The organism is Nocardia sp. NPDC060255 (assembly GCF_042727395.1).
GTDB lineage: Bacteria > Actinomycetota > Actinomycetes > Mycobacteriales > Mycobacteriaceae > Nocardia.
Genome location: NZ_JBHXAU010000010.1, coordinates 226,021 through 280,547, shown reverse-complemented (window position 1 = coordinate 280,547; position 54,527 = coordinate 226,021). Strand labels below are relative to the sequence as shown.

46 protein-coding genes (1 of these 46 running past the window's edge) are annotated in these 54,527 nt (G+C 67.9%); 26 read left to right on the top strand and 20 right to left on the bottom strand.

Features of this window, described 5'->3' with window-relative positions:
• Nucleotides 1–139: 139 nt before the first annotated feature.
• Nucleotides 140–763, bottom strand: a complete 624-nt coding sequence (locus ACFWF1_RS20760) for a phosphoribosyltransferase (protein ID WP_379280702.1) — start codon at nt 761–763, stop codon at nt 140–142.
• A gap of 150 nt (nt 764–913) precedes the next feature.
• Nucleotides 914–1,762 (bottom strand): carbon-nitrogen hydrolase family protein, encoded by an 849-nt coding sequence (locus tag ACFWF1_RS20755; RefSeq protein ID WP_379280703.1) that lies wholly within the window; start codon nt 1,760–1,762, stop codon nt 914–916.
• 62 nt (nt 1,763–1,824) lie between these two features.
• Between ACFWF1_RS20755 and ACFWF1_RS20750 the strand changes: the two genes are divergently transcribed.
• Together ACFWF1_RS20750 and ACFWF1_RS20745 are read left to right on the top strand one after the other, a co-directional pair.
• Complete coding sequence (locus ACFWF1_RS20750) at nt 1,825–3,615, top strand: DEAD/DEAH box helicase (protein ID WP_379280704.1); 1,791 nt, start codon at nt 1,825–1,827, stop codon at nt 3,613–3,615.
• 258 nt (nt 3,616–3,873) lie between these two features.
• Nucleotides 3,874–7,257: an AAA domain-containing protein gene (locus ACFWF1_RS20745; protein ID WP_379280705.1), complete on the top strand. Its 3,384-nt coding sequence runs from the start codon at nt 3,874–3,876 to the stop codon at nt 7,255–7,257.
• 20 nt (nt 7,258–7,277) lie between these two features.
• Here the strand turns inward: ACFWF1_RS20745 and ACFWF1_RS20740 are convergent, their stop codons facing one another.
• The gene (locus tag ACFWF1_RS20740) at nt 7,278–8,489 is read right to left on the bottom strand and encodes an amino acid deaminase/aldolase (protein ID WP_379280706.1); all 1,212 of its coding nucleotides are present in this window, start codon (nt 8,487–8,489) and stop codon (nt 7,278–7,280) included.
• Between the two features lie 86 nt (nt 8,490–8,575).
• Nucleotides 8,576–9,055 (bottom strand): TetR family transcriptional regulator, encoded by a 480-nt coding sequence (locus ACFWF1_RS20735; RefSeq protein WP_379280707.1) that lies wholly within the window; start codon nt 9,053–9,055, stop codon nt 8,576–8,578.
• A 416-nt stretch (nt 9,056–9,471) separates the two neighbouring features.
• Between ACFWF1_RS20735 and ACFWF1_RS20730 the strand changes: the two genes are divergently transcribed.
• Nucleotides 9,472–10,218: a tyrosine-protein phosphatase gene (locus tag ACFWF1_RS20730; RefSeq protein ID WP_379280708.1), complete on the top strand. Its 747-nt coding sequence runs from the start codon at nt 9,472–9,474 to the stop codon at nt 10,216–10,218.
• A gap of 7 nt (nt 10,219–10,225) precedes the next feature.
• On the opposite strand, the gene ACFWF1_RS20725 is transcribed toward ACFWF1_RS20730, so the two are convergent.
• Nucleotides 10,226–11,491: a class I adenylate-forming enzyme family protein gene (locus tag ACFWF1_RS20725; RefSeq protein ID WP_379280709.1), complete on the bottom strand. Its 1,266-nt coding sequence runs from the start codon at nt 11,489–11,491 to the stop codon at nt 10,226–10,228.
• A gap of 92 nt (nt 11,492–11,583) precedes the next feature.
• Nucleotides 11,584–12,378 (bottom strand): enoyl-CoA hydratase/isomerase family protein, encoded by a 795-nt coding sequence (locus ACFWF1_RS20720; RefSeq protein ID WP_379280710.1) that lies wholly within the window; start codon nt 12,376–12,378, stop codon nt 11,584–11,586.
• 38 nt (nt 12,379–12,416) lie between these two features.
• On the opposite strand from ACFWF1_RS20720, the gene ACFWF1_RS20715 reads away from it, so the two are divergent.
• The 11 genes from ACFWF1_RS20715 (at nt 12,417) to ACFWF1_RS20665 (ending at nt 27,220) form a co-directional block, all read left to right on the top strand.
• The gene (locus ACFWF1_RS20715) at nt 12,417–13,439 is read left to right on the top strand and encodes a glutathione S-transferase family protein (RefSeq protein WP_379280711.1); all 1,023 of its coding nucleotides are present in this window, start codon (nt 12,417–12,419) and stop codon (nt 13,437–13,439) included.
• Nucleotides 13,440–13,538: 99 nt separating this feature from the next.
• Nucleotides 13,539–14,270, top strand: a complete 732-nt coding sequence (locus ACFWF1_RS20710) for a hypothetical protein (RefSeq protein ID WP_379280712.1) — start codon at nt 13,539–13,541, stop codon at nt 14,268–14,270.
• Complete coding sequence (locus tag ACFWF1_RS20705; RefSeq protein ID WP_379280713.1) at nt 14,267–15,271, top strand: ABC transporter ATP-binding protein; 1,005 nt, start codon at nt 14,267–14,269, stop codon at nt 15,269–15,271. The genes ACFWF1_RS20710 and ACFWF1_RS20705 overlap by 4 nt, the downstream gene beginning before the upstream one ends.
• On the top strand, nt 15,268–16,050 hold the full coding sequence (locus tag ACFWF1_RS20700; protein ID WP_379280714.1) for an ABC transporter permease: 783 nt from the start codon (nt 15,268–15,270) through the stop codon (nt 16,048–16,050). Before ACFWF1_RS20705 ends, ACFWF1_RS20700 begins: the two co-directional genes overlap by 4 nt.
• A 53-nt stretch (nt 16,051–16,103) precedes the next feature.
• Nucleotides 16,104–19,781 (top strand): ABC transporter ATP-binding protein, encoded by a 3,678-nt coding sequence (locus ACFWF1_RS20695; protein WP_379280715.1) that lies wholly within the window; start codon nt 16,104–16,106, stop codon nt 19,779–19,781.
• A gap of 161 nt (nt 19,782–19,942) precedes the next feature.
• Entirely contained in the window at nt 19,943–23,719 is a 3,777-nt protein-coding gene (locus ACFWF1_RS20690) for a multifunctional oxoglutarate decarboxylase/oxoglutarate dehydrogenase thiamine pyrophosphate-binding subunit/dihydrolipoyllysine-residue succinyltransferase subunit (RefSeq protein ID WP_379280716.1), read from the top strand.
• Nucleotides 23,720–23,825: 106 nt separating this feature from the next.
• Nucleotides 23,826–24,167 (top strand): ESX-1 secretion-associated protein, encoded by a 342-nt coding sequence (locus ACFWF1_RS20685; protein WP_379280717.1) that lies wholly within the window; start codon nt 23,826–23,828, stop codon nt 24,165–24,167.
• Nucleotides 24,164–24,463, top strand: coding sequence for a WXG100 family type VII secretion target (locus ACFWF1_RS20680; RefSeq protein ID WP_379280718.1), 300 nt, complete (start codon nt 24,164–24,166; stop codon nt 24,461–24,463). Before ACFWF1_RS20685 ends, ACFWF1_RS20680 begins: the two co-directional genes overlap by 4 nt.
• A 234-nt stretch (nt 24,464–24,697) precedes the next feature.
• A complete protein-coding gene (locus ACFWF1_RS20675; RefSeq protein WP_379280719.1) occupies nt 24,698–25,870 on the top strand; it encodes a hypothetical protein in 1,173 nt (390 codons plus the stop codon).
• The gene (locus tag ACFWF1_RS20670; RefSeq protein ID WP_379280720.1) at nt 25,870–26,199 is read left to right on the top strand and encodes a hypothetical protein; all 330 of its coding nucleotides are present in this window, start codon (nt 25,870–25,872) and stop codon (nt 26,197–26,199) included. The genes ACFWF1_RS20675 and ACFWF1_RS20670 overlap by 1 nt, the downstream gene beginning before the upstream one ends.
• A 331-nt stretch (nt 26,200–26,530) precedes the next feature.
• Complete coding sequence (locus tag ACFWF1_RS20665; RefSeq protein WP_379280721.1) at nt 26,531–27,220, top strand: hypothetical protein; 690 nt, start codon at nt 26,531–26,533, stop codon at nt 27,218–27,220.
• 86 nt (nt 27,221–27,306) lie between these two features.
• Here ACFWF1_RS20665 and ACFWF1_RS20660 read toward each other — a convergent pair whose 3' ends face one another.
• Nucleotides 27,307–27,933: a TetR/AcrR family transcriptional regulator gene (locus ACFWF1_RS20660; RefSeq protein WP_379281198.1), complete on the bottom strand. Its 627-nt coding sequence runs from the start codon at nt 27,931–27,933 to the stop codon at nt 27,307–27,309.
• A gap of 74 nt (nt 27,934–28,007) precedes the next feature.
• Here ACFWF1_RS20660 and ACFWF1_RS20655 point away from each other — a divergent pair, with 74 nt between their 5' ends.
• The 6 genes from ACFWF1_RS20655 to ACFWF1_RS20630 all read left to right on the top strand — a co-directional run bounded on the left by ACFWF1_RS20655 (nt 28,008) and on the right by ACFWF1_RS20630 (nt 35,938).
• The gene (locus tag ACFWF1_RS20655; protein ID WP_379280722.1) at nt 28,008–29,534 is read left to right on the top strand and encodes a flavin-containing monooxygenase; all 1,527 of its coding nucleotides are present in this window, start codon (nt 28,008–28,010) and stop codon (nt 29,532–29,534) included.
• Nucleotides 29,531–30,361, top strand: a complete 831-nt coding sequence (locus ACFWF1_RS20650; protein ID WP_379280723.1) for an SDR family NAD(P)-dependent oxidoreductase — start codon at nt 29,531–29,533, stop codon at nt 30,359–30,361. Before ACFWF1_RS20655 ends, ACFWF1_RS20650 begins: the two co-directional genes overlap by 4 nt.
• Nucleotides 30,362–30,377: 16 nt before the next feature.
• Nucleotides 30,378–31,292, top strand: coding sequence for an alpha/beta hydrolase (locus tag ACFWF1_RS20645; protein ID WP_379280724.1), 915 nt, complete (start codon nt 30,378–30,380; stop codon nt 31,290–31,292).
• A gap of 118 nt (nt 31,293–31,410) precedes the next feature.
• Nucleotides 31,411–33,204 (top strand): AMP-dependent synthetase/ligase, encoded by a 1,794-nt coding sequence (locus ACFWF1_RS20640; protein ID WP_379280725.1) that lies wholly within the window; start codon nt 31,411–31,413, stop codon nt 33,202–33,204.
• Between the two features lie 193 nt (nt 33,205–33,397).
• Nucleotides 33,398–34,054: a hypothetical protein gene (locus ACFWF1_RS20635; protein ID WP_379280726.1), complete on the top strand. Its 657-nt coding sequence runs from the start codon at nt 33,398–33,400 to the stop codon at nt 34,052–34,054.
• 147 nt (nt 34,055–34,201) lie between these two features.
• Entirely contained in the window at nt 34,202–35,938 is a 1,737-nt protein-coding gene (locus tag ACFWF1_RS20630; RefSeq protein WP_379280727.1) for a molybdopterin-dependent oxidoreductase, read from the top strand.
• Nucleotides 35,939–35,989: 51 nt separating this feature from the next.
• Here ACFWF1_RS20630 and ACFWF1_RS20625 read toward each other — a convergent pair whose 3' ends face one another.
• From ACFWF1_RS20625 to ACFWF1_RS20600, 6 genes are all read right to left on the bottom strand, one after another.
• On the bottom strand, nt 35,990–37,471 hold the full coding sequence (locus ACFWF1_RS20625; protein WP_379280728.1) for a DHA2 family efflux MFS transporter permease subunit: 1,482 nt from the start codon (nt 37,469–37,471) through the stop codon (nt 35,990–35,992).
• A complete protein-coding gene (locus ACFWF1_RS20620; RefSeq protein ID WP_379280729.1) occupies nt 37,468–38,229 on the bottom strand; it encodes a PadR family transcriptional regulator in 762 nt (253 codons plus the stop codon). Before ACFWF1_RS20620 ends, ACFWF1_RS20625 begins: the two co-directional genes overlap by 4 nt.
• 240 nt (nt 38,230–38,469) lie before the next feature.
• Nucleotides 38,470–39,204, bottom strand: a complete 735-nt coding sequence (locus ACFWF1_RS20615) for an ABC transporter permease (RefSeq protein ID WP_379280730.1) — start codon at nt 39,202–39,204, stop codon at nt 38,470–38,472.
• A complete protein-coding gene (locus ACFWF1_RS20610; RefSeq protein ID WP_379280731.1) occupies nt 39,201–39,869 on the bottom strand; it encodes an ABC transporter permease in 669 nt (222 codons plus the stop codon). Before ACFWF1_RS20610 ends, ACFWF1_RS20615 begins: the two co-directional genes overlap by 4 nt.
• Nucleotides 39,866–41,029 carry an ABC transporter ATP-binding protein gene (locus ACFWF1_RS20605; protein ID WP_379280732.1) on the bottom strand — a complete coding sequence of 388 codons (1,164 nt, stop codon included), beginning with the start codon at nt 41,027–41,029 and terminating at the stop codon, nt 39,866–39,868. The genes ACFWF1_RS20610 and ACFWF1_RS20605 overlap by 4 nt, the downstream gene beginning before the upstream one ends.
• A gap of 10 nt (nt 41,030–41,039) precedes the next feature.
• A complete protein-coding gene (locus ACFWF1_RS20600; protein ID WP_379281199.1) occupies nt 41,040–41,927 on the bottom strand; it encodes an ABC transporter substrate-binding protein in 888 nt (295 codons plus the stop codon).
• 244 nt (nt 41,928–42,171) lie between these two features.
• Between ACFWF1_RS20600 and ACFWF1_RS20595 the strand changes: the two genes are divergently transcribed.
• Nucleotides 42,172–43,071: an ABC transporter substrate-binding protein gene (locus tag ACFWF1_RS20595; protein WP_379280733.1), complete on the top strand. Its 900-nt coding sequence runs from the start codon at nt 42,172–42,174 to the stop codon at nt 43,069–43,071.
• 41 nt (nt 43,072–43,112) lie between these two features.
• Nucleotides 43,113–43,334 carry a hypothetical protein gene (locus ACFWF1_RS20590; RefSeq protein ID WP_379280734.1) on the top strand — a complete coding sequence of 74 codons (222 nt, stop codon included), beginning with the start codon at nt 43,113–43,115 and terminating at the stop codon, nt 43,332–43,334.
• Nucleotides 43,335–43,343: 9 nt separating this feature from the next.
• Here ACFWF1_RS20590 and ACFWF1_RS20585 read toward each other — a convergent pair whose 3' ends face one another.
• The 4 genes from ACFWF1_RS20585 to ACFWF1_RS20570 all read right to left on the bottom strand — a co-directional run bounded on the left by ACFWF1_RS20585 (nt 43,344) and on the right by ACFWF1_RS20570 (nt 47,956).
• A complete protein-coding gene (locus ACFWF1_RS20585) occupies nt 43,344–44,540 on the bottom strand; it encodes an NADP-dependent malic enzyme (RefSeq protein ID WP_379280735.1) in 1,197 nt (398 codons plus the stop codon).
• A 436-nt stretch (nt 44,541–44,976) separates the two neighbouring features.
• Nucleotides 44,977–46,743 (bottom strand): FAD-binding protein, encoded by a 1,767-nt coding sequence (locus ACFWF1_RS20580; RefSeq protein WP_379280736.1) that lies wholly within the window; start codon nt 46,741–46,743, stop codon nt 44,977–44,979.
• 95 nt (nt 46,744–46,838) lie between these two features.
• The gene (locus tag ACFWF1_RS20575; RefSeq protein WP_379280737.1) at nt 46,839–47,105 is read right to left on the bottom strand and encodes a hypothetical protein; all 267 of its coding nucleotides are present in this window, start codon (nt 47,103–47,105) and stop codon (nt 46,839–46,841) included.
• Nucleotides 47,102–47,956 (bottom strand): PHP domain-containing protein, encoded by an 855-nt coding sequence (locus ACFWF1_RS20570; protein ID WP_379280738.1) that lies wholly within the window; start codon nt 47,954–47,956, stop codon nt 47,102–47,104. Before ACFWF1_RS20570 ends, ACFWF1_RS20575 begins: the two co-directional genes overlap by 4 nt.
• A 61-nt stretch (nt 47,957–48,017) precedes the next feature.
• On the opposite strand from ACFWF1_RS20570, the gene ACFWF1_RS20565 reads away from it, so the two are divergent.
• Nucleotides 48,018–49,094, top strand: a complete 1,077-nt coding sequence (locus tag ACFWF1_RS20565) for a magnesium and cobalt transport protein CorA (RefSeq protein WP_379280739.1) — start codon at nt 48,018–48,020, stop codon at nt 49,092–49,094.
• 6 nt (nt 49,095–49,100) lie between these two features.
• Here the strand turns inward: ACFWF1_RS20565 and ACFWF1_RS20560 are convergent, their stop codons facing one another.
• Genes ACFWF1_RS20560 through ACFWF1_RS20550 form a run of 3 tightly spaced genes read right to left on the bottom strand, consistent with a single transcriptional unit; the run spans nt 49,101 to nt 51,152 of the window.
• Entirely contained in the window at nt 49,101–49,682 is a 582-nt protein-coding gene (locus ACFWF1_RS20560; RefSeq protein WP_379280740.1) for a suppressor of fused domain protein, read from the bottom strand.
• 3 nt (nt 49,683–49,685) lie between these two features.
• Nucleotides 49,686–50,177: a general stress protein gene (locus ACFWF1_RS20555; protein WP_357381010.1), complete on the bottom strand. Its 492-nt coding sequence runs from the start codon at nt 50,175–50,177 to the stop codon at nt 49,686–49,688.
• 18 nt (nt 50,178–50,195) lie between these two features.
• The gene (locus ACFWF1_RS20550) at nt 50,196–51,152 is read right to left on the bottom strand and encodes an HpcH/HpaI aldolase/citrate lyase family protein (RefSeq protein ID WP_379280741.1); all 957 of its coding nucleotides are present in this window, start codon (nt 51,150–51,152) and stop codon (nt 50,196–50,198) included.
• A gap of 57 nt (nt 51,153–51,209) precedes the next feature.
• Here ACFWF1_RS20550 and ACFWF1_RS20545 point away from each other — a divergent pair, with 57 nt between their 5' ends.
• The 3 genes from ACFWF1_RS20545 to ACFWF1_RS20535 form a co-directional block, all read left to right on the top strand.
• On the top strand, nt 51,210–52,496 hold the full coding sequence (locus tag ACFWF1_RS20545) for a magnesium transporter MgtE N-terminal domain-containing protein (protein ID WP_379280742.1): 1,287 nt from the start codon (nt 51,210–51,212) through the stop codon (nt 52,494–52,496).
• Entirely contained in the window at nt 52,489–53,052 is a 564-nt protein-coding gene (locus ACFWF1_RS20540; RefSeq protein WP_379280743.1) for a DUF1003 domain-containing protein, read from the top strand. Before ACFWF1_RS20545 ends, ACFWF1_RS20540 begins: the two co-directional genes overlap by 8 nt.
• A 360-nt stretch (nt 53,053–53,412) precedes the next feature.
• Nucleotides 53,413–54,527: the 5' portion of a lytic murein transglycosylase gene (locus ACFWF1_RS20535; RefSeq protein WP_379280744.1), read on the top strand. The gene runs 58 nt beyond the window's last position; only the first 1,115 of its 1,173 coding nucleotides appear in the window; its start codon is at nt 53,413–53,415; the stop codon falls past the right edge of the window.

The following is a 54,527-nucleotide window of genomic DNA, read 5'->3' as shown; positions in this document are numbered from 1 at the left end:
CCGAAACGGATCACACCGACCTACCCTCAACTACAACCCATAACTGTCCGGGATGTCCTGTCACCAACTGTCAGCGATGTCCTGTCACATCACACATGCGATTTCCGGTGCGGCAAGTCAGAAGCCGTGCGTGGCGAGGTCAAGCGAGCAGGGTGGTCACTTCTTCGTCTGCTAGTTGGTGGAAGTCCTCGTAGGCGGTACCTACTCCGCCGAGCGTGCGCGGAACCAGCGGGCACACAACTTGGTCTGCTTCCGCAGCCACTCTGCGCAACGCCTCCGCCGAGGAGACCGGTACGGCCACCACGATCTGGGCGGGCTGATGCAGGCGGGCGACGCGACAGGCGACCACCACGGTCGCGCCGGTTGCCATACCGTCGTCGACGATCACCACGGTGCGCCCGTCCAGCGGAATCGGTTTCGCCTCGCCGCGCCACACCGTCCGGCGCCGATCCAGCTCCACCCGCTCGCTGTCCTCGATCGCGGCGAACTCCTGCGCGCTGATCCCGATGTGCGACAACACATCCGAGTTGAGCACCCGCACACCGTCCTCGCCGATGGCACCCATCGCCAGCTCCGGCTGCCACGGCACACCGAGCTTGCGGACCAGCAGAATGTCGAGGTCACCCCCGATGATCTCGCGCACCCCGGCGGCCACCGGCACCCCGCCGCGCGGTAGACCGAGCAGCAGCGGATATGCCGCGCGCAGGTCCTCCAGATGCGTAGCGAGCGCGCGACCGGCCGATGTCCGATCTGTGTAGATCATCCCGCAAAACGCTACGCGCACCCGTCGCCCGACCACCACCGCTTCGCGATACTGCGGCCGACCCGTCGCCACCCAGCGGAACACTTGGCGATACTGCCCCCATCCATCGCCCGACCAGCAGCCCGCAGCAGATCACGTCGCGATGCTGGGTCAGTTGCGCTGGGCGATCGCGAATCGCCGCAACTCCAGGCTCGGATTGGTAGTACGGACCTCGGCCAGATGAACGAGGTCGATGCTTGCGGTCAACACGCCCGCTTCGTCGCCGAGTTCGGCGAGCACCGCACCGGTCGGATCGATGATCATCGACGCGCCCGCACCGCGCGGCGCGGCCTGATCGGCGGCAGCCACGTAAACGGTGTTCTCGATAGCCCGCGCCCGCAGCAACGTCGTCCACTGATCGACCTTGGCCGGCCCGGGTATCCACTGGGCGGGCAGCACCAGCACCTGGGCGCCCGCGGTGGCCACCCGGCGGATGCCTTCCGGGAAGCGCAGATCGAAACAGGTCTGCAAGCCGAATGTCACGTCCGCCACACCGAAGACGGCAGGCGCCTCGATCGCGCCCGCCTCGACCACCTCCGATTCGAGGAAGCCGAAGGCGTCGTAGAGGTGCACTTTCCGATACTTCGTGACGAGCGTTCCGTCGGGCCCGAGCACCACGAGCGTGTTGTGGATCCGGCTACCGCCCGGCGCGACCTGCTCCACCATTCCGGCGACCAGATGCACACCGAATTCGCGGGCGATCTCGCCGAGTCCGGTGACGAACGGCCCGGTCAGCGGTTCGGCGACGGCCACGACACGCTCATCGAGCCGGGTGACGGCAAACATCGAGTATTCCGGCGCGACCACCACTCGGGCGCCCCGATCGCGGGCCGCGCGCACGTGCTCGCGCAGTGCGGAAAGGTTGGCCGACGGATCGGTGCCGGGGGCGAACTGGACGACCGCCACGTCCAGTTGGTTCGGGCCTGGGGTCTGATTCGTTTCGGAGCTATCCAGTTGCATACGTCTCACCGTATTGGGGCGGTGGCCGGGCAGGCCAGCACGAGGCAGTAAACTCCTGGTCAATGAGTACCAATCAGGTCGACAGCGTTCCTGGCGACAACGACAGGGACAACGACGGCCCGACCTTCGCCGATCTCGGGATCGATGACCGCATTCTCGCGGCCATCGCCGATGTGGGCTATGAGTCGCCGTCGCCGATCCAGGCTGCGACGATTCCCCCACTGCTCAGCGGCGCCGATGTGGTCGGCCTCGCGCAGACCGGCACCGGCAAGACCGCTGCCTTCGCGATCCCGATCCTGATGGGTCTCGAAACCTCCGGCAAACTCCCGCAGGCCCTGGTGCTCGCGCCGACCCGCGAGCTCGCGATCCAGGTGGCCGAGGCGTTCGGCCGCTACGCCACGCATATCCCCGGGTTGCATGTGCTGCCGATCTACGGCGGCCAGGCCTACGGTGTGCAGCTGTCCGGCCTGCGCCGCGGCGCGCACGTGGTGGTCGGCACGCCCGGCCGGGTGATCGATCACCTGGAGAAGGGCACGCTCGACCTGTCGCAGCTGAAGTATCTGGTGCTGGACGAGGCCGACGAGATGCTGAAGATGGGCTTCCAGGAGGACGTCGAGCGCATCCTCAAGGACACGCCGTCCACCAAGCAGGTCGCGCTGTTCTCGGCGACCATGCCCGCGGCCATCCGCAAGATCTCCAAGCAGTACCTGAACAACCCGGTCGAGATCACCGTCAAGTCGAAGACCTCCACCGCGACGAACATCAAACAGCGCTGGGTACAGGTCTCGCATCAGCGCAAGCTGGACGCGCTGACCAGGGTGCTCGAGGTCGAGTCGTTCGAGGCGATGATCATCTTCGTGCGCACCAAGCAGGCCACCGAGGAGCTGGCCGAAAAGCTGCGCGCCAGGGGCTTTTCCGCGGCCGCCATCAACGGCGACATCGCGCAGAACCAGCGTGAGCGCACCATCGGACAGCTCAAGTCCGGTTCGCTGGACATCCTGGTCGCCACCGACGTCGCCGCGCGCGGCCTGGACGTGGACCGCATCTCGCACGTGGTCAACTACGACATCCCGCACGACACCGAGTCCTACGTGCACCGCATCGGCCGCACCGGCCGGGCCGGGCGCAGCGGTGAGGCCCTGCTGTTCGTCGCGCCGCGCGAACGCCACCTGCTCAAGTCGATCGAGCGGGCCACCAGGCATCCGCTGGAAGAGATGCAGCTGCCCAGCGTCGACGACGTCAACGCGCAGCGCGTCGCCAAGTTCGGCGACAACATCACCGAGAGCCTGACCTCGTCGAACCTGGCGCTGTTCCGCAGGCTCATCGAGGATTACGAACGCGAGCACGACATTCCGCTCGTCGACATCGCGGCGGCGCTGGCCGTGCTGTCGCGCGACGGCGACAACTTCCTGATGCAGCCCGAACCGCCGGAGCCGGTGCGCGAACGCCGGGAACGCCCGGATCGCCCGCGCCGCTTCGAAGGTGACGACGATCGCTCCGGTTTCGGTCAGCACAGTCGCGCCAACGGCACCGAGCTGGCGACCTACCGGATCAGCGTCGGCAAGCGGCATCGCGTGGTGCCGGGCGCGATCGTCGGCGCCATCGCCAACGAGGGTGGCCTGCGCCGCAGCGACTTCGGGCACATCAGCATCCGGCCCGACCACAGCCTGGTCGAGCTGCCCGCGGACCTACCCCCGGAGACCCTGGAAGCGTTGCGTCGCACCAGGATCAGCGGCGTCCTCATTCAGCTGACGCCCGATCAGGGTCCACCGGGACAGCGCTCGTTCACCCGCGGCCCGCGCCGCGAGGGCGCGCCGGCGAAGCGGCCGGAGCGGCGTAAACCGCGCTCCTGAGGCGGGCAGGGTCCACCGAGATCGAGCGCGCTAGCTAGAGTGTTGCCGTCCGTGCGTAATTAGTGCCGACGGCAGCGGGTGTCCTGCGAAAACTCGAGACGCGATGAGCGACAATGGCGCAGCCTGCTCATCGATGCCGACCGGGTGCGGGTGTCCCGCAGCGACCCGAGGCGTCGATGGGCGACAATTGCGCAGCCCGTTCATCGTCGCCGACCGGGTGCGGGTGTCCCGCAAGACACAGGAGGGCCGCGTTTGTTCGTGTTCGGTGATCGTGTCGTCTGCTCCGCCGTCGACCTCGTGCGCGCGGCGCGCTGTGAATTCGCGCTGCTTCGCGCCCTCGACACCGAACTCGGTACCGTCGCGGCCGATCCGGAAACCACCGCCGAATGGGCGCCCGCGCCGCGCACCTGGTTCGACGACTCGCGAGATCGCAGGCTCAGCGACTTCCGCGACCGGTTCGGCGGCTCGATGGTGGAGATCCAACGCCCGCAGCACAAGTCGGACAGTCCGGAGACGCTGATCGCCGCGTTGACGACCGCGCACGCGGAGACCGTCGCGGCACTGCGGGCCGGCGTGCACGTGATCCACGGCGCCACCTTCTTCGACGGCGCCTTCGACTGTTCCTGCGATTTCCTGGTGCGGGCGGGTCATCGGGTGCGCTACACCGTGCACGGCACCGCGCACAGCAAAGCCGACCGGGTCGGCACCGCACTGGAACTCGCCGCCTGCGCCGACGCGGTGGACAACAGCGGATCGTTGACCGGCCCGCTGATCCGGCTGCATCTCGGCGAGGACAACACCGCCTACGCGCTGAGCGATCAGATCCCGGTGTACCGATCCCGCAGGCGCAGAGTCGAACACATCCTGGACGAGAAGCTGAGCGAGCTGCTACCCGTGCAGTGGGGTGATCCCCGGTATCTCGCCTGCGGGCGGTGCGGGACCTGCACGGCGGCCGCGGCGGCCGCGCGGGATCTGCTGCTGGTCGCGGGCATGCCGACCACGACCAGGGCCCGGCTGCGCGAGGCGGGCGTGAGCACCATCGACCGGCTGGCCGGTACCGAGAGCACCGTGCGCGGGGTGCCGCCGCGTACCTTCACCGCGCTGCGCCGCCAAGCCGAAATCCAGTTGCGCCGGGAGGATTCCGGCCTGCCGACGCACAGCCTGATCGATCCGATCGCACTCGGCGCACTACCGCCGCCCTCCCCCGGTGACCTCTCGCTCACCGTCGAGGGTGGTGGGCGCACGCCGCTGGCGGTGGACGTCGGCGGTCCCGGCACGGTACACCTGACCTTCCGCGGACCGTTCGGCGTCGACGGTGAGCCGGGCAGCGAGGCAGCCGGGCAGCGGCGGGCGCTGGAGGAGGTGCTCGACTATCTCGCGCAGCGGCGGCGGATGTATCCGGACATGCACGTCTATCACTACACGTCCGCGGTACGCAGTGCGCTGCTGCACTGCACCGGCAGCACGGGTGTCGGCGAAGAGATCGTGGACGAGTTGCTGTGTGACGGTGTGCTCGTCGACCTGTATCCGATCGTGCGTAACGCGCTGATCGTCGGTGAACGTTCCTACCGGCTGAACCGGCTGGCGCGACTGCTGCCCGGCGCGGCGCATTCGCCCGCCGCCGAACGGGATTGCCTGACCGTGCTGCGGCTACGGGACTGGCTGCTGGACCGGGCCGCCGAACAGCGGATCGACCCGCAGGCGATCACGCTGGAGCGGGCCGGGTCGTGGTGTCAGGTGGCCGGTCCCGACGAGCTGGAGCCGATCCCGCCCTCGCGACCGTCCTCGTTCGAGGCGGCGCTCGCCGAATACGCGGCGGCGCAAGACGAACCGCGCCACGTCGCCGCGATGATGGCCGCGGCGCTCGGTTATCACCGGCGTGAGCGGCAGCCGCTGTGGTGGGCGCACGTCGATCGGCTCAGCCATCCGGTCGACGAATGGGCCGACGCGCCAGGGGTGCTGGTCGCCGAATGGGGCACCGTCGACACCAAGTGGCATCGCAGTCCGGACCGGCCGACCATGCGCCGCTATCTCACGCTGACCGGCCGGATCGGTTCGAGCTGGAGTGCGGGCGGGCCGGGACCGGCCACCGTGCTGACGCCCGGTGCCACGGTCTACACCTTCTACGATCGGCCCGCGGCCGCCGGCATGGTCACCGCCGTCGGACGCCGCGCCACCGCCGTCGCCACCGTGCTCGGCTGCTCGGTCGACGCCGAATTCGACGACGCGGTCCGCCTGGAAGAACTGCTGCCGGACGGCTGCGAGCCCTACGACGAGCTACCGACCGCGATCGCCCCCGGACTACCCGCCTGGGATTGGAACGCCGAAACCGCGGTCGAATTCGCCGCCCAGCAGCTGCTTGTCGCGCTCCCGGAGATCCCGGCGGGCGCCGTGTTCGACCTGCTCGCCCGCCGTCCGCCCCGGCTGCGCACCGGTGCCGCGCTGCCCGAGGTGCACGGCGATCACGCCGCCGCGATCACCGCCGCGATGCGCGAACTCGACAACTCCTACCTCGCGGTGCAGGGGCCGTCGGGCACCGGCAAGACCTCCACCGCCGCGCGCGTGCTGGAACGCCTCGTCACCCGGCACAAGTGGCGGATCGGCATTGTCGGACAGACACATTCGACCGTGGAGAACCTGCTGGACGCGGTCGTGCGGGTCGGCGTGCTGCCGGAACTCGTCGCGAAGAAGGACGTCGAGTCGGTGGGGCCGGAATGGGTCGTCATCGACGCCGCCCGGTACGCGCGCTTCCTGGACAACGCGATCAGTGGCTGCGTACTCGGCGGCACCCCAACGGATTTCGCGAACGAAGAGATGGTGGCGCGCGAGGGACTCGACCTGCTGGTGATCGCGGACGCGGGGCGGTTCCCGCTGGCCGACGCCGTCGCGGTCGGGGTCAGCGCGCGAAACCTGTTGCTGCTCGGCGATCCCGTGCCACCGGCCACGCACAGCGCGCACCCGGAGCCGGTCGGCGAATCGGTGCTCGGCTGGCTCGCCGAGGGACGGCACACGCTGCCCGGCGAACGCGGCTACTTCCTGGACCGCACCTGGCGGATGCATCCGCGGGTGTGCGACCCGATCTCCCGCCTGTACTACGACGGACGCCTGCGTGCCAACGAAACCGTCACCCTGGCAAGGGAACTCGACGGCGAAGAGCCCGGCGTGCGCACCGTCCTCGTGCCGCACCACGGCAATGCCACCGAATCCGCGGCCGAGGCCCGCGAGGTGGTTCGCCGAGTACGCGCGTTGCTCACCATGAACTGGACCGTCGGCGCGATGACCCGACGGCTACACCCACACGACATCTTCGTGGTCGCCCCCTACGCGGCACAGGTCGGCCGGATCCGAACCCTGCTCGCCCGAGCCAGGATCGAAGATGTCCTCGTCGGTACCCCCGACCGCTTCCGTGGCCGCGAAGCCGCCGTAGTCCTGCTCTCGATGACCACATCCAGCCCCGCCGACGCCCCCTACGGCATGCCATTCCTGTTGTCACGAGCCTTGATCCACGCCGCCCTGTGCCGCGCGATGTGGAAAGCGATCATCATCCGCTCACCCCTGCTGAGCGAGTACCTTCCCCCGTCCCCGGACGAGATACCCGACCTGGCCGGGTTCCTGCGGTTGTCCGCCTCACCCCGTCTCTAAGGCCAAGTGCGCGGACTCGACTAGCCGAAGCAGTTTCCTTCGCCACGATAGGTCGGGATCGTTGTCCGGGTGCCGTCGGAGTCGACCAGGTGCACCTTGTCGAAGCGCTCGCACAGTTCGCCTGCCTTGGCGTGGCGGAACCATACTCGGTCGCCGATGCGCAGTTCTGCCGCGCCGGTCAGTGGGGTTTGCACTTCGCCGGTGCCCTCGGTGCTGATCAGGCGTAAGCCGGTGGGCCACACCGGCTTCGGCACGCGGGAGGGGCCGGTGGGGCCGGAGGCGATGTAGCCGCCTGCGAAAACCGTTGCTATGGAAGGGGTTGGGCGGCGCAGGACCGGGGTGGCGAAAAACAGTGCAGGCCTTGGGGTGAAGGAGCGGTAGTGGTCGAACAGGGTCGGGACGTACAGGCCGGAGCCCGCGGTTACCTCGGTGACGTCCGGGTCCGCGATGCTGACCTCGATCGAACCGGTGCCGCCGCTGTTGACGATTTCCAGTTTGCCGGTCACCGAGCGGACGGCGTCGAGCACGCGCTTGCGGCGCTTGGTGATTTCGGCCGCGGAGGCCCGCTTCATCAGGCGCAGTGCGACGTTGCTGTCGGGCATCCCGGCGATCTGCGCCTCGTAGGTCATCACGCCGACCACCTCGAACTTGCGGCGCAATGCCGCGCCGGCCAGGGCGGCGGCCTGTTCCGGTGTGCGAATCGGAGAGCGGCGGACGCCGAGGTGGAGCGGGCCGATCCGCAGCGAGGCGTCGACATCCAGGCAGATCCGGGGACGCACCAGGTCGGTGCCGATGGCGGCGCGGATGAGATCCAGCTGGGCGACATCGTCGATCATCAGCGTGATGGAGCGGAGCAGCGTCTCGTCGGCGGCGAGTTCGGCCAGCGCGGCCCGGTCGACGGTCGGGTAGCCGAGCAGAATGTCGCGGGCGCCGCGACGGGCCAGCCAGATGGCCTCGGCCAGGGAGTAGGACATGATGCCCGCGAAGCCGCCCGAGGCGGTGAGCTCATCACCGAGCACTTCTTCGAGGACGGCGCGACAGCGCACGGATTTGCTGGCGACCCGCACCGGGACACCGTTCGCGCGGCGCACCAGATCGGCGGCGTTCGCACGCAAAGCGGTCAGGTCGAGGGCGGCCAGCGGCGGGTCGAGCTCGGCGGTGGCCGCATGCAGCCCCGCGATAGGAGACGTCTCGGTCAGTTTGTCGTCGGTTCGCTCGCTGCGCTCGCTCACGGCACCTACTCAACCACCAAACTGGTCAAACGTCCAGCATTTGCGGGTTCCCCATTTCCCGAGGTCACCGCATACTCGGCGGGCCGCTACACCTCGGTGGCCCTGGTCGCCAGGCTGCTCACCAGATCGTCGAGCACCACCAGCATTGTCTCGTCATTGCAGTCGGCAAGCCAGCGCAACACGGTGCCTTGCAGCACCGAGACGGCGTAGGCGGCGATAGCGTCCACCGGTTCCAGCCACTGCGCGCCCGAACGATCGGCGCAGAGCTGCAGGAACGCGGCGACCTCGGAATCCATCTCCCGGTAGGCCGCCGTCGCGGTCGGGTCGGCGATGCAGTCGGTCTGCGCTGCCCAACGCTGACGCAGGGTCTGCAATGTCGCCTCGTAGGCCTGGACCTGCTTGGCCGGTGCGGCCTTGACCAAAGGCCAGTACGCGCTGACGCCGGCATGCAGTAGCACCCGTAGTGCGCGCACACCTCCGTGGTCTAGTGACGCGGCCGCCTTCTCGACGGCCTCGCAGATGGTCGGCCGCAGCCGAACCACTGCGGTGTCTCCTCGTACGCTCAACGACGACTCCCTCGGCGAAAAGATCTCGCGCACCCTCGTCGGCGCGACTCGTCGAACATGGCGGGCAATTCGCTGGAAACCCCAGGCTGCCCGGTCCAACGTTCATCAATGGTAGAGGGTTTTCGGGGTTTGAGAACAGGTTCAGTGGGTAATTCCAGACTGAAAGAATGTTTTGTTACCCAAACGGAATAGTGGGGGTACCACTCCGTCCTGCCCGGATTTCCCTCCCTCGAGGTCACTCTCAGCCCTGCCCGGCCGAAAAGCAGACCGTTGACCACTCTACGGGCGGGCTGGAACGCGCCCCGAATCCTGTGGCGGATCACACAGCTGAACCGCGCAAATCGGTCACCTACCGGTGTGCGGTTCGATCCGTGAACGACACCCGCTCGACGCCGACGGCCGGATAGCCTGGATCGGTGACTCTCTCGCCGCCAGCCGACCAGTACCTCATCTCCGGCACCTTCAACTTCCGCGACCTCGGCGGACTGCGCACCGTGGACGGCGCGAAGATCCGTCCCGGCGTGCTGCTGCGCTCGGCACAGCTGACCGGGCTCGACGAGGCGGGCCTGGCCGCACTGCGCGAACTGCGCGTCAGCGACGTGCACGACCTGCGCGGCGAGCGCGAGATCGACCACATCGGCCACGACCGGGTGCCCGAGGGCGTCCGGGTGAACGTCACGCCGTTCGATGCGCGGATGGCCGAGGCGCCGCCACACCACACCGATGCGCAGGGCGCGTTCACGCACATGCTCGAGGTCTACCGGATGTTCCCCGCGCTGCCCGAGGCGCACGCCGCGATCACCGCGCTCGCGCAATCGATCGCGCGCGGCGACGGTGCGGTGCTGGTGCATTGCGCGGCGGGCAAGGACCGCACCGGCTGGGCCATCGCCACGCTGCTGCGCGCCGTCGGCGTGACCGAGGCCGAGGTAAAGGCCGACTACCTGGAGAGCAACGGCGCCGTCCCGGCGCTGCGCGCCATGATGACGACGAAACTCCTTGGTGGCGAAGAACTCTCGATTGATCTGCTGGGGGTGCGCGAGGAATACCTCAGCACCGCTACCGCATCGATGCACGAGTTGCACGGTGACGTGGACACCTACCTGACGAACGCCGGGATCACCCCGGACCTGCGAGCTCGGCTGCGCGAGCGGATGCTGGAGTGACGCAGGATCATTCGGTCTGAATCGGGCCGCGGCGCACCAGGCCGTCGGCATCGATGGTGACCTGATCGCCGGTGTGGAACCAGGTTCCGGTGAAGCGGGCCGCGGTGGTGGTCGGGTCGTTCCAGTAGCGCGGGGAGACGTTCGGCCCACGGCACAGCAGTTCGCCGTGGCCCGCCTGCGCCTGCGGCCCGCACAGCGCCAATTCCGTACCGCCGAACGGGAATCCGAGCACGGCGTCGGCATCGGCGACCGGTTCCGCGTCGTCGACGGCGAGGCCGATGCCGCTGGTCTCGGTGGCGCCCCAGATCGACCACTGCCGGGCCGCCGGGAACATCTCGCGCAGTTCGGCGGCCAGGTCCGCCGGGGTTGCCGGGGCCGCGGCTCGCTCGCCCCGGTGCCCGGCCTTGCAGATCCGGCCGACGCCCTCGGTGCGCACACCGTCGTCGCGCAGCGCGGCGAGCTGGGGCAGCAGGCGGGCGAAGATCCGCGGCGTCGCCGACATCATGTCGATCCGTTCGGCCACAATGGCTTCCGCGAGTCCGCGGCCGTCCCTGGCCAGCACCACGGTGCCGCCGACCGCCAGGGTCGGCAACAGCTGGTCGACGCAACCGCTGGCATGGGCGAGCGGCAGCAGCACCAGGTTGCGCAGGCCGTCAGTCGGCAGATCGAGCGCGCAGACCACCGAACGTATTGCCGACAGCAGGTTTTCGTTGGTCAGCTCCACTCCCTTGGGCGCGACGGTGGCGCTGAGCGGGGTGCCGCTGGTGTAGCTGAGCAAGGCCAGATCACCCAGTGCCGCACCGTCATCGATGAACGCGGCGCCGTCGGGCAGGTCGGCACCGCGGGCGATATCGCGACCGAGCACGAAATCCGCACTGCTGTCGGCGATCACCCGCTCGGCCACCGCGTCCGGTAATCCGTCGGGCACGAGCACCGGTACCGCGCCGCTGAGCAGCGCGCCGAGAAACGCCTGCACCCAGCGGACGCCGACGGGCATGTGCACCGCGACCCGATCGCCGTAACCGATGCCGTGCTCCTGCAACCCGCCCGCGATGCGGGACGCGGAGTGCCACAGCTCCCGGTAAGTCAGCCGGGGGCCGCCGATCTCGACCACGGCCTCGCGCGTCGAGAACGCGTGCACCTGCAGGTCGAGTAGCTCGGTGAGCGCCGGGGTGAGGTTGCCGTAGCGCAGCACACCGTCGGCCCCGCGGGCCAGCGGGTTGTCCTGGGCATAGCGGCGAGTCAGGGGATATTCGACTAGCAACTGCGACATTCGTCCTCCGCGCGCCTCGAGTCAGCAGGCACTGCGACTATATGACGCGAGTCACACTTTAGCCGGGAGAGGCGATCGACGTGTCCTGTCTGTCACCGCCCGGTGTAAGTCGCCTTCCCCGGACCTACTTCGAGGAAGCTACGCACCGCGCCCTCGAGGTCCGCGGTGTCGAACAGCGCGCCGGACACCTCGGGTGTCACCGAATCCGCGTGTGCCACACCGCCGGAGCGCCACGCCTCGATGATCTTCTTGGTCGCGGCGTGCGCGACGGTCGGCCCCTCGGCCAGGCGATGCGCCAATTCCCTTGCGGCCGTGTCGACGTCGTCGTGGATGGCATTCACCACGCCCCACTCGGCCATGGTGGCCGCGTCGTACAGGTCGCCGGTCATCACGAACTCGCGCGCCCGGCCCGAGCCAGCGCGTTCGGCCAGCCGCTGCGGGCCGCCCATCGACGGCGTCAGGCCGACCACGGTCTCCACCAGGCCGAACTTCGCCTTCGGCGCGGCCAGCATGATGTCGCAAGCCAAGGCGATCTCGAAGGCCGCGGTCAGCGTCAGTCCGTGTGCGGCGAACACCACCGGGCACGGCAGTGCCTCGAGCGGGTGGATGATCTGCGCGAACAGGGTCCGCCACAGTTCGGCGCCCTGCTCCACCGACAGCCCGTCGAAGACGTGCACGTCGACGCCGCCGGACACCAGCTTGCCCTCGGCGCGCAGCAGCAGCGCGCGCGGCGGGTTGGCGGACAGCTCGGCGAAGTCCTCGATCAGGGCGTCGAGCATCGACTGGTCGAAGAGATTGAGGGGCGGATTGGCGAGGGTCAAGGTCGCCACCTCCGCGCCGCCGTCGGTGATTTCGCGTTCCAGGCGGGTGGCCTTCGATTCGGTCATTCGGCCAGACTAGGTCCTCCGTCTGCGAGACTGTCCAGGTGACCAAGTCGGTGGAAAGTGGCTCCTACGTCGAGCCCGGCGAGTTCAAGCGGGACACCAACTACATCACCACCCGGATCACGGCCGATGGCCGCGACGGCTACCCCGTCGAGCCGGGCCGGTACCGGTTGATCGCAGCGCGGGCCTGCCCGTGGGCGAACCGCACGCTCATCGTGCGCCGCCTGCTCGGGTTGGAGGACGTGCTCTCGCTGGGCCTGTGCGGGCCGACGCACGACAAGCTCAGCTGGACCTTCGATCTCGACCCCGGCGGCGTCGACCCCGTACTCGGCATCCCCCGGTTGCGTGACGCGTATCTGAAGCGGTTCCCGGACTATCCGCGCGGCATCACGGTGCCCGCGGTCGTCGACGTGCCGACCGGGCAGGTGGTGACCAACGACTACGCGCAGATCACCCTCGATTTCTCCACCGAGTGGACCGAGTTCCACCGGCCCGGCGCGCCGCAGTTGTATCCGGAAGCGCTGCGCGCCGAGATCGACGAGGTGAACCTCGCGGTGTTCCGTGACGTCAACAACGGCGTCTACCGCTGCGGTTTCGCCGGATCGCAGGACGCCTACGAGGCCGCCTACGACCGGCTGTTCAACCGGCTCGATTGGCTCTCGGAACGCCTTGCGGCGCAACGCTATCTGGTCGGCGACACGATCACCGAGGCCGACGTGCGGCTGTTCACCACGCTCGCCCGGTTCGACCCGGTGTATCACGGCCACTTCAAGTGCAACCGATCCAAGCTGAGCGAGATGCCGGTGCTGTGGGCCTACGCCCGCGACCTCTTCCAGACGCCCGGATTCGGCGACACGACCGACTTCGCGCAGATCAAGGAGCACTACTACGTGGTGCACCGCGACATCAATCCGACCGGGATCGTGCCGAAGGGACCGGACCTGGCGAACTGGCTGACCCCGCACGGCCGAGAGTCGCTGGGCGGGCGCCCGTTCGGCGACGGCACGCCGCCACCGCCGCCGGTCGAGGCCGAACGCGTGCCCGCGGCGCACCAACCGGGCTGATGGAACCGATCAGGCTGGGTACATCGTTGTCATGACGAGCTGAGGGTGGACGTGCCACTACAGTTCAACCCAGCAGACCGGAAGAGGAGGGTGCCGCCGATGTTCAAAGGCGCGTTCGAGAAGACGGTGGTCCAGCTACTCGATACGGGGTCTCGCCTGCAGGCACCCGCGGTCGCCAAATACGTCGACCGAATCCGGCGCTCCCACCCGTCGGAAAGCCCCGCACAGATCATCGAGCGCCTGGAGAGCCAGTACCTGCTCGCGGTGACCGGTAGCGGCGGTGCCGTCGGCGCGACGGCGGCGGTACCCGGCGTCGGCACGGTCGCGGCCATCGCCGCGGTCAGCGCGGAGACCACCTTCTTCATGGAAGCCTCGGCCGTGTTCACCCTCGCGGTGGCCGCGGTGCACGGCATCTCGCCGGAGGACAAGGAGCAGCGCAGGGCGCTGGTGCTCGCCGTCGTACTCGGCGAGGGCGGCATGGACATCGTGCAGAAGACCGTCGGCACCTCGGCGAAGAACTGGGGCACGGTGTTCGCCAACCGCATCCCCGGGCTCTCGTCGATGAACGACTCGCTGCTCAAGCGGTTCATCGTCCGCTTCATCACCCGGCGCGCGGCCCTGATGGCAGGCAAGATCGTGCCCGCCGGTATCGGCGCGGTGATCGGTGGCGTCGGCAACCGGGCGATGGGCAAGACCACGATCAAGAACGCGCGCCAGGCCTTCGGGCCCGCGCCGGTGGTCTGGCCCGCCGACCGGCACCTCATCGTCGACGCCGATCCGCTCACCGCGATCGACCCGTCGAAGCCGCAGACACCCACCAAGCCGCAGTGACGACGGTGCCTGCACTCGCCTTCTCCGTCCGCGGCCTGACCAAGCGCTACGGTCTGGTTTCGGCCATCGAGAACGTGAGTTTCACCGTCGCGTCGGGCACCACCGCCGCCCTGGTCGGGCCGCAGGGTGCGGGCAAGACCACCATTGCGCGGACGCTGCTCGGGTTGCTCGAACCCACCTCGGGGACAGCGGCGGTCGGCGGTCCTGGGTCGAATCGGGCCCGCGGCGACGCGGATCGCGAGGTCAGCTCAGCCCGCGTCGTCGGCGGGGTGCTCGCGCCGCGCGGACTGCATCCCGGCCGGAACGCGCGCGACCACCTGCGGGTGTACGCGGCCGCAGTCAATGTGCCGGACGGGCGCGTCGAGGAGGTGCTCGAGCTGGTCGGGCTCGGCGATGCGGCCGGGTCGAAGGGCAGCGCGCTCTCGGCCGGGCAGCAGACGCGGCTGGCGCTGGCCACCGCCGTGCTCGGCGATCCGCCGCTGCTGATCCTGGACGAGCCGATGGACGGCCTCGACGCCGCGGAACGTGGTTGGCTGCAAGACTTTCTGCGCAGGCACGCCAAACGCGGCGGTAGCGCGCTGGTGACCAGCGAGAGCCTCGCCGCGGTGTTGCCCGGCGCGGACAGTGTGATCGTGCTGAACGAGGGTGCGGTGGTGTATCAGGGCAGTCCGGCGCGGTTGCGGCGCGGTCATCCCGATCGACTCGTCGTCGCGGCGTCCACCCCGATCGCGCTGGCCACCACACTGGCCGCGCGCGGGTTCACCGACGCGGTGATCCGGCCGGACGGGCGGCTCGCGGTGGCCGAGGCCACCGAGGCCGATATCCGGGACGCCGCGACCGCGGCGCAGGTGCGGTTGGACAGCATCATTCCCGACCTGATCCATCCCGATCGGGTGCTGGCGTCGCTGACCAAACCGCCGGCACCGACGGTCTCGCCCTACCCCGGTCTGGCCGGGGCAGCTCATCATCCGACGCCGACGCCATACGGAATTCCACGATGATCACGATTGTGCCCCCGGACCTGGTGCCTGCCATCAACTCCGAGGTCCGCAAGGTCAGCACGCTGCCGCTCAGCCGGTACCTGGCCGGGGTGCCGCTGGTGGTCGCGCTGCTCGCGAGCATGGCGAGCGCGCTGCTGGCCGGTAAGGCCGATCCCAAGAGCGAACCCGTCACCGGCACCGCGACGATCGGCCTGTACGCCGGTATCGCGGTGGTGGTGCTGGCCGCCGCGGTGTTCGGCGCGGTCGGCACCGGCACCGAGTACCGGCATCAGACCATGCCGGTGACCGCGCTGTTCACCGCGGACCGCGATCGGCTCGCCGCCGCGAAGCTGCTGGTCACCGGAGTGTTCGCGCTGGCTCTCGCGCTCGCGGTCGAGGTGGTGTCCGTGGTGGCGCTCTTCGCGTTCGGGCGAGGCAAATTCGACTTCGGCGTCGATCTGGCGGCGGTGCTCGGCGGCGGACTGCTCGCCGCGGTCTGCTGGTCGCTGATCGGCGCGGGGCTCGGACTGCTGCTGCGGTCGTCGTCGACCGCGATCGTGGTCGTGCTCGGCTGGCTTGCCATCGCCGAACCCCTGGTCTGGCTGATCGCGAACGGCGTCGGCGCTACCGGTTTCGTCACCCTGTTCCCCGGTTCGGCCATCCTCAGCACCGTCGCGGTCGGCTCCTTCGCCGACAGCGACTTCCTCGCGCCCACCCCGGCCGCCGTCGTGGTGCTGCTCCTGTGGACCATCGGCCTCGGGGGCGCGGGCTGGTGGAACCTGCGCCGCCTCGACCTCTGAACCGGTCTGCGGGAACAACGACGTGTCGGTGAGCGTCGTTACCGTGGATGGTTATGGGCGGGGTTGTCGAAGCGAGTACCCACACCGAGTCGCCTGAGCGCGACGCGGGCGGTCCCGGCTGGATTCGTCGGCTGTGGGCCGAAAGCCGGTCGCACCCGGGCACGCTGGCCGGGCTAGGCGCGGCTGTGCTGGCAGGTGCGGTGGTGGAGATCGCCGGGCCGCTGTTGACCAAGCGTGCCGTGGATGCCGCGGGGATCGGTCAGACCGGAGTCATCGCGGTGGTCGCCGTGCTACTGCTGTTGCTGGCGCTCGGCAGGTTCGCGGCCGGGTTCGGGCGGCGGCTGCTCGCGGGCAAGCTGTCGCTGGACGTGCAGCATTCGCTGCGGGTGGATCTGCTCGGGTCGCTGCAACGGCTGGACGGGGCGGGCCAGGACACGATCCGGACCGGGCAGGTGGTGTCGCGGTCGATCACCGATCTGCAACTGGTGCAGGGATTGCTGGCGATGGTCCCGCTGTCGAGCATGGCGGTGCTGGAGTTCCTGCTCGCCGCGGTGGTGATGATGTGGTTGTCGCCGCCGCTCGCGGTGCTCGCGCTGCTGGTCGTGCCCGCGATCGCGGTGGTGGTCTACCGAATTCGGCCACGCTTGTACGCGGCAACCTGGTCGGCGCAGCAGCGCGCGGCCGATGTCGCGCAGCACGTCGAGGAAACCGTCACCGGTGTCCGGGTGGTGAAGGGGTTCGGGCAGGAGGCCCGGATGGTGGACGTGCTCGAAAAGCACAGTCGCACCCTGTATTCCGAGCGGATGCGGGCGGCCGCGGTCGACTCGCGGTTCGCGCCGACGGTGGCCGCCATTCCGCAGCTCGGCATGGTCGGCGTGATCGTGCTCGGTGGCCTGCTCGCGCTGCACGGGACGATCGGGATCGGCACCTTCGTCGCGTTCGCCGCCTACGTCGCGACGATGACCGGGACGGCCCGGATCATGGCGGGCGCGCTGGTCCTCGCCCAGTTGACCCGCGCCGCCGCCGAACGGGTGTACCAGGTGATCGACACCGCGCCGCTGGTCACCGACCCGCCCGAGCCCACGCCGCTGCCCTCGGGTCCGCTCGGCATCGAAATCGATACGGTGACTTTCGGATTCGACCCGGAACAGCCGGTGCTGCGGGAACTGGACCTCACCGTGCGGCCCGGCGAGACGGTCGCGATCATCGGGCCGGCGGGTTCCGGGAAGACCACGCTCTCGCTGTTGCTCCCCCGCTTCTATGCGCCCGACGCGGGCCACATCCGGTTGTTCGGCACCGACGCGTCCGACGACCGAGTCGACATCGCGCAGGTGCGCGCCGCCGAGCTGCGCAGCGCGATCGGCGTGGTGTTCGACGATCCGTTCTTGTTCTCCGACACCATCGCCGCCAACATCGCCATCGGCCGACCGGAGGCCACCGACGCCGAGATCCGGCGGGCCGCGAAGTCGGCGGCGGCCGACGACTTCATCGGCGAACTCCCCGACGGCTATGACACGGTCGTCGGTGAGCGCGGGCTGACGCTGTCCGGCGGGCAACGGCAACGCATCGCGCTCGCCAGAGCCCTGCTGGCCCAGCCGCGCATCCTCGTGCTCGACGACGCGACCTCCGCGGTGGACGCGATCACCGAGGCCGCGATCTTCGGCACGCTGCCCGACCAGGCCGGACGCACCACCCTGATCCTGGCGCACCGCGAATCGACACTCGCACATGCCGATCGGGTCATCCGGCTGCCCGCGCCGCTCGGTGCGCACCTGCCCGAGCACCGCGCGGCCGCCGCGATCCCGACCACCGTCAGCAACGGCAGTGCGGGCCGTACCTTCGCCGCGGCGGCCGCCGACCTCACCGAAACCCCTGAGCTGCGCCGGAATATCGCACTGCTGCCGCCCGCGACCGAGCAGCCGAAGCTGGACGACCAGCGGCTACGACAGCCCGATCCGGAATTCCGGCTGACCAGGCTGTTGCGGCCGGTCCGCGCGCTGGTGCTCACCGCGGTCGCGCTGCTGCTGCTCGACGCGCTGGCCGGGGTGGCCTTCCCGCCGATCGTGCGGTTCGCCATCGACACCGGCGTCGGCCGCGACGATGCCGGTGCGCTCGGCCTGGCCGCCGGGCTCGGCCTCCTGCTGGTCGCCGCAGGCTGGCTGGTCGGCGCGGCGAACACACTGATCACCGCGCGCACCGGCGAGCGGGTGCTGTACGGCCTGCGCATCCGCAGCTACGCGCATTTGCAGCGGCTCGGGCTCGACTACTACGAGCGGGAACTGTCCGGCCGGATCATGACGCGGATGACGACCGACCTCGACTCGTTGTCCACCTTCCTGCAGACCGGGCTGGCGACCACCTTGATCGGCGGACTGACCTTCGTCGGCATCGCGGTGGCGCTGTTGGTGATCGACGTCTCGCTGGCCCTGGTGGTGCTGGCCACGCTGCCGCCGCTGTTCCTCGCGACGGTGCTGTTCCGCCGTTACGCGTCCACGGCGTACACCGTGTCCAGGGAGAACGTCTCCACGGTGAACGCCGACTTCCAGGAGAACGTCGCGGGACTGCGTGCGGTACAGGCGAATCGGCACGAGCCGGTCGCGGCCCGCCGCTTCGCCGAGTACTCCGATCGATATCGGCGCAGCCGGATGCGCGCCCAGGCCTCGATCGCGCTGTACTTCCCGTTCGTCACCGCCTGGTCGGGTGTCTCGTTGGCCGCAGTGGTTTTCGTCGGCGCGCGCGAGGTGGCCGCCGGGACCACGACGGCAGGCACGCTGGTCGCGTTCGTGCTGTATCTGGAACTGCTGTTCGCGCCGGTGCTCGCGCTGTCCCAGGTATTCGACGGATATCAGCAGGCCCGCGTCGGGCTGCGCCGGATCGGCGAACTGCTGCGCACCCCGTCCGCGATCGCGAGCGATCGAGCCGACGCGGTCCCGATCGAACAGCGGCTGCGCGGCGAGGTCGTCCTCGACGGCGTGCGCTTCCACTACCCGGGCGTCGAGGCACTCGCCTTGGACAACGTCTCGCTGACGATTCCCGCGGGCAGCACCCTCGCCCTCGTCGGCCCCACCGGCGCGGGCAAGTCGACCATCGTCAAGTTGCTGGCCCGCCTCTACGACCTCCCCGCCGATGGCACCGGCGCGATCCTCGTCGACGACACCGACATCCGTGATTACCGTCTCACCGACTACCGCGCCCGCCTCGGCATCGTGCCGCAGGAGGCACACCTGTTCAGCGGCGACGTCGCCAGCAATATCGCCTTCGGAAAACCGTCCGCGACCGACGCCGATATCGCCGAAGCCGCAGCTGCCGTGGGTGCGAGCGACATGATCGCCGCCCTCCCGCAGGGCCTGCGCCAGCCGATCGGCGAGCGCGGCCGCGGCCTGTCCGCGGGGCAGCGTCAGCTCATCGCGCTGGCCCGCGCCGAGCTGGTCCGCCCCGACCTGCTGCTGCTCGACGAGGCCACGGCTACCCTCGACCCGGACGCCGAGGCTTCGGTGCTTGCCGCGAGTCGCTCGCTGACCCGCGGCCGGACCACCGTCCTCGTCGCACATCGGCTCGGTACGGCGGCGCGGGCCGATCGGATCGCTGTCGTCGAGCACGGCCGGATCGCCGAAATCGGCACCCACGTCGAGCTGCTCGCCGCGGGCGGACCGTATTCCAGACTGTGGTCAGCGGCACGTGAAACCGGGGGAATATTCTTGGTGACGGACAAGTCGTCTTCTATGAGGTGAGGTTTGCCGGGTGGTCAGTCGCTCCGTCGGTTTGCTGCTGGGCCTATCCTCAGATAGGGCGCATCGGCGCGATTCCGCTGATGCCGATCCTCTCGAGCGACCTGCATGCAGTCGCTACGCAGTGCCGGGCACGTCACAAACGTCGCAGCGCGAAGAACGAAATGAGGCGAACACCTGCTGTGAGCAGCTCAACTTCCCAGTTCGGACAGAACCAGTGGCTAGTCGATGAGATGTATCAGAAGTTCAAGCAAGATCCATCTTCGGTCGATGAGAGTTGGCACGAGTTCCTCGCCGATTACACGCCCGAAGCCACGGGTGATTCCGGTAACAGCTCGGCCGCTCCGGCCGTAGCCGCACCCGCGCAGGCGCCGACCCCGGCTCCGGCACCCGCGTCGGTGAACTCGGCCCCCAAGGCGACCGCAGCCCCCAAGGCCGCCGCACCCGCGCCCGCACCGGCCAAGGCCGCGGCCCCCGCGAAGGCCACCGCGCGCACGCCGCAGACCACCCCGGCGCCCACCTCCAACGCGGCGCCCACCTCCGGCGGCCCGAAGACCGACAAGACCGACGAGGCCAAGGTGCTGCGTGGCGCCGCCGCCGCGGTGGCCAAGAACATGGCCCTGTCGCTGACCATCCCGACCGCGACCAGCGTGCGCGCCATCCCGGCGAAGCTGATGATCGACAACCGTCTGGTCATCAACAACCACCTGGCCCGCACCCGCGGTGGCAAGATCTCGTTCACCCACCTGCTCGGCTTCGCGATCGTGAAGGCCGTCAATTCGTTCCCGAACATGAACCGGCACTTCGCCGAGATCGACGGGAAGCCGAACGCGATCGCCCCCGCGCACACCAACCTCGGCCTCGCCATCGACCTGCCCGGCAAAGACGGCAGCCGTTCGCTGGTCGTCGCGGCCATCAAGGGCACCGAGGAGATGACCTTCGGTCAGTTCCACACCGCCTACGAGGACGTCGTCCGACGTGCCCGCGACGGCAAGCTGACCGCTGACGACTTCGCCGGTGTCACCATCTCGCTGACCAACCCGGGCACCATCGGCACCGTGCACTCGGTGCCCCGCCTCATGCCGGGTCAGGGCGCCATCATCGGCGCGGGCGCGATGGAGTTCCCGGCCGAGTTCCAGGGCATGAGCGACGAGCGCATCGCCGATATCGGTGTCGGCAAGCTGATCACGCTCACCTCCACCTACGACCACCGCATCATTCAGGGTGCGGAGTCCGGTGACTTCCTGCGCACCATCCACCAGCTGCTGATCTCCGACGAGTTCTACGACGAGATCTTCCACGGCCTCGGCGTGCCGTACGAGCCGGTGCGCTGGCGCAAGGACATTCGCGAACGCGGCGTCGACAAGAGCACCCGCGTGCTGGAGATGATCGCGGCCTACCGCAACCGCGGCCACCTGATGGCGGATACCGATCCGCTGCGGCTGGTCAAGGACAAGTTCCGCAGCCACCCCGACCTCGACGTCACCCAGCACGGGCTGACCCTCTGGGACCTGGACCGCACCTTCAATGTCGGCGGCTTCCACGGCCAGGAGCAGATGAAGCTGCGCGAGGTCCTCTCGGTCCTGCGCGACGCCTACTGCCGCCACGTCGGTGTGGAGTACACCCACATCCTGGAGACCGAGCAGCTGCAGTGGATCCAGGAGCGGGTCGAGCAGAAGCACGTCAAACCGACTGTCGCACAGCAGAAGTACATCCTGAACCGGCTGAACGCGGCGGAGGCCTTCGAGACCTTCCTGCAGACCAAGTACGTCGGGCAGAAGCGCTTCTCGCTGGAAGGCGCCGAGGCCGTCATCCCGATGATGGACGCCACCATCGACCAGTGCGCCGAGCACTCGCTCGACGAGGTCATCATCGGCATGCCGCACCGCGGCCGGCTGAACGTGCTCGCCAACATCGTCGGCAAGCCGTACTCGAAGATCTTCACCGAGTTCGAGGGCAACATGAACCCGGCCGGCGCGCACGGCTCCGGCGACGTGAAGTACCACCTCGGCGCGCACGGCACCTACCTGCAGATGTTCGGCGACAACGAGATCGAGGTCTCGCTCACCGCCAACCCCTCGCACCTCGAGGCGGTCGACCCGGTCCTCGAGGGCCTGGTTCGCGCCAAGCAGGACCTGCTGGACAAGGGCGACGGCCCCGAGGGCTACTCGGTCATGCCGCTCATGCTGCACGGTGACGCCGCGTTCGCGGGTCAGGGTGTGGTCGCCGAGACGCTGAACATGTCGGGTCTGCGCGGCTACCGCGTCGGCGGCACCATCCACATCGTGGTGAACAACCAGATCGGCTTCACCACCTCGCCGGAGAACAGCCGCTCCACCGAATACTCCACCGACATCGCGAAGTTCATCGGCGCGCCGATCTTCCACGTGAACGGCGACGACCCGGAAGCCTGCGACTGGGTGGCCCGGCTCGCGGTCGACTTCCGGCAGAAGTTCCGCAAGGACGTCGTCATCGACATGGTCTGCTACCGGCGCCGTGGCCACAACGAGGGCGACGACCCGTCGATGACCCAGCCGTCGATGTACGACGTCATCGACACCAAGCGTTCGGTGCGTAAGGCCTACACCGAGAGCCTGATCGGCCGTGGCGACATCTCGCTGAAAGAGGCCGAGGACGCGCTGCGCGACTACCAGGGTCAGCTGGAGCGGGTGTTCAACGAGGTCCGCGAGCTGGAGAAGTACACCCCGGAGCCGAGCGAGTCCGTCGAGGACGACCAGAAGGTGCCGACCACCGTGCAGACGGCCGTCGACAAGACCGTGCTGCAGCGCATCGGCGACGCGTTCCTGAACGTGCCCGAGGGCTTCAACGTGCACCCGCGCGTCAAGCCGGTGCTGGAGAAGCGGCGCGAGATGGCCTACGAGGGCAAAGTCGACTGGGCGTTCGCCGAGCTGATGGCCTTCGGCACGCTGATCGACGAGGGTCGCGCGGTGCGCCTGACCGGTCAGGACTCGCGCCGCGGCACCTTCACCCAGCGGCACTCGGTGATCATCGACCGCAAGACGGCCGAGGAGTACACCCCGCTGCACAACATCGGCAGCAAGGACCCCGGCTGGTTCGCGGTGCACGATTCGGCGCTGAGCGAATACGCCGCCGTCGGTTTCGAATACGGCTACTCGCTGGGCAACCCGAACGCACTGGTGTTGTGGGAGGCGCAGTTCGGTGACTTCGTCAACGGCGCGCAGTCCATCATCGACGAGTTCATCTCCTCCGGTGAGGCCAAGTGGGGTCAGCTCTCCGACGTCGTGCTGCTGCTGCCGCACGGCCACGAGGGTCAGGGTCCGGACCACACCTCCGGTCGCATCGAGCGCTTCCTGCAGTTGTGCGCCGAGGGCTCGATGACGGTCGCCGTGCCGTCCACCCCGGCGAACTACTTCCACCTGCTGCGCCGCCACGCACTGGACGGCATCCGCCGCCCGATGATCGTCTTCACCCCGAAGTCGATGCTGCGCAACAAGGCCGTCGTGTCGGATCTGAAGGACTTCACCGAGAGCAAGTTCCGCTCGGTGTTCGACGAGCCCTCCTACGAGCAGGGCATCGGCGACCGCAGCAAGGTCAAGCGGGTCCTGATGACCAGCGGCAAGCTCTACTACGAGCTGGCCGCCGAGAAGGCCAAGCAGAAGCGCGAGGACGTCGCGATCGTGCGGATCGAGCAGCTCTACCCGCTGCCCACCTACCGCCTGAACGAGTCGCTCGACCGCTACCCCAACGCGACCGACATCGCGTGGGTCCAGGAGGAACCGGCCAACCAGGGCGCGTGGCCCTTCTTCGGCCTCAACCTCCCCGAGGTTCTGCCCGACCGCCTCGGCAAGCTGCGCCGCATCTCCCGCCGCGCCATGTCCGCCCCCTCCTCGGGGTCGAGCAAGGTGCACGCGGTGGAGCAGGCGGAGATCGTCGCCGAAGCCTTCGAGCCGACCAGCTAGTTCCGTGAACCGACGCCGGGCCGAATCCGCTTTCCAGCGGTTCGGCCCGGCGTTCGGCATTTTCCGGCATCGACACTGGTGAACGGGGTCAGTAGACTTCGCTGGCATGAGCGACGGGGGTACGCCGACAACGCCCGGCCAGCAGATTTCGGTTGTTCCCGAGCAGGTTCGCGACGTCGGCAAATACGTCTATGAGCTGGCCGAGGCGCTGCGTTCGGCGTTGGATTCCGCCGCGAAAGACGTGGACGCGCTGACCAATGGGAGCTGGACCGGCGATTACGCCACGGAATTCGCCAACGGGTGGACCGATGTCCGCGATGGCGGCGTGCAGATCATGTCCGCGTTGACCGGCATGGCGGAGAAACTCGGCATCACCGCCGACACGTATCAAGCCCGTGACTCGAATAATGCCGCCGCGCTGCACACCTCCAGTCTGGACCTGCCGTGAGTTCGGAATTCTCGGTCGACCTCGAACACCTCGACCAGATCGTCTCCCGCCTTTCCGGACTGGCCGGCTTCGTCGCCGACCATCTCGACGAAATCGACGACCGAGTCGCCGCCCTGCACGGCACCGGCTGGGAAAGCGTTGCCGCCCAGGCTTATGCCGACGCTCATCGCCAATGGGCCACTGGTGCACGCGAATTCGTCGAGGGTGTGCGCGAGATGAGCGACGCGGCGAAACAAGCGCACGGGCGCTATACCCGGGCGATCGAACTCAACAGCAAGATGCTGCAAGGGGGTTGAGCGGTGCGCATCGACTGGCAGACCTACTACGACGCCGCCAAGAAATGCCACGACCTCGCCACCGATCTCCGCCGCGCCGACAAACCGGTGCACGACGCCGTCAAAGGCGAGTGCGCGGGCATGGCCGGTGACGCCCCCGGCTGCAAAGAATGGGGCGAGAAATACGACACCGCCGCGCGAGACACCATGCAGTCCTGCACAGACCTGGCGGATGCCCTCACCAACTTCGGTTATGTGCTGTACGCGACCGGATACAACTACGGCATCAACAACAAGAGCAATCCACCGCCCGATCTGCCGGTCGTTCACCAAGTATCGAAGTATCAGGTCACGATCCCGACCTCGGTGCGCGACAACGGCATCGGCATCGAACACCACGGCGGCGTTCAGGAACTCTTCGACGCCCTGATCGCCCAAATCCTGAAACAGTTCGGCAAGCTACCCAATGGTGATGTCGCGAAGCTCGCGAAAGCATCGTCCACCTGGACAACCTTCGCCAACCATCAGACCGTCACCGGCGCGGCAACCCAAATCACCACCATCATCGGCTTATTCGACAACATCGATGACAAAACGAATCTGCCACCGCTCCTCGGCCACCTCGAAACCCTGCGCAACGGTGCGACCCAGGTCGCTGCCGCATCCCAAAACCTGGCCGGCCCGGTCGCGGATTACCACACAGGCACCGTAGCTGTGCGGGGCAACATCGAATCCTCGATCACCCAGGCCGAATGGGCAATCGGCCTCACCGTGGTCGCCGCAGCAGCCGCCGCCTTCTTCACCTTCGGCAGCAGCGCCGCCGCCGGAGCAGGCGGCGTCGGCGTCATAGTCACCAACACCATCAACACCATCCGCACCGTCTACCAGGGCAGCAAACTCCTCCAGGTAGTCGGCCTAGCCACCGCCGCCGCCGGAGCCGTCGGCCTCATCAAATCCTTCGACAAAGTCCCCGACCTCGGCACCACCCTCACTGGTCTCGCCAGCATCATCGCCATGCGGGTGCTGATCGACAACGGCGGCAATAATCCCCATCCCGGTGCCAACAACCCTGCGGAAGACCCCAATGTCGGCAGGCTGAGCGACGCTGAGCGGGCAACTCTCGAACGGGCTCAACAGGCACACCCCGAGCTCGGACTGCGAGCCACAGCTGAGGAAAGAGACGGCGAATACGTCGACAAGGATGGAAAGATCTACGATCAGATGGGTAACCCGAAAGCGTCGGATCACTGGAGTGCAGAGGCTGCGGAGAAGTTCAATCGATCGATCGACCACCATCTGACGAAGTCGACCGACGCCACCCTTATCGACCTGACCGGTTTCAGCGATGAGGCAATCGCAGACATCAAGCGCTACGTTGATTCCCTCCCGGCCGACAAACAGGCGAAGATATTCAGGATTGGATTCTGATGACAACGATCAGCTTTTCGCCCGCCGCCGAAGATATCTTCAGTGTTCGCAAAGCGGTCTATAGGATGATTATCATACGCGCGACGAAAGAACTGGATTACCCAGAAGACATCAAAGAGCTCGAGATGAGTGAACTCTTTGATGACATGTCGCTATATTCCCTGCCACAAGATCAGCGAGCGCGACTCCAAGCAGCATTACTGGCGGGCACGTCAACCCTCCGGGCGGACATAATCACCGGTCGCCCAACCGAAGAGCCCACCCTACCTGGGATCAATGAAAAGCTCAGCGAACTAATCGAGTTCATAAGAACGCACATTGCGGCGTAAGCGAAAAGTACAATTACCGAATGGGCACAACAGGCGCTGAACAGACCTGCTTGGCTCGATATGAAACCCTCGCTTCGGCAGTCTGCGCGGCGGTACCACCATATGGAAGAGATCATTTCGCGCCACCGTTTTGCGTTGCTCTCGATTAGCCGATGCAGCGCCTGCCCCTAAAAGTGGGGGCGCTTGTCGTATCCGATGTGGCGATCGTCACATTATTCCGGATTTCGGAGGTTCGTCGGATATGAATATCTCTGTCGATCAATATCAACGCTTCGATTCGTCTGGGGGACAAGGCGTTCCATAGCGATCGGGGGCGGGAGAGAAAGCCTAAATGTTCCATAAGACTGTCATGCGCGCAGGCCGCAACATCCTCACGGTCGTGCTGCCTTTCGCGGTAGTGGCGACCCTCGCCAGCGCGGGGACGTCGTCCGCGACCGAACTGGCGGACCAGCAGGCTCGGTGGGCCGACAGCCTGGTGGCGTCGGGTGCCGAGCAGGGCGTCGAATACAAGACCACCACGTCTCCGGACCTGAAGTCGATCTCCACGGTGCTGAACAGTGGCAAGTTCACCCTGAACGCGGATTCGTCGGCGGTGAAGGTGGAATCGGCCTCCGGTGCGAAGGTCACCGAGTTCCCGATGTCGATGAAGACGGTGGCGGGCAACACGATCGCGCTGGCTCCGCAGATTTCCCAGGACGGGAAGACCCTGGTCGTCACCCCGCAGGTGACCCCCGAGGTTGCTGCTGAGCTGAACAAGGCCACCGCCACCGGTGACCTGAAGCCCATCGCGACCAACCCGGACGCGCAGAACCACGACCCGGTCGCCAACGGTCTCGCGGCCGGTGCCCTGGTCGGCCTCGGCATCGCCGCGGTCCTGTGCATCCCGGCACTGATCGTGTTCATCGTCGGCTACTTCGCCTGCATCATCGCGAGCGGCATCAGCTACGTCGTGTTCGCCGCGGTGATCGGTGCGATCCTCGGCGCGACGGCCCCGCAGGTGATCCCGCAGGTCCTGCAGTAATGCTCAACTGACCGGGCGAGACCCCGGTCGACAAGAAGCCCGCCCCCACCGAAACCGGTGGGGGCGGGCTTTTTTCGTCGAACCGGTCAGCCGCGCAGAGCTGCGGCCAGCGCCGGACTCAGCGCCAGCGCCGGTAGCGATTCCACCAGCAAGTCGATGAGTTGCACGCGAGGAATGGGCTTTTCGCTCATCCAGGTGAGAATCGTTTCCTCTACGAAGGCAATCCACCCGCGCAGGGCGAGGGTGAGCCGGGGCAGGTCGGGGTCGTCGGGCGGGATCGGCAGCTCGGTGAGCACGAGTTCGGCTATCGCACTGCGGGATTCGTTGACGTAGGTGACCATGCCGGGGTTGTAGCTCGACGGTCCGCGCAGGATCGCGTGATAGGCCGCGCGGTTGTCCTCGACGTAGTCGACGTAGCGCTCCACCGAGTCGCGCAGCATGTCGAACAGCCCGAGGCTGCGATTCGGCGCGGTGGCGGTCAGGAATTCGGCGCTGACGTGCCGCGCGATGGCCTCGTGGAACTCGTTGACCGAGGCGAAGTAGTGGAACAGCAGGCCGCGCGAGATGCCTGCTTCTTTGGCGATGTCGTCGACGGAGATGTCCTGGAGCGCGCGCTCGGCGAGCATCTCGGCACCGAGGGTGATCAGTTGCAGGCGGCGTTCGTCCGGGCTGAGCCGGACACGCTTGGTCTCTCCCGAACCGGAACGACTGATACTCACACCGACATCCTACTGAACGTGATTCAATACTGTTGACTGATGCTCAATAAGCCTCTACGCTCGGATACATGAGTCGCAAGGTTACAGACAAAGCTGTCGGCGACCGGCCCGTCCGCCGTGTCACAACGATCATCATCGGCGGCGGGTTCTCCGGACTCGGCCTGGCCATCCGGCTCAGCCAGCAGGGGCGCAACGATTTCCTCGTACTGGAGCGCGGCAGCGACGTCGGCGGCACCTGGCGCGACAACACCTACCCCGGCGCGGCCTGCGACGTCCCCTCGCACCTGTACTCCTACTCCTTCGCGCTCAACCCGGACTGGTCCCGCTCGTTCTCCCGCCAGGGCGAGATCCAGCAGTACATCCAGGGCGTGGCGAAGAAATACAACGTGCGCGACAAGCACGTCTTCGACTGCGACGTGACCAGCGCACGCTGGAACGACGAGACCGCCACCTGGGAGATCGAGTCGTCCAAGGGCAGCTTCGTCGCCGACACGCTGGTCTCCGCGGTCGGCGCGCTGTGCGAGCCCGCGCTGCCGGATATCAAGGGCATCAACGACTTCCAGGGCGAGCTGTTCCACTCGGCCCGCTGGAACCACGACACCGACCTGACCGGCAAGCGGGTCGCGATCATCGGCACCGGCGCCTCGTCCATCCAGATCGTGCCCGCCATCGCGGACAAGGTCGCCCACCTCGACGTCTACCAGCGCACCGCACCGTGGCTGCTGCCCCGGCTGGACCGCCCGTACACCAAGGTCGAGCGGCTCGCCTTCAAGCACGTGCCCGGCTTCCAGCGGCTGTCCCGCGCGGCCATCTACGCGGCGCGCGAGACCCAGGTCGTCGGCCTCGCCAAGTTCCCCCCGCTGATGCAGGCGTTCGAGCTGATCGCCAAGGCCAAGCTACTGGCCGAGGTCCGCGATCCCGAGCTGCGCGCCAAGGTGACGCCGAACTTCCGGATCGGCTGCAAGCGCATGCTGATCTCGAACAACTACTACCCGGCGCTCAGCCGCGACAACGTGGACGTGGTCACCGACGGCATTGCCGAGGTGCGCGCGAACTCGATCGTCACCCAGGACGGCACCGAGCGCGAGATCGACGCGCTCATCGTGGCGACCGGCTTCCACGTGACCGACTCGCCGACCTACGACACCATCGCAGGCCGCGACGGACGCACGCTGAGCGAGGTCTTCGACGAGATCGGCCAGCAGGCCTACAAGGGCGCGACCATCGCCAACTTCCCCAATATGTTCTTCCTGCTCGGACCGAACGTGGGCCTCGGCCACACGTCGATGGTGTACATGATCGAATCGCAGCTCAACTACGTCGCGGACGCGCTCGCCACCGTCGACAAGCTCGGCCTGCAGACGGTCGAGGTGCGCCGGGACGTACAGGACGAGTTCAACGTGGACCTGCAGCGCAAACTGAGCAAGAGCGTCTGGCTCAACGGCGGCTGCGCCAGCTGGTACCTGGACAAGCACGGCAACAACACCACGCTGTGGCCCGACTTCACCTTCGAATTCCGTAGGCTCACCAAGTCATTCGACGTGGACGCGTACGAGACCACCCGATCCGATCTGAAAGTAGGGGCTGTCCAGTGAGCAATGATGCTTACTTCCAGAACAAAATCTGTGTGATCACCGGAGCGGGCTCCGGTATCGGTCGCGCACTGGCCGAGAACCTGGCCAAGCGGGGCGCGAAGCTGGCGCTGTCCGATATCGACACCGAGGGCCTGGCCGAGACCGTGCGACGCTGCGAAGCTCTCGGCGCGGAGGTCAAGTCCGATCGGATCAACGTGGCCGAGCGCGAGGCCGTGCTGCTCTACGCCGATGCGGTCAAGGCCCACTTCGGCAAGGTGCACCAGATCTACAACAACGCCGGTATCGCCTACCACGGTGACGTGATCAAGTCCGAGTTCAAGGACATCGAGCGCATCATGGACGTCGACTTCTGGGGCGTCGTCAACGGCACCAAGGCATTCCTGCCGTACCTCATCGAGTCCGGCGACGGACACGTCGTCAACGTGTCCAGCCTGTTCGGCCTGATCGCGGTGCCCGGCCAAAGTGCCTACAACGCAGCTAAATTCGCGGTGCGCGGGTTCACCGAGTCGCTGCGCCAGGAGATGCTGGTCGGCAAGCACAAGGTCAAGGTCACCTGCGTGCACCCCGGCGGCATCAAGACCGCCGTCGCGCGCAACGCCACCTGGGCCGAGGGCATCGACGGCAAGAAGGCCGCCTCGATGTTCGACGCGAAGCTGGCCATGCACACCCCGGAGATGGCCGCGCAGACCATCACCGAGGGCGTGCGCAAGGGCCACGGACGCGTGCTGATCGGCTGGGAGGCCAAGCTGCTCGACGTGTTCGTCCGCGTCACCGCCTCCGGCTACCAGCGCATCGCCGCCGTCGTGAACCGTCCGTTCCTACCCTGATTCGAGACCGAAAACCATGCGGGACATCAATCTTCCGCTGCCCGTCGCACGAGCGGTGCTGCGTCCGATCTTCCGCGTCACGCTGAACAAGCGGGCGCCGTGGCGGATGCAGCGCCTACTGCTCGAGGTCGGCTCGGCCGCGCAACTGGTGCCCGCGGGCACCACCATCGATCGGATTCGGCTGGGCGGCAGGCCCGCCGAGCGGATCACCGCCACCGCCACCCCGAACGGTGCGGTGCTCTATCTGCACGGCGGCGGGTACGCGGTCGGTTCGCCGGCCACGCACCGGTCCCTCGCGGCTCGGCTGGCCCACGAAACCGGTGCCACCGTCTACGTTCTCGACTATCGACTGGCCCCGGAGCACCCGTTCCCCGCCGCGCTCGACGACGCCGAGGCCGCGTTCCTGGAACTGGTGGAAAGCGCGGGCTACCGGCCCGACCAGATCGCCCTCTCCGGCGATTCGGCGGGCGGCGGTCTGTCGCTGGCCACCGCGCAGCGGCTGATCGCGCGGCACGGGCACACCCCGGCCGCGCTCGGCCTGATCGCGCCCTGGACCGATCCGAACCAGATCCCGGAACGCGCCGGCGACCTGGTGATCAACCGGCTGTGGTCGCGCGCCTGCGCCGCGGCCTACCTCGGCGGCGGGGATTCCAGTGATCCTGGTTACGCGCCACTCACCGGCGAATTGGTCGGGCTGCCACCGACCTATGTCCAGGTCGATGTCGACGAGCTGCTGCACGGGCAATGCGGCGATCTGGTGACCGCGCTGCGTACGGCGGGCGTGCACGTCCGATTCACCGAGACCAAGGGTTTGTGGCACGTCGCGCAACTGCAAGCCGCGCTGGTCGCCCCGGCCGCCGCGGCGCTCAGCGAACTGGCCGCGTTCCTGCGGGAAGCGATTCAGCCGGTCGATATCCGGGACTTAGGATAGTTGGGAAGCGGGTCCGTACTCGGGTGTTACGCACGGATCCGTTTCTGGTGGTCGACCTCACGGCCCTGATCCAGGTGTCGTAGATTACTGGCGAGTAAACCCACGTGGAAGGGCACTGATGCGAGAGTTCGAAGTCCCGGCTTCCTACACCATTCCGGAAGACGCGAACAATTCCGACAACGTCTTCCGGCACGCCGAGCAGTCGCCCGAAGCGGTGCTGTTCAACGTGCCGAACGGCAGTGGTGGCTGGCGGGACGTGACGGCCGCGGAATTCGCGAAGACCGTCACCGGCGTCGCCAAGGGACTGATCGCCTCGGGCATCGAACTCGGCGACCGCGTCGCCATCATGGCCCCCACCCGCTACGAGTGGGCCGTACTCGACTTCGCCATCTGGGCCGTCGGCGGCTGCACCGTCGCCATCTACGACAGCTCGGCCGCCGAGCAGGCCAAGTGGATCCTGCAGGACTCCGCCACCAAGCTGCTGTTCGTGGACAGCGACAAGCACCGCGCGATCATCGATGAGATCGACGCGACCGCGCTGACGGACCTGAAGGAGACCCTGCAGATCGACAAGGGTGTCGTCGACGAGCTGATCAGCCGCGGCGCCGACCTGGACGACCAGGCCGTGCACGACCGGCGCAAGCAGGTCAACGCGGACTCGCCCGCCACCCTGATCTACACCTCCGGCACCACCGGGCGGCCCAAGGGCGTCATGCTCTCGCACGCCAACCTGTACGCCGAGTCCCGGTCGGACCAGATCGCCCTCGGCACGTTCATCCGGCCGGGCAAGCGGACGCTGATGTTCCTGCCGCTGGCGCACGTCTTCGCGCGCGCCGTCGCGCTGGTCGCGTTCGACGCCAAGGTCACCGTCGCGCACACCTCCGACTGGTCCACCCTGGTCGACCAGTTCGGCAGCTACAAGCCGCACTTCATCCTCTCGGTGCCGCGTGTGTTCGAGAAGGTGTTCAACAGCGCGAAGCAGAAGGCGCACGACGGCGGCAAGGGCAAGATCTTCGACGCCGCCGCGGAAACCGCCATCGCGTGGAGCGAGTCGCTCGACAACGGCGGGCCCGGGCTGGTGCTCAAGCTCAAGCACGCGCTGTTCGACAAGCTGGTCTACAGCAAGCTGCGCACCGCGCTCGGCGGCCAGTGCGACGCCGCGGTCTCCGGCGGCGGCCCGCTCGGCGCGCGCCTCGGCCACTTCTTCCGCGGCGTCGGCGTCACCATCTTCGAGGGCTACGGGCTCACCGAGACCACCGCCGCCATCACCGTGAACACGCCGGAGAACATCCGGGTCGGTTCGGTCGGCAAGCCGATCGAGGGGCACGGCGCCAAGATCGCCGAGGACGGCGAGCTGCTGCTGCGCGGGTCCGTGGTGTTCGACGGCTACTGGGGCAACCCGGACGCCACCAAGGAAGCCTTCCAGGACGGCTGGTTCAAGACCGGCGACCTCGGCGCCATCGACGCGGACGGGTTCGTCACCATCACCGGCCGCAAGAAGGAACTCATCGTCACCGCGGGCGGCAAGAACGTGTCCCCCGCGCTGCTCGAGGATTCGCTGCGGGCCAACCCGCTGATCAGCCAGGTGATGGTGGTCGGCGACGGCCAGCCGTTCGTCGCCGCGCTGATCACCCTCGACCCGGAGGCGCTGCCCAGCTGGCAGAAGAACCACAACGTGCCCGAGGACACCCCGATCGAGAAGCTGATCGAGAACCCGGAACTGGTCGCCGAGGTGGAGGCCGCGGTCGCGGAGACCAATAAGAAGGTCTCGCATGCCGAGGGCATCAAGAAGATCCGCATCCTGCCGATCGACTGGACGCAGGAGACGGGCGAGCTCACCCCGAAGTTGTCGCTGAAGCGTGCGGTTGTCATGAAGCAGCATGCGGATGATGTAGCGAAGATCTACAGCTGAATCGCAATCCCGAGCACCGCACGCGAGTTCCCTTCGCCGACAGCAATTTCGACTCGACCAGACGCCTGATTTCGTGAGAACATGGGTAACTCGCCGGGTACCGGCTCACCTGGCCAACTGGTCGACCGCCAGCCGCCAACGCCACTACCGCGGCACATAGTCTGGCCTGAAGACGCGGAGAGGCGGGGGAGCGATGACTGACGGCGCAAGGAAATTGCTCGATGAGATTCAGGCGGAGTTGGCGCCACGGGATGGGGACAATCGGCTTGTTCCGTTGATCGCTTCGGGGAAGGCGGCGCGGGCGGTGTTCGCGGCGATCGCTACCGAGGAGTGGCGGATCACCGGGAGCGACTGGCGGAGCTTTCATGAGATGGCGGCGCGGGCGGCGGACTCGCAGGCTCGTGCGTTCTTCGGCATGCTCGCGCCGGGTGAGCAGCAGGCGCAGGTGATGTTGGAGGCGCTGTTCGCCGTGGCCGGAGCGGATCCGGGGACCGAACTGCCGCGGGCAGGATGTCAGGCGTACCCGGCCTATGTGGCCTGGCTGGCGGTGAATGGCGAATCGGCCTCGGTCGCCGCGGGAATCTACGCAAATTTCGCCGCCTTCGGCGCTTACTGCCGCGACGTCGCCGCCGGTATGCGCGAGCACTACGGCTTCGACGACGCGGCCTGCGCGTTCTTCGACTTCTACGCCACCGACGTGCCCGAGATCGAACAGCAGGCCCTGCGCGCCATCCAGGCCGGGCTCGACTCCGGACGGCTGAAACGCGACGAAGCCCACCTCTACGCCCGCCTCTTCCAAAGCTACGAGCTGATGTTCTGGAACACCCTCGCCGACGAATTCGCTGGATAGCTCCGCTTACAAGATCATGGGGAATTGTGGTAGGCATCGCGCGAGAGGCCAACTACCCCAGTTCCCCATGATCTTGGGCGCGACCAGGCAAGTGACCGTCATGGAATGGTCATATTCCTGCGGCTTTACCGCAGTACGCTCAAATCTATGGCCGAACTGCGACTGCGGGTGGTGGCTGGGATCGTTTCGGCAGGAGTGGCGCTCGGCGTCGCGGAACTGCTCGCGGCGTTCTTCGGCCCCGATAGCGCACCCCTCAACGCCCTCGGCGCGACCGTGGTGGACCATACGCCCGACGGTTTCCGCGAATGGGCGATCACCACGTTCGGCACGAGCGACAAGACCGTACTGTATATCTGCATGGCCGTGGTCGCGGTGGTCGTCGCCGGACTGGCGGGCACGCTCGAACGCACCTCGCGCGCAGCGGGTTCGACGATTCTCGCGATCTTCGGCGTGGTAGCCGCGCTCGTCGCGGTCGGGCGGACCAGCCTGTCCGGTGCGCTGCCGACCATCGTCGGCGTCGCCGTGGGTATTTATGCGTTGCGCGTGCTGACCCGTCGGATCGATGCGGTCGTCGAGGTTTCCGACCAGGCTGTTGCGAAAGCCCGTGCCGAACGCTCGGCATCACCGCCGGAACTCGCCGAGGTGTCGAACGAAACACTCGGCACCGACGCGACGACTGGTCAACCGGCGAGCGAAACCCAGAGCGGCGGAAGCGAATCCGCAGCGACAACCGGCCCCACGATGATATCCGCCCCCGCGGCCTCGACCTCCGGAGTCACCATCGACCCGGCCGGTGCCGGACGGGAAGCGGCGGCATCGGAACGGCGGCAGGTGTTGCAAGGTCTGCTGATAGCGGGCGGTCTGGCCGTTGTCACCGGGGTCGGCGGGCGGCTGCTCGGGACGAGCCGTCGGGATGTGTCGGGCGAGCGGGCGGCGGTGGAGTTGCCGCAGCCGACCGCGCCGGAGGTGCCGATCGCGCCGGGTGCCGACCTGCGGGTGCCGGGGTTGACGCCCTACCTGACATCCAACGAGGACTTCTATCGCATCGACACCGCGCTGATCGTGCCGCAGTTGTCCAAGGACGACTGGTCGCTGCGCATTCACGGCATGGTGGATCGTGAAATCCGGCTCAGCTGGGCGGATTTGGCGAATCGGCCGGTGATGGAGCGGCTGGTGACGCTGGCGTGTGTGTCGAATCCCATCAACGGTGACCTGATCGGCAATGCCCGCTGGCTCGGCTACCGGCTTGATGAACTGCTCGCCGAGGCGGGTCCGCATCCCGACGCGGACATGATGCTCTCGCACAGCACCGACGGCTTCACCGCGGGCACCCCGCTGTCCGTCCTCACCGACGGCCGCGACGCCATGCTCGCCGTCGGCATGAACGGCGAGCCGCTCCCGGTGGTGCACGGCTATCCGGCCCGCCTGGTGATCCCCGGCCTCTACGGTTACGTCTCCGCCACCAAATGGGTGACCGAACTGGAGATCACCCGCTTCGACCGCGCCACCGCCTACTGGACCCGCCGCGGCTGGTCCGCCATGGGCCCGATCAAGACCGGCACCCGCATCGACGTCCCGCGCGCCCGCGGCCGAATCAGACAGGGCCGCAACACCATCGCCGGCGTCGCCTGGGCCCAGCACCGCGGCATCCGCGCCGTCGAGGTCCAGATCGACAACGGCAACTGGCAACCCGCCCGCCTGGCCGACGACCTGTCGCCCGACACCTGGCGCCAATGGACCTACGACTGGGACGCCACCCCCGGCCAGCACACCATCCGCGCCCGCAGCACCGACGGCCCCGGCGATACCCAAACCGCCGACCGCGCCGACGTAGTCCCCGACGGCGCCACCGGCTACCCCTCCGTCACCATCCAGGTCAGCTGAACGCACTGCGCCCCGCAGACAAAGTCCGTGGGGCGCAGTGGTTTTCGTTGATCAGCCGACGAGCGACTCCTCCTTGGCGAGCTTGTCCTTCGGGCCGGCCTCGGCGGATTTGCCGTGGTGGACGAAGAGGGCGGCGGCGAGGACGCCGATCAGCAGGATGCCTGCGGGGAGCAGGGTGGACTGGCTGAGGGCGGTGCTGAAGGCGTCCTTGACGAATTCGGGGATGGGGCCTTGGCCCGCACCACCTTCGGCGACCTTGCCGCCGCCGAGTCCGTTCGCGGACATGCGGGCCGCGATCAGGGCGCTGATCGCCGCGCTGCCGAGGACCGAACCGATCTGCCGGGTGGTGTTGTAGACACCCGCACCCGCGCCTGCCTGCTGGACCGGCAGGTTGTGGGTTGCGGTCGTCGCGAGCGGACCCCAGATGCAGGCGTTCGCGAGGCCGGCCAGCGCCGCCGACACCAGGAACCACCCGATGGACGAATCCGGCGTCATCAGGGCGGAGAACCAGAACACCGACACCGCGAACAGCGCGAAGCCGATGGTCGGCAGGATCCTCGGGTGCAGACGGTGGGAGAACTTCCCGACGAACGGCGCGAAGATCAGGGTGCCGATGGCCATCGGCGCGAACACCAGGGCCGACTTGGTCGGCGACATCTCCCGCACCGCCTGCAGATAGAAGTACGACGGCACCATGAACGCGGTGACCGTGGCTCCCATCGCGGCGATGGCGGTGTTGGACAGGGCGAAGTTGCGGTCCTTGAACAACGTCAGCGGCAGCAACGGCTCGCCGGTGTTGCGCGCCTGGTTCACCGCGAATATCGCGAGCACGAGCACACCGGCGCCGATCACCAGCCAGATCTTCAGTGACCAGTCCTGGGTGTTGCCCTCCTGGATGCCGAAGACCACAAGGAACATGCCGACGCCGCTGAGCAGCACGCCGGGGATGTCGAACTTGTGCTGATTGGTCGGCAGTGCGGGCACCAGCCACACGGCGAGCGCGAAGGCGACGATGCCGATCGGGACGTTGACGAAGAAGATCCACTTCCAGCTGAGGCCGTCGACCAGCACACCACCGAGGATCGGCCCGACCAGCGTGGCGAGCCCCGCTACCGCACCCCACAGGCCCATGGCCGCGCCGCGCTTGTCCGGCGGGAAGGTGCGGGTGATCACCGCCATGGTCTGCGGCGTCATCATCGCGGCGCCGATGCCCTGCGCGGCGCGCGCGGCGATCAGCATGCCGATGGTGCCGGACAGTCCGCACCACAGCGAGGCCGCGGTGAACACGGCCAGGCCGATGAGATAGATGTTCTTGGGGCCGAAGCGATCACCGAGCCTGCCGGTGACCAGCAGCGGCACCGCGTAGGCGAGCAGGTAGGCGCTGGTCACCCAGATCACCTTGGAGATGTCGGCGTGCAGGTCGGTCATGATGGCCGGGTTGGCGACCGCGACGATCGTCATATCCAGCAGGATCATGAAGAAGCCGACGACCAGCGCGGTGAGCGCCAGCCACGGATTGCGTTGAGTGGTCATGGATTCGGTGTTCCTATCTCGGAGGTTCCCGACAGCGGGGGAACAACGACGGGGGTGTGCCTGGCATCGGGATGGCGGTGCTGCGACCGCCTCGCGTGCGGCGTCGGTGGCGGCTCGTCCGGGTTGTCGGCCTGCCACGGGTGGTGATGGTGCTTTGCGGCTCGTGCGCCGGTCTCCGGATCGAAGTCGTCCCATGCCAGGTCGCCGGTCGCCAGTTCGGCGAGAAAGCTGTTCACCCAGGCGATCTCGGCGCCGATCATGGCGTGCAGATACGGGAGCACGATGGTGTAGCGACGGGGCACCTTGCGCTCGCCCGCCCAGTCGATCAGCATCGCGACCTCGGCGAGCTCGGCTTCCAGATGCGCGACCCGCTCCCCCAGCAACGCGATCACATCATCTTTGGGCAGGTTGTGCGACTCGGCCAACGCGACCGGAAACACCGGGTACTCGGGTGCGGGATACCGCAGGATCTCGGTGATCCGGTTGCGCAGCGTGGCGCGACCGGCCTCGGTGATCCGATAGGTGGTGCGCTCGGGCCGGTTTCCCTCTCGGCCGACCCCTTCGGCCCGCACGAACTGCTGCTCGGCCAGCCGCGCCACCGTGTGATACAGCGAACCGGGGCGCACCTTGATCAACGCGTCTTCGCGGCGTGCGATCAGCAATTGATACATCTCGTACGGATGCATGGGCTGCTCCTCGAGCAGCGCGAGCACAGCGATCGCCAGGGGCGTCACCGCCGGACGCGCTTGCTGCGCCATCTTCCGTCACCTCCTGCTGATCGCTCGCGCGGTCGTCGCCCGAGCCGGGAGCGATCGATCCGCGAGGCGAACGTTAGCCCGGGCCTCCGACATGCTCCACACTTAATATTCCACGTGGAATATACGGCCCGGAACAATCCAGCCACAAGACTGGACGCTCGAACAGAATGGTGATTGCGCGCACAAAAAAACCGGCCCCAACATCAGTCGGGGCCGGACTTCGGTGGCTCGAGCGGCAGCTCAGTCCGCGGATCGTCCGCTCAGCCCCGCGGCCACCGGCAGGTCGGCGGCCACCGGCAGGACATCGGCGCGACGCAGCCGCCCCGTGCCGGGAGCGCTCGCCCAGACCGCGAACGCCAGCAGACCGTCGAGCACCATGGCCAGGACGGCGACCAGCAGTGCGCCGACGAGGACTCGGTCGTACCGATAGAGGCTGATGCCGTCGAATATATAGCGACCGAGGCCGCCGAGGTTGACGTACGCCGCGATGGTCGCGGTCGCGATCACCTGCAGGGTGGCGCCGCGCAGCCCGGTGAGCAGGATGGGCAGCGCGTTGGGCACCTCGACGCGGAACAGGATCTGCGTCTCGGTCATGCCCATGGCGCGCGAGGCGTCGACGACATCGGCTGGGACATTGGCGATTCCGGCGTACGCACCGGCCAGCAGCGGCGGAATGCCCACTGTCACCAGGGCGAGCAGCGGCGGGATCAGCCCGAGCCCGAGGCCGAGCACCAGGAAGGTGAGCAGGCCGAGCGTCGGCAGCGCGCGCATGGCGTTGGCGAAACCGACGAGCACGGCGGCACCGCGCTTGGTGTGGCCGATCATCAGACCGAGCGGCAGCGCGACCGCGGCGGAAATGACGATGGTGAGGAAGCTGTACCAAAGATGTTCGGCGATACGATGTTCGATGCCCGCGGGCCCGTTCCAGTTCGCGCCGTCGGTGAGGTAATGCCAGGCGTCGATGAAAAGGTTCATGCGGCACCGCCTTTCGCCTTCGCGGACCTGGCGTCGGCCCGCACCCACGGCGTCGACCAGCGACCGAGTGCGTAGACGAGACGGTCGAAAATCAAAGCGAGCGCGAGGATCACGATGATGCCCGCGACGATCTCATCGGGATAGTCACGCTGATAGCCCTGAGTGAACAGCTTGCCGACCCCACCGACGCCGATCAGCGCGCCGACCGACACCATCGCGATATTGGTCACCACCACCACCCGCAGGCTGGACACGAAAACCGGGATGGCCAGGGGCATGTCGACGGTGAGCGTGCGCCGCAGCGAGCTGAATCCGACCGCGTCGGCGGCGTCGATCACCTCGGCCGACACCGAATCCAGCGCCGCGGGCACCGCGATCACCAGCAACGCGGTCGAATACAGCGTCAGCGCGATGATCACGTTCAACGGATCGATGGTGGAGATCCCGGCCAGCGGCGGGATGATCACGAACAGTGCCAGCGACGGAATGGTGTACGCCAGGCTCGCCGTGGTCACCGTCACCCGGCGCAGCCAGGAGACGCGACGCACCAGCGCGCCCACCGGAATCGCGATGATCAGCCCCAGCGCCAGCGGCACCAGCGCCAGGTACAGATGGGTTTTGGTGAATCCCATGATCTCGGCGAAATTGTCGATCAGGTACCTCACGTCGGTCCCCCGCCGCTCACTTCCTGTTCGAAGAAGTGCCGGTTGCGCTCGGCGTCTTCGACGGCCCGCTGGTCGGCGAGCTGCTGCAGGATCTCGGTGGCCAGCACGCCGCCGCGCACCGCCCCCGAATCATCCACGGCGACACCGACTCCGGACGGCGAGGAGATCGCGGCGTCCAGCGCCTGACGCAGATCGCCGGTCGGCGTGAACAGCGAGCCACCCGCGGCGGTGCTGTCGGCCAGCGAACGCCCGCCGCGCACCGCCTCCACGCCGGTCACGTCGATCCAGCCGTGCGGTTTACCGGCCGAGTCGACGATCAGCACCCAGTCGCCGCGGTCCAACCGCAGCGCCGCTACCGCCTCCGCTGACGCGGTCTGAATCTCATGCAGCGGAACATCTTTCGCGGAGCGGAAAGACAGTCCCCGGTACCCGCGATCGCGCCCCACGAAATCCGCGACGAAATCGGTGGCCGGTTGGGCCAGCACATGATCCGGCGCGTCGTACTGCTGCAGTACCCCGCCGCGTCCGAACACCGCGACCCGATCGCCGAGGGTGATCGCCTCGTCGATGTCGTGCGTGACGAACACGATGGTCTTCTGCAATTCGGCTTGCAGCCTTTGCATCTCGCTCTGCAACTCGGCCCGCACCACCGGATCGACCGCGCTGAACGGCTCGTCCATCAGCAGCACCGGCGGGTCGGCGGCCAGCGCCCTGGCCACCCCGACGCGCTGCTGCTGCCCGCCGGAGAGCTGCGCCGGATACCGGCTCGCCAGCGCCCGGTCCAGCCCCACCCGGTCGAGCACCTCCAGCGCCGCCGCACGGGCGGCCCTGCGCGAATCCCCGCGCAGCACCGGCACGGTCGCCACATTGTCGACGACCGTGCGGTGCGGCAGCAGTCCACCGCTCTGGATCACGTAGCCGATACCGAGCCGCAGCTTTACCGGGTCGACCTTCGAAATGTCCTGTCCGGCAATGGTGATCGAGCCGGAGCTGGGCGTGATCATTCGATTGATCATCCGCATCGAGGTGGTCTTGCCGCAGCCGGACGGGCCGACGAACACGGTGAACGAACCGGATTCGATGCGCAGATCTAGGTCGGTGACGGCGCGGGTGCCGTCCGGGTAGGTCTTACTGATACCGCGGAATTCGATATCGGACAACGGTTTTCCCCTAGCCGGTCGGCGTGTTCAGTCCCTGCGCGGCCACCCAGGCCGCCGCGGCGGCCTTGGGCTCGGTCTTGGCGGCACCGGACACGGCCTCGTTCAGTTTGATCAGCTCCGCGGTGGTCAGCTTGGCCGAGGCGGCGTTCAGCGCGGCCAGCGCCTTGTCCGTCTTCTTGGCGGTATTGAACAGCGGGACCACGTTCTGCGCGGGGAAGTTGTGCTTCGGATCCTCCAGCACGACAAGGTTGTTCTGCGTGATGGCCGGCGAGGTGGTGAAGATATCGGCGGCGGTCACCTGACCTTCGACCAGCGCGCGCACGGTGGCGGGCCCGCCGCCGTCGGCGATCGGCACAAAGTTGTTCGCGGCGATGTCGAGGTTGTAGTTCTTCTTCAGGCCGGGCAGACCGCCCGCGCGCTCCTGGAATTCAGCGGGCGCACCGAATTTCACCTCGGCCGCGTGCGCGGCCAGATCGGCGATGGAGTGCAGGTTCCAGCGCTCGGCGGTGGCCTTGGTGACCACGACCGCGTCGGAATCCTCACCGGGAGCCGGGGTGCCGATGGCGAGATCCGAGCCGAGGGCCTTGGTGAGCGCGGCGTTCACCTCGGCCGCACTGGTCGCGGTCGCGCTCTTGTCCAGGTACTGCAGCAGGTTGCCGTTGTAGTCGGGAATCACCGAGATGGCGCACTGACGCACGGCCGGGACGTACGCTTCGCGGCTGCCGATGTTCAGCTTGGTGTCGACCTTGAATCCGTTGACGCGCAACACCTCCGCGTACACCTCGGCCACCGTCTCGGACTCCGGGAAGTTCGCCGAACCGACGGTGAGCCCGTCGCCGCCGCAGTTGCCCTTGCTGGCCAGTGGGTCGGAGTTGCCGCCACACGCGGACAGGATCATGGCGACGGCCAACGCCGCGGCGGCGACGATGAACCGGGTGGCGCGCAGCGTGAGGCGCAGCGCCGACCGGCCATGCCGCGCCGCATGGGGGGTGATCGAGGTTTTCACTGGAGTCCTTCCGGCCTGACGGGCAGTGCGAGGTCCCGGGGCAACACAGCCACCGGTACATTCTGGGTGTCCATACTGCCCGCTTCAGGGTGTTCGTGTTGGCTCTGTCGGTCTCTCGGAGAGTTGGTGTCGCCGGATGGTGTTGCCCGCGTCGCTGCGGATGCTGGCTCGAGTACTGGTCGTCGCGACCGCCACACTGGCCGTATCCTGCGGTAACAGTGATCAGGGCGCGCAGATCACGGTCGGTGCGGGTGATTCGGTCGAGTCGGCCGTACTCGCCGAAATTTACGCGGGCGCGCTGGCCCGGATCGGCACGCGCACCTCGGTGCAGCCGCATTCCGGCAGTCGCACCGACTATCTCGCGGCGCTGGACGCGGGCCGGATCGACCTGATCGGTGAGCACAACGGCGCGCTGCTCGGCTTCCTCGACACCACCGCCACCGACCGCGCGCCCGACCTCGACAAGGTGCCTACCGCGTTGAGCAAGTCGCTGCCCGAGGGTCTGGTGGTCACCGATGCCGCCGACGGCACCGATATGCGACCGCGGGTGGTGCTCAGTGCCGAGGCCGCGACGCACGACAACGTGCGCACCGTCGGTGATCTCACGCCGCGCTGCGGCACGCTCACGGTCGGCGTCGCGTCGGTGCCGGATCTGATCGCCCTGCCGCCCGCGTCGGAGCAGGTGGCGGACTGTCACTTCGCCGCGACGGTGCCGTTTCCCGACGCCGCCGCATTGCGAAAAGCGCTGCTGGACGGGCAGGTTCACGCCGGGCTGCTGACCGGCCCGCCCGCCCTCGTCCCCGGGGCGACCGACGGCCTGACGATCCTGTCCGACGACAAGTACGCGGTGCGCACCGAGAACGTGGTGCCCCTGTTCCGCAAGGGCACGCTCGACGAACGCCAGATCAAGAAGCTGAATTACGTTGCGGGCGAACTCACCACCGACGATCTCGCCAAGATGATCCGCGATGTCCGCGACGACCACGCGAAGCCCGCCGAGGTGGCGCGCGTATGGCTGGACGACCACTCACTCTGAACATCGCACGCGCGGCACCGGACCTGGCTAACGTCTGACCCGTGAGTATCAGGTTCATCGGCGGTTACGTGGCGCTCGTGGCGATATTGCTGTTCGCCTGGACGACCTACTCGGACAAGAATCCCGTGTTCGCGGCGGCGTTGATTTTCGCGCTGTGCGCGATGATCGCCATGAACATCTGGATCCATCTGTCGCTCCGGCAGCACACCGGAACGCGAAAGGCGCCCCGTCCCGAGCGGGATAAGGCGCCTTCCAGCGACTGAACTGAGTTACTACGCAACGCCTTCGGCGCGCGCGGCGGCCGCGACGGCCTCGGCGACCGCCGGGGCGACCCGCGGATCCAGCGGGCTGGGCACGATCTTCTCCGGGCCGAGCTCATCGGCGACGACGCTGAGGATCGCGTCGGCGGCGGCGATCTTCATGCCCTCGGTGATGCGCCGCGCGCCCGCGTCGAGCGCGCCCTTGAACACGCCGGGGAAGGCGAGCACATTGTTGATCTGGTTCGGGAAGTCGCTACGACCGGTGGCGACGATCGCGGCGTACTTGCGCGCGACCTCGGGGTGAATCTCCGGGTCCGGGTTGGACATCGCGAACACGATCGACTCCGGCGCCATCGAGGCGATGAGCTCCTCGGCGATCAGGCCTGCGGACAGACCGAGGAAAACATCGGCGCCGTTGAGCGCCTCGGCGGCACCGCCGGCCAGCCCGCGCGGGTTGGTCCGGGTGGCCAGCTCGGCCTTCACGTCGTTGAGGTCGCCGCGCTCACGGCTGATGATGCCCTTCGAGTCGAGCACGGTGACGTCCCGAACACCCGCGGCCAGCAGGATATTCGCGCACGCGACCCCGGCCGCGCCTGCGCCGGACACCACGACCTTCATGTGGTCGATGGCGCGACCCTGCACCTTGGCCGCGCCGTTGAGAGCGGCGAGCACCACGATGGCGGTGCCGTGCTGGTCGTCGTGCATGACCGGGCAGTCGAGCGCCTCGATGAGTCGCTTCTCCACCTCGAAGCAGCGCGGCGCCGAGATGTCCTCCAGGTTCACCGCACCGAAGCTGGGGCGCAGCCGGATGACCGTCTCGACGATCTCGTCGACGTCCTTGGTGTCCAGCACAATCGGGATCGAGTTGAGTCCGGCGAACTTCTTGAACAGTGCCGCCTTGCCCTCCATCACCGGCAGCGAGGCGCGCGGGCCGATATCACCGAGGCCGAGCACCGCAGTGCCGTCGCTGACCACGACGACGAGGCGGTCGGTCCAGGTGTAGCGCTTGCAGAGCTCGACGTCCTGCGCGATCGCCCGGCTCACCTGAGCGACGCCCGGGGTGTAGGCGATCGACAGGTCGCGCTGGGTCGCCAGCGGCGAGCTGAGTTCTACCGAGAGCTTGCCTCCGAGATGTCCCGCGAAAATCTCGTCGTGGGTGATTTCGGAAAGACTTGCAGTGGCATTCGGTGCGTCAGTCACAGGTGACACGATTTCACTCCTGCTCGGGCCGGACAAACCGGGGGACGGTTACCGCCGGGTATATGGGTATAAGTATTTTCATTACGCTCATCGAGTGCGCTGACCGGTACGTTTCGCTGGTACGGCGGGTCACGAAAACCCGTAGCCGAATTCGCTGACGTGGCGCGGCACTGATCCGCGGAGCGGGAGCCGGACGGGTAGGTCCGGACAGAACATGCGGCGTGATCCTCGGGTCGCGACGGTGCGTCGCGAGGCGGAGATCTCCGTAACTCCAGTACCCGGCGGTGGCTTAGGTAAAGGAATCCGACACATTCTGCCAGCACGGTCCGCGACTTGCCAAACCGGTCGGGTTCCCGCTGTGTCGCGCGCTGGCATCCAGCCTACTGCGGCGGAATTACCAGGTGGTAAGGGAAAACTCGCGTGGGCGCGGCCCGGCGGTGAGCTGTCACAACGCGATCGGGCCCGCCGGTGTGAGGTGCGGGGCGGTCCCGTCCTCACCTTCGGGCAGGATCTCCGGCGCGTCCGGGATCGCCGCCGAGCGTGCGCTCAGCACACCCGCCTCCCTAGTGTGCGCGACGGCGGGGCCGCGGGCGTCGAGCACCAGGGCCTCGCGCCTGCCGCGCGGGAACGGCTCGCGGACGGGCGCCACCACGATCTCGGTAGCGCCGACGACACCGGCGTCCAGCGCCGCGATTTCCCGCGCGTCCGGACGTACCCACACATTGTCCAGGCCCCCTGACATCAGCCGCACCCGCCAGTCCGCCTCGGCCCCTGGATGATCGGTGCGCCGATGCATGCCGCGGCTCTCGGTCCGCGCCAGCGCGCTGTACTTCGTCCACCGCGCCACCGCGAGCAGGGCCGCCGCCTGCCTGGCCCGCAACCGATCCACACCGGCACCGCCCAGGTCGAATTCGGCACCGGGCCACATCGAGTCGAGTTCGCCGATGCTGTCGACCAGGCTGCCCGCGCTGCGCCAATAGCTGCGCCGCAACGGCAGCGTGTGTTCCTGCACCAGCCCGACCACCGCGCGCGGATCGATCCGCGCCACCGCGCTGAGTCCGGCACCGGCCACCTCGTGCACCGGGCTGCGCCGGTCGGCCGAGCGCGCAAACCTGGCCGCGCCCGTGCCCGCCCACACGCCGGACGCGATGGCCCACGCACCGCCCTGACCGCCGAAGCCGCTGACCGCGCCGGTGATCGGCTCCCTCGTGGTCACGTCGCCCGCGCCGAACAACCCGCCGACCGTGGTCGCGCAGTCCGGGCCCGCCAGGCGCAGGCCGCCGGTGCCGCGCACGGTGCCCTCCAGCACGGCCCGCAGTGGCACCCGCCCGGTGCGGTCGACCAGACCCTGCTCGGACAGCCAGCCACGCATCGTGGCGGGCACGTCGTCGAGTGCCGCGAACACCCGGCGGCCGTCGGCGATCGCGGCGAAGGCCGCGGCCCGATGGCCTTCCAGGACCGTGCCCGACTCGTCGTAGAGGGTGGCGAAGTGCAGCCCGAGGCCGAGCGCGGAATTCAGCGGCGCGGCCGGTCGCGGCACATTCACCACGGGTGTCAGGCCGTACGCGCTGGAGAACTCCATGCCCGACAGCTGGGCACCGGCCTCGGCGGCGAACAGCAGTCCGTCGCCGGTGTCCACATCGGTGCCCGCCCCGCCGGACAGGAACGCGCAGCCGCCGGTGGCCACCACCACGGCACCTGCCCGCACGGTCCACGCGTGGAATCGATTGTGCTGCTGCACCCCGGTCGCCCCGGCGACCTTGCCGTCGCTATCGACGAGCAGTTGCAGCGCCGGATGGTGATCGAGGATGTGCACGCCCGCGTTGAGCACGCTGCGTCGCATCCGGCGCAGGTAGCTGGCACCGTCCAGATACACCCGCAGCGAGGAACCCGGCCCCGCGCCGGGGAATCGATAACCCCAGCGGGCCAGCTGTTCGACGCGCAGGTGCGTCTCCTCCAGCACCCGATGCATCCAGTCCGGGTCGCCGAGTCCGCCGCCGTGCGCGTAGCCGCGATGCACCGCCTCGTCCCTGGCCGGTCCGGGCGGGATGTTCCACAGAGACGTGGTGCCGTGGGCTGTCGGTCCGCTGGTGCCGCATCTGGCCTTGTCGGCGAGCACGACCCTGGCGCCGGTGGCGGCGGCGGATACGGCGGCCCAGGTTCCGGCGGGCCCGCCGCCCAAAACCAGTACGTCCGTCTCGAGTTCCGCCACAAAGAGAAATGTTCGGCCACAATTCACGGAACCGCAACCATTAACGGAATATTTATCGCTGCCGTATTCGATCCGTTGTCAGCGGGCGGTGTCGATCAACTCCACCACTGGGTCCACAGCAATAATCCAGCGGCAACAAAAACAACCACAGATCCGGAAAAGGCGGCTAAACCCCGACGCTTATCCGAATAAATCTGTGCCGCAACGGCAATCACCGCGGACACCACATGCCACGTCACCGATTCACTGCCCGGACCGGGGAAGTCCCGCCGGGCCGCGACCAGCGCGGTGCCGACGACGACGAGCATCAGCGCCACGGTTCCCGCGGCGACCACCCCGCTCAGCCCGCGAACCACTTTCACGAGGCGATCACCGGCACGCCGGTCGCCTTCCCGGCCAGCACCTCGAATTGCGCGGGGTCGGTGGTGAACTGACCGAGGTGGATGGTCTTGTTGCTGCCGTGATAGTCCGACGAGCCGGTGGTGAGCAGGCCGAGCTCGGCGGCCAGGCCGGCGAGCACCGCACGATCCTGCGCGGAGTGGTCCGGATGGTCGAGCTCGAGCCCGCCGAGCCCGAGCGTGGCCAACTCGCGGATGTCGTCCAGCGCGAGCAGCCTGCCCCGCTTGCGGGCCCGCGCGTGCGCGATCACGCTGACCCCGCCCGCGGTGGCGATCATCTCGACCGCGCGCCGCAACGGCGTGTCGGCCTTCTCCACGTAGTACGGGCCGTGCGGCGCGAGCAATTCCTCGAACGCGGCATCGACGCTCGGCACCACGCCCGCCGCGACCAGCGCCCTGGCCAAGTGCGGACGGCCCGCGGACGGGCCCGCCGAGGCGAGCACGGCATCGGGATCGATCGGCAATCCGTCGGCCACCATCCGGTCGGCCATCGCGCGCACCCGCTCGACCCGCTCGCCACGCAGCCGCTCGCGTTCGTCGGCGAAACTGCGATCGGTCGGGTCGAACAGATAGGCCAGCAGATGCACCGGCACCGGCCAGCCGTCCTCGCCGAGGCCGATGCACGACATCTCCATGCCGCGGACCAGCGTCAACCCCTTCGGCAGCGCGTCGACCGCCGCGGTCCAGCCCGCCGTCGTGTCGTGGTCGGTGATCGCCACGACGTCCAAGCCGGCGGCGACCGCGTTCCGGACTAATTCCGCCGGGGAGTCGGTGCCGTCCGACGCGGTCGAATGGGTATGGAGGTCGATGCGCACGCCTTCAGTCTTACAGTGCGCACGCCAGGAACCGCACTCCGCAGCGACGTAGCATCACGCTGTGCCGTCTATTCCGCCGCTACCGTCGTTCCGCGGTTCGAACCGCCCGGTCCGCGCCCTGCCGCGGATACCGATCCCGACCGCGCGGGCGATTGTCGACTGCGGCGTCTATGTCGAAGGTCGGCGACTGCCCGGCCGATTCACGCACAAGGATGCGATGGCCGAGGTCGGCAATCGCGGCACCGGATTCGTCTGGGTCGGCCTGCACGATCCGGACGAGGCCCAGATGGCCGATATCGCCGAGACATTCGGCCTGCACGCGCTCGCGGCCGAGGACGCCGTCACCAAACATCAACGCCCCAAACTGGAACGCTACGACGACACGCTGGTGCTGGTGATGCGCACAGTCGCCTACGTCGAGCACGAATTGCACAGCATCAGCGAGATCGTGGAGACCGGCGAGATCATGGTCTTCGCCGCGCCGGACTTCGTGGTGTCCGTGCGCCACGGCGAGCACTCCGAACTCGCCTCGCTCCGTAAGGAACTGGAGGCCGATCCGGCCAAGCTGATGTTCGGCCCCGGCGCGGTGTTGCACGCGATCGCCGACCACGTGGTGGATTCGTATATCGAAGTGACCCAGTCGGTCGAGCTCGATATCGATGCGATGGAGGAAGAGGTCTTCACCCCGCGCAGCCAGGTCGCGATCGAGTCGATCTACCAGCTCAAGCGGGAAGTCGTCGAACTGCGCCGGGCGGTGAACCCACTCGCGATCCCGCTGCAGCTGCTCGGGCACAAGCCGGACATCCCGCTGCCCAAGGAGATTCGGCGATACATGCGCGACGTGGCCGACCACCACGCCGGGGTCGCCGACCGCATCAGCGACTTCGACGAGGCGCTGAGCGCGCTGATCAGCGCCGCACTGGCCAAGGTCGGCGTGCAGCAGAACACCGACATGCGCAAGATCTCGGCCTGGGTCGCGATCGCCGCGGTACCGACGATGATCGCGGGCATTTACGGCATGAACTTCACGCACATGCCGGGATTGGAAGCGACCTGGGGCTTTTGGCTGGTGATCGCCGTCACCCTCGGCATCTGCGCGGTGCTGTACGCCAACTTCCACCGCAACAACTGGCTCTAGCCCGAATTACAGGCTGGCAGCGCCTCTTTCGGGGTCACGCACGTCGATTCCCGCCTCGGCCCACGCATCCCGCAGCGCCTGCGCCCCGCGCACCCGCACCCACGCCGCCTCGGTGGCGGTCACCGGCGTCACCGCGAAGTAGCGAACCGGCTCGGCGGGCGCGGGCAGCACGACCTCGGGAATCCCGCTGTCCCCCAACAACACCGCCGAGAACGGCGCGCCGTGCCACATCGGCTCGCCCAGGTCCATCAGCGCATCCGCTTGCAGCACAACACCTTCCACCGCGGGCGCGGCGGCGAGCACGCCGAGCGTCTTGGCCAGGCCCGAGCCGGCGGCCGCCGAGCCGCGCAGCGTGAGCACCAGCTCGGCCCGCGGTCCCTGCACCGGATCGGCAAGCAGCGCAGTGGGATCGCCCATCGGATGCCGGGAGCCGCCCACCGTCGCGTAATGCACCAGCTCGCCGTCGACGATCCGCAGGATCTCGATCGGCTCCAACCCGAGGAACGTCACCGACGCCGAATCGACGCCGGTCGCCTGCACACCGAAATGGTCGAGCACACCGGTGCGGACCGTCGACACCACCTCCATGGGTCAGATGGCCAGCCGCGCAAGCATGTCCCGCGCCTGTTCCGCGGACTTCGGGTCGCACAGCACGTCGTAGCGCCCCGCCACCAACTGCATGGTGGAGGCGAAGTCGCGCTGCCCCTTGGTCGCCGCGTACGGGATCGAGGTGGAGATGACGCCGAAGATGACGCCGCCGACCAGACCGACCAGCAGCGGGCCGAACGCGCCGCTGGTGGTGAACAGGCTCAGCAGCAGACCGAGGAACAGGCCGAGCCAGGCTCCGCTCACCACACCGCCGCCGATGACCTTGCCCCACGTCAGCCGGTAGAGGACCCGCTCGACCTGCATCAGATCGACGCCGACGATCGTCACGTCCTGCACCGGGAACTGCCCGTCGGCCAGGTAGTCGACGGCCTTCTGCGCCTCGGCGTAGGTGGGATAGGAGCCGACCGGCCAGCCGGACGGCGGCGTCGGCAGGCCCTGCCGTGCGCGATTCGAGTTCCCCAAGGGATTCGTCATGTCTCTATTCTGCTATTTCTACCGGTTTTCCGGGGGTGTGAAACGCGTGCTTCGCGTCATTGCCGCCGCCCGGCCCTTTTCCGCGATCACCTGGGCCATTTTCGCACTGGCCTCATCGATCATCTCGTCGCCGAGCATCACCGCGCCGCGCGCGCCACCCTCGGCCGAGGTGTGGAAGGCGTACGCGTCGAGGATCAACTCGGCGCGATCGTAGTCGGACTGACGCGGGCTGAAGATCTCGTTGGCCGCCTCGATCTGGCCGGGATGCAGCACCCACTTGCCGTCGAAGCCGAGCGCGGCGGTGCGCCCAGCGGCCCGGCGGAAGCCGTCCACGTCCCGAATCTGCAGGTACGGGCCGTCGATCGCCTGCAGGCCGTGCGCGCGGGCGGTGAGCAGGATGGTCATCAGGATGTGGTGATAGGCATCACCGGTGTCGTAGCCCTCCGGCTGTTCGCCGACCACCAGGGTGCGCATGTTGATGCTGGCCATGAAGTCGGCCGGACCGAACACCAGCGCCTGCACGCGCGGGCTCGCGGTGGCGATCTCGTCGATATTGCGCAGCCCCAACGCGTTTTCGATCTGCGGCTCGATGCCGATCCGGCCGACCTCGAGCCCGGTCGCCTTCTCCAACTGGGTGAGCAGCAGATCCAGCGCGCACACCTGACCGGCGTCGGTCACCTTCGGCAGCAGGATGGCGTCCAGCGCCGTGCCCGCGCCCTCGACAATGGTGATCACGTCGGTGTAGGTCCACTGGGTGGTCCAGTCGTTGACGCGGACCACTCGCAATTGTGATCCCCAGTCGGAATCGTTGAGCGCCGCCACGATATTCGCCCGCGCCTCGGCCTTGGCGGGCGGCGCGACGGCGTCCTCCAGATCGAGAAACACCTCGTCGACGGGCAGGCCCTTGGCCTTTTCGATCATCTTCTTGCTGCTGCCCGGACAGGCGAGCACCGAACGGCGCGGCTTCAAGATCACTCCCGTCGATCGTGGCGTGGTACTGACACCCGCTCCCGAACCTCTAGCCTGGCAAGCATGGCAGCTACCAGGGTGTACGTCGCCAGGCTGGCCGGCCTGGTGGTGTTGGGACCGGACGGCGAGTCTATCGGCCGGGTCCGCGATGTCGTCGTGGCCATCCGGTACGACCGGCAACAGCCCCGCATTCACGGCCTCGTCGTCGAATTACCCACGCGGCGGCGCATTTTCGTGCCGATCCTGCGGGTCACCGCGATCGAGCCCGGCGTGGTGACACTGAACACCGGGACGGTCAGCCTGCGCCGCTTCCACCAACGGCCCGGCGAGATGCTTGCGCTCGCGCAGATCGTGGATTCCTCGGTGCGCGTGGAGGATCCGGATCTACCGGACCTCGCCGACGTGGACGTGGTCGTGGTCGATCTCGGCATGGAACAGACCCGTACCAGGGATTGGCGGGTGACCAGGGTCGCCGTGCGCGGGCACCGCAGGATCGGGCGCCGCCGGACCGTGCATGTGGTGGATTGGATCCATGTCTCGGGGCTGACCCCGAGCGGCATCGACCAGCCCGGACAGGAGGTCACCCAGCTGCTCGAGCAGTTCGAGGGCCTGCGCGCTCCCGATGTCGCGCACCTGCTGCGTGAGCTGCCGGAGAAACGACGCCTCGAGGTGGCCGTCGCGCTCGACGACGAGCGACTCGCCGACGTCGTGCAGGAGCTGCCCGACGACGAGCAGGTCCACCTGCTCGGCCATCTGGAGGTGCGCCGCGCCGCCGACGTGCTCGAGGCGATGGATCCCGACGACGCCGCCGACCTGCTCGGCGAGCTGCCGGTCAACGAGGCCGAATCGCTGCTCGCGCTGATGGATCCGGAGGAGTCCGAACCGGTCCGCAGGCTGCTCGAACATTCCCCGTACAGCGCGGGCGGCCTGATGACGCCCAAGCCGGTGATTCTCACGCCGTCCACCACGGTCGCCGAGGCGCTGGCCCGGGTGCGCAACCCCGATCTGACGCCGGCGCTGGCCTCCATGGTGTTCGTGGTCCGGCCGCCGACCTCGACGCCCACCGGCCGGTATCTCGGGTCGGTGCACATCCAGCGGTTGCTGCGCGAGCCGCCCGCCCATCTGGTCGGCGGCATCCTCGACGCGGGCCTGGCTCCGTTGCGGGCAGACGTCCCACTGGCCGCGGTGACCCGCTACTTCGCGACCTACAACCTGGTCTGCGGACCGGTGGTGGACGAAGAGAACCACCTGCTCGGCGCGGTCAGCGTCGATGACGTGCTCGACCATTTGCTACCCGATGACTGGCGCGACCAGGAAGAGCTACACGAAGGGATAGCTGGACATGATTGACAAGGTCGGCGGCGCGCGGCAGCGGCTGGAGACGCCGGTCGAGTCCCGGTTCCGCATCGATTGGGACGCGGACGCGCTCGCGCGCAGCAGCGAACGCGTCGCCAGATTCCTCGGCACCGGCCGCTACCTGGCCATTCAGACGCTCATCGTGATCGTTTGGATCACGTTAAATGTGGGCGTCATCGCGTTGCGCTGGGATCCATATCCGTTCATTCTGTTGAATCTGGCCTTCTCTACCCAGGCCGCCTATGCCGCGCCACTGATCCTGCTCGCGCAGAACCGGCAGGACAACCGCGACCGGGTCGCGCTGGAAGAGGACCGGATGCGGGCCGCCCAGACCAAGGCGGACACCGAGTTCCTCGCCCGCGAACTCGCAGCATTGCGGATCGCGGTCGGCGAAGTCGCGACTCGCGACTATTTGCGCAGGGAATTGGAGGAGATGAAGGAGATACTCGATCGGATCGAGGGTGCGGGCAACAGCAAGCCGCAACGCAAGAAGAGTTCCGGCCGAAAGCAGGCACCAGCCCCGGTTTCACCGCCTGTAGCTGACGATTGACCGGAAATACCGAACAACTACCTGACTGGTGGGTAACCTGGACAGCGTTGTCCCGAGCGGCGCCGGGAAGGGGATGTCCCAGATAGCCGCTCACACGACGTAGAGGATTGGTGTGGCTGAATGCGTATATCTACTCCGATAACCGTCTCGGCCCTGGTCGTCGCCGGTCTTGTCGCCTCAGGCTCCGCCTCCGATCCCTCCTCCCCAGCCGGTGCGCCCACCGCACCCGAGGCTTTGCTGGCCGCCTCGACGAATCCAGCCGGATCAGTGGATGCGTCCGGCAAGTCGAGCGAGACCGGACTGTCTAAGACAGTTGGTCTCCTTCCGGTCACCCAGGAGTCGCCCCGCAAACTCCGGGCAATGACTCCGTCCGACGGCTCGGCACCGTTCGCCGGGCGAGTGCCGCTCCAGGAGATCTCGCTGCCGCTGATCGGCGGCGCGCTCGGCATCCCGGAGATCGTGCTCGCCGCGTACCGCAACGCCGAACTAGCGCTGGAGTCGTCCACGCCCGAGTGCGGGTTGTCCTGGAGTCTGCTGGCCGGCATCGGCCGGATCGAATCGGGCCACGCGGGCGGCGGCCGCACCGACGCCGCGGGCACCACGGTCACGCCGATCTACGGCCCCGCGCTGGACGGCACGCTGCCCGGTAACGAGATCATCAAGGAAGCCAGCGGCGGTTACGTCCGCGCGGTCGGGCCGATGCAGTTCCTGCCCGGTACCTGGGCCCATTACGCCGCCGACGGTAACGGCGACGGTGTCGCCGACCCGAACAACGTCTTCGATGCCGCGCTCGCCGCGGGCAAGTACCTGTGCTCGGGCGGGCTGAACCTGCGCGATCAGGCTCAGGAACTCCAGGCCGTGCTGCGCTACAACAACTCGGCGGCCTACGCGGCCAACGTGCTCAGCTGGGCGGCGGCCTACCGCACCGGCGGCGCGCCGACCCAGGTGACCATCTCGCCCGATCTGATCCCGCCGGGCAGCGCGCCCGCCCAGATCCCGGACATGACGGCGGTCACCTACACCAACAACACGCCGGCCACCACGGCCCCCACGACACCGCAGACCACCACGGCGCCGACGCCGACCGAGGTGATGATCACCATCCCCGGCCTGCCGCCGATCCCCTGTGGCATCTTCTGCCCGCCGCCGCCGAAGCCGCTCAATCCCTGTGAGCCCGCGGTGATTCCGGCCCCGATGCCGCAGCCCGGCGAGCCGGCCGAGCCCGCCATCGTGCCCGGCGCACCCGCACAGACCTTCGGGGCCGGCGTGGCCGCGCCGAAGGATCCGGCGCACCCGGAGCCGCCCGTCGCGCCGGTCTGCACGCCGCCGGACGCCGCCCAGCAGCAAGCCCCGGCACCGGCCCCCGCGCCCGGCCAGCAGGCCGTACAGACGCCGGAATCGACACCGGAGGCAGCACCCACCGTGACGGTCGATCCGACGGCGCCGACGGCAGACGCGGCGCCGACCCAGCAGCC

Excerpts from the sequence above, each read along its gene's own strand:
- ACFWF1_RS20760 (WP_379280702.1), bottom strand. The coding sequence starts at position 763 with ATGATCTACACAGATCGGACATCGGCCGGTCGCGCGCTCGCTACGCAT.
- ACFWF1_RS20755 (WP_379280703.1), bottom strand. The coding sequence starts at position 1,762 with ATGCAACTGGATAGCTCCGAAACGAATCAGACCCCAGGCCCGAACCAA.
- ACFWF1_RS20750 (WP_379280704.1), top strand. The coding sequence starts at position 1,825 with ATGAGTACCAATCAGGTCGACAGCGTTCCTGGCGACAACGACAGGGAC.
- ACFWF1_RS20725 (WP_379280709.1), bottom strand. The coding sequence starts at position 11,491 with ATGTCGCAGTTGCTAGTCGAATATCCCCTGACTCGCCGCTATGCCCAG.
- ACFWF1_RS20720 (WP_379280710.1), bottom strand. The coding sequence starts at position 12,378 with ATGACCGAATCGAAGGCCACCCGCCTGGAACGCGAAATCACCGACGGC.
- ACFWF1_RS20710 (WP_379280712.1), top strand. The coding sequence starts at position 13,539 with ATGTTCAAAGGCGCGTTCGAGAAGACGGTGGTCCAGCTACTCGATACG.
- ACFWF1_RS20700 (WP_379280714.1), top strand. The coding sequence starts at position 15,268 with ATGATCACGATTGTGCCCCCGGACCTGGTGCCTGCCATCAACTCCGAG.
- ACFWF1_RS20695 (WP_379280715.1), top strand. The coding sequence starts at position 16,104 with ATGGGCGGGGTTGTCGAAGCGAGTACCCACACCGAGTCGCCTGAGCGC.
- ACFWF1_RS20690 (WP_379280716.1), top strand. The coding sequence starts at position 19,943 with ATGAGGCGAACACCTGCTGTGAGCAGCTCAACTTCCCAGTTCGGACAG.
- ACFWF1_RS20685 (WP_379280717.1), top strand. The coding sequence starts at position 23,826 with ATGAGCGACGGGGGTACGCCGACAACGCCCGGCCAGCAGATTTCGGTT.
- ACFWF1_RS20670 (WP_379280720.1), top strand. The coding sequence starts at position 25,870 with ATGACAACGATCAGCTTTTCGCCCGCCGCCGAAGATATCTTCAGTGTT.
- ACFWF1_RS20665 (WP_379280721.1), top strand. The coding sequence starts at position 26,531 with ATGTTCCATAAGACTGTCATGCGCGCAGGCCGCAACATCCTCACGGTC.
- ACFWF1_RS20655 (WP_379280722.1), top strand. The coding sequence starts at position 28,008 with ATGAGTCGCAAGGTTACAGACAAAGCTGTCGGCGACCGGCCCGTCCGC.
- ACFWF1_RS20645 (WP_379280724.1), top strand. The coding sequence starts at position 30,378 with ATGCGGGACATCAATCTTCCGCTGCCCGTCGCACGAGCGGTGCTGCGT.
- ACFWF1_RS20640 (WP_379280725.1), top strand. The coding sequence starts at position 31,411 with ATGCGAGAGTTCGAAGTCCCGGCTTCCTACACCATTCCGGAAGACGCG.
- ACFWF1_RS20635 (WP_379280726.1), top strand. The coding sequence starts at position 33,398 with ATGACTGACGGCGCAAGGAAATTGCTCGATGAGATTCAGGCGGAGTTG.
- ACFWF1_RS20630 (WP_379280727.1), top strand. The coding sequence starts at position 34,202 with ATGGCCGAACTGCGACTGCGGGTGGTGGCTGGGATCGTTTCGGCAGGA.
- ACFWF1_RS20625 (WP_379280728.1), bottom strand. The coding sequence starts at position 37,471 with ATGACCACTCAACGCAATCCGTGGCTGGCGCTCACCGCGCTGGTCGTC.
- ACFWF1_RS20620 (WP_379280729.1), bottom strand. The coding sequence starts at position 38,229 with ATGGCGCAGCAAGCGCGTCCGGCGGTGACGCCCCTGGCGATCGCTGTG.
- ACFWF1_RS20615 (WP_379280730.1), bottom strand. The coding sequence starts at position 39,204 with ATGAACCTTTTCATCGACGCCTGGCATTACCTCACCGACGGCGCGAAC.
- ACFWF1_RS20600 (WP_379281199.1), bottom strand. The coding sequence starts at position 41,927 with ATGATCCTGTCCGCGTGTGGCGGCAACTCCGACCCACTGGCCAGCAAG.
- ACFWF1_RS20595 (WP_379280733.1), top strand. The coding sequence starts at position 42,172 with ATGGTGTTGCCCGCGTCGCTGCGGATGCTGGCTCGAGTACTGGTCGTC.
- ACFWF1_RS20560 (WP_379280740.1), bottom strand. The coding sequence starts at position 49,682 with ATGGAGGTGGTGTCGACGGTCCGCACCGGTGTGCTCGACCATTTCGGT.
- ACFWF1_RS20555 (WP_357381010.1), bottom strand. The coding sequence starts at position 50,177 with ATGACGAATCCCTTGGGGAACTCGAATCGCGCACGGCAGGGCCTGCCG.
- ACFWF1_RS20545 (WP_379280742.1), top strand. The coding sequence starts at position 51,210 with ATGGCAGCTACCAGGGTGTACGTCGCCAGGCTGGCCGGCCTGGTGGTG.
- ACFWF1_RS20540 (WP_379280743.1), top strand. The coding sequence starts at position 52,489 with ATGATTGACAAGGTCGGCGGCGCGCGGCAGCGGCTGGAGACGCCGGTC.